Raw genomic sequence first — 57,671 nt, 5'->3', positions numbered from 1 at the left:
CCATAACTGGCCAGGTTACCAATGATGAATTACTAGGAAATATCTTTGCTAATTTCTGTATCGGAAAATAAATAACTTAAAGATATTATAGATTATAAATTACAGGTAAAAGACTTATTAACAAATCAACAATAAACGACATTCTCCTTTATTTTCTATTGGCGCCCTGTGAATACATGGCAAAACCTGCTGTTCAGGGTGATCTACTGCTAGACGCCAAAGATGTCCTAAACCTAAATTAGTAGGTTCGACATGAGGGTGAAGTTGGTAATGTAAATCGAAATAATTTTCTTTTAAAAAGTTTTCAAAATCATCAGCAGATTCATTATGCAGTTCTATGAGCTTTTTTCTAATTTCGGGAATCAAAATTTTTTGTTCCGCTTGTGCGTTAGATACTATATCACTCGCAGCACCGTAATAGGTACATAAAAAAGTATCCGTTGGAACAGGTGAACGATCCACATGAAACGAATACACATCAGTAGAGATGAAATCAAATTCATCATCTCGTTCATAACACTTCAGTAAATTAAGCGAGGGTGAAGCTCCAAAATCAGTTAGTAACTCAATATCATTTAAGATTATATCCCTTGCAATACTTCCCTTTTCAGATAGCTGCAGTGCTAACAGATCTTTAGGTAAGATTTCTGTAATATCTGCGTTTAGTTGAAGTTTAGCTACTATCTCATTAAAATCACCTTCTAAATTTCTAAACCAGCATAAAGCATTCATCTCTCCCTTAAAATCCGTATGTACAAGTTCAGAAAAAGTGGATACCATTCCTATTTGACTGTTATCAGAAAAAATATTGCTCATAGTATACTTAACAAGCTATTTAATTAATTTATTATAAAATTCTATTTCTTTGAAATTGATTCATAAAACTCCACTTCAACAATAGGTAATTGTGGTACTTTACTATTTCCCTTTTTCAATCCAGCTTGATCCACTTTTCCAGTAATTTCAACCAAATTGATTGCATCACTGTCATCTGTTTTTCCAACCAATTGGATTTGGACTTTTTTACCTTTTGTTGGTGCAAAATCAAGAGTAACATATCCTAAGCTTGTGGGCGTTGTTCCTTCAAAAACTTTCTTATTATCTACTAATATTCTAATTGGATATTTTTTACTTCTCCATCCAGCCAATTTTAATACCACTTGATTAATATTGGCTTCACGAGCTAATTCATATTCAATTTTGGCACTAGAAGGACCATTAGTCCATTCTGTTAATTCATTATCATCAAAACTTTTGCTGGCATCAGCTTGATTTGAATTAGTCCTAGCCGCTATAATAGCTACCGCATTCCTTGTTTTTTTGAATGAAGGCGTACTAGGTGTTGGTCCTTTTTCTGTATAAGATGGTAAATTTTCATTGGGCAAATCCGTTGATAATTTCCCTAAATCAGTTGTAATGGTTTTTACTGTAATTGCATCAGTTTTAAGTGATTTAGAAGTTGCTTTAATATTGATTTGTCCAGCCGTTTCAGTAGATCTCACCATAATTCTATTCACTCCACATTCTACTGGAAGCACATTAGAACCAATATAATTATCTGGTCCCTGAGCAATTCCACCTACAAAGGTTCCTTCTCCTTCTACTTCAAAATTAATCATATTCAATGCTGTTGGACAACGGTTGCCTTTGTCATCTACAACTTCTACTTGTACAATAGCTAAATCATTAGCGTTAGCCAAGGTTCCGCCTGGTCTTTCTATGGTACTTAATTTAAGTGCATACGGTTTACCAGTCGTTTTAATTACATCTTCACAAACTTGTTTTCCTGATTGATCATAACCCACGGCTTTGATTTCTCCTTCTTGAAAAGCAATATTTTTAAACGTATATAAAAATCTTTTGCTTTGCGCACCTTTTCCAAGACTCTTACCATTAACAAATAATTCTACTGCATCAGCTGTTGATACAACTGTAATATCTTTAATTACTCCTTTTTCGTAGTTCCAATGACCAATGATATGCGCTTTAACTGTTTCCGTATCTACCCAACCATCCCAGATTACTTGATGTGCATAAAAACCGTCTTTATGAATTCGCATAGGGTCTACTTCCCCACTTCTTCTATAATTCTCCTGTCCTCTATAATGGGTGTTAGAATCACTAAAAATAATGTTTACACCTCCTGAACTCACTCGCTCTCCTGTACCAGGACGCATTTCCCAGTAATCATACCAGCGCACCACATCTTCAATAGCATGAGCATCTTGATTGTGATTGTAAGCACTAGCATCGGTAACTTTAGTTCCGTTTACATTTTCATGTGTTGTTCCTCCAGTTCCTTCTTTGTGGTATGGTGGTGTAAATTCATCCCAATATTTACGCAAACCTTCGTCTCTACTATATTCAGTTGCCCAAAATGGAATATGAGCACTTTTATTGATATACAGCATTTCGCCTCCGTATTCAGCTACTTTACTATCAAGCATTTCTCTACTTCCTATGGCACGTCCTCCAAAAGGATCGTATTGATTTTTAATGGCTAACATTTCTGCCATATGCTCCTCAGAAATACTTTCATTACCCGATTCATAAAAAATAATACTTGGATTGTTACGGTTGTAAATGATAGCATCGCGCATTAACTCGGTACGTTGTTCCCATCTTCTTCCTGTAACATCTTTCTCAGCATCACCGGCAGGCATAGCTTGCATTAAGCCTACTCTATCACAAGATTCAATATCTTGTTTCCATGGTGTAACATGCATCCATCTTACTAAATTTCCGTTACTTTTTATCATCAAACTGTTGCTGTAATCACTCATCCAAGCTGGAACTGACATTCCTACTGAAGGCCATTCGTTACTTGTTCGCTGAGCATAACCGTGAACCATAATCACACGATCATTTAGATAAATCATTCCTTTTTCGAACTTAGTTTTACGGAACCCTGTAGTTACAAGTACTTTATCAACAGATTTATTATCCACTATCAATTCACTCGTTACTTTATACAAATAACCATAGCCCCAACTCCAAAAATTCAAATTATTTAATGCTTTAGCTGCTTTTAATTCCTTTTTTTCGTTAGGATTAACAGTAAAAGAATCGCCTAAAAAGCTAGCTACTTCTTTACCATCCATATCTACAACACTCACTTTTAATTGAGCAGTAATAGCAGTTGACTGTTCGTTTTTAACCTGTGAAATCACATTAACCACTGCTTTCTTTTCGGCAATATTAATAGCTGTTGCGTATACGTAAGTTCCTGTTGTTCCTAAGGTAGAAAACAAAGGAAGAGTTTGATACACCTTAGATTTTACATGCAAATACACATTTTTAGGCAATCCACCATAATTAGCGTTAAAATTGTTATTGTTCCACTGGAATTCTGAGTTGGATGCTTTCTCTTTGTATTTCCAATTGTTATCCGTTTTAATGGCAATTACATTTTCCTGAGGAAAAGGTTTAACGTATGGCGTTAAATCAAAACCAAAAGCCATTACTCCATTTTCATGTCTCCCAATAAAAATTCCATTCAAATAAACTTCACCCATTTGACGTACCCCTTCAAACTCAATAAAGACTTTTTTGTCCGAGGCATCTTTTGGTAATTGAAATGATTTACGATACCAAGCAATTCCAGTAGTTAAATGCGTAATATCATTCTTAAAAGCCTCGGCTTGGTTCCATGCAAAAGGGAGATTAACAGCCGTCCAATTTTGATCATCAAATGCAGCTTTATTTGCTTCTTGAGCATCGCCAACATTTAATTTCCAACCGTAATCAAAATTGTATTTACTACTTTTCAAGTTGTTTTCTTGAGCAAAACCTTTATTTGCTAAAAATGTAAGCAAACTAAATGCACATATTATCCCTTTCAAATTCATAATATAATTGGTGTTTTATTTCTTTAGACCTTGTACTATTTGAGTATGACGTATCAAATAGTATTTTTTTTCACAAATGTATATTTCTTCAGTAGAATTCTATTTATCAATAACTGCCATTAGTTGTCATATCTTGACATTTGGTTCTAATTGTCTGAATATGACACCAAATTGTCTTGTATTTTACTTTAAAAAAAGTGTTTATTTTTTCAAAAATTGAGATGGGCTGCAGCCAAAGTGTTTCGAGAACGTTCGCGAGAAATTAGAAGGTTCTGAAAACCCCAACTTATAAGCAATTTCAGAAATACTCAAATCCGAATTCTTAAGCATTACTTCAGCTTGATTCATTTTAATCTTAGTAATAAATTCATGAACGGTATTTCCGGTAATTCCTTTTAGTTTTCGATACAATTGACGCTGACTAATTCCAAGTTTCAATGCTAATTCTTCAGCGTTAAAATTACTGTCTTCTAAATGTAGCGTTATTTGATCAATTACTTTTTCAAGAAAATCATTATCTATAACAGGAATTTCCTCTTGCAACTGTTCAATTTTTTTAATTCCTGCTAATTTGTTTTGTAGAATACTTCTATTTTCTAAAACACTCTTTATTTGGGCATTTAGAATATCAACATTAAACGGTTTCATTACATAAGCTTCGGCACCTAAATTAAAGCCCTCAATTTGATTTTCATCCGATGCTTTGGCAGTTAAAAAAATCAATGGAATATGATTGGTATTTTCATTCTTTTTTAGTTGTTTACAAAACTCCGTTCCTTCCATTTCGGGCATCATAATGTCTGAAACAATAATATCTGGAACGTATTTTATAGCCGCTTCCAATCCTTTTTTTCCGTCGTATTCTTGCAATAAAACATAATCTTTGCTCAATTCCTTATTTAAATACGTTTGAACATCAGGATTGTCTTCTACCACCAGTAAAGTAGGTTTACTGCTTTCAACAGGAATGTTTTCTATTTCTTTTACTTTTTCTAAAACCGCTGTTTCCTCTCCTGTTTTTGGCGTACTCTCCTCTGGAACAACAGCCACATAAGGCAGATGGATTATGGCTTTCGTGCCTTGTTTAGGAACGCTTTCTAAATGAATACTACCTTGTAACAATTGGATTAAATTTCGAGTCAAAGACAATCCGATTCCTGAAGAATAACCATAATAAGGGGTAGGTCCAACATTATTAAATGGCTCAAATATCTTTTCTAATTCAGAAGCTTCAATACCAATTCCATTGTCTTCAATTGTAACTTCAATATTCGACTGCTCCTTGTTGAGCAATACACTAATGCTTACAGTACCTCCATCTGGTGTGTATTTAAAGGCATTTGACAATAAATTGGTAATAATTTGTTCCAATTTTTCAAAATCCAAATAACAATCTAAAATGGTTTCACTACTGTTTAATTGTAGTTTTATATTTCTTTTTTTAGCAATAAATTCAAATGTTTTATAGCATTTCTCCATAAAAGCATTAAAATCCTGAGCGCTTGGATGTAGTTTTAATTTTCCAATCTCCGATTTACGGAAATCTAAAATCTGATAAATCAATTTGGTTAAATAACTGATGTTTCTATTCACAATAGAAAAATAAACCGCTTTATCTTCTGGCGCTACTTTATCACCCTGTAGGCGTTTTAATGGATCAACTATTAAAGTTAAAGGTGTCTTTAAATCATGTGAAATATTGGTAAAAAACTCAATTTTTTCCTTATTTAGAGCTTGTTGTCTTTCGGTATTTAATCGCTCTAACTGAATTTCATTTTTAAGACGATCGCGTAATAAAATTGCTCTGAATACCCAATAAGCCAAACCTATTAAGATTAATGCAAATAATAATTTAGTGTACCAAGTAGCATACCAAGGCGCATCTATACCAATATTTAACTGCGTAATCGGAGATTTTGAACCATTAGGCGAAAGCAATCGCAACTTAAATACATAATCTCCAGGAGGAATTTTATTGAAGAAAGCTTTATTAGTTGTTGTTTTTGTCCAACTAGTATCATAGCCATCTAACATATATTCAAAAACCTCCTTGCGGTTGTCTAAATAATTGAATGAAGCAAAAGAAATCGTGAAGTTTCTGTTTTCATAATCCAATTTCAGAGTTTGGGTTTGCGAAAGCGTTTTGGTCAAAATAGGTTTTCCCCAAATGGTATCCATCGGAATAACTTCTTGATTGGATATATAGAGTGATTTTAAAATTAAATTATTATTGTTCGAATTGGATTTTATTTTGCTTGGATTAAATGACACATAACCGTTTTTAGCACCAAAATAGATTGTATTTCCAATAGTATCATTAAAAATTGCTCTTTCTAAAAATCGCCAAGAACTGTATTGATCCTTTTTTTGATAGTTAGAAATTTCTCCAGATATGGCATTTATTCTAGAAATACCTTCTTTGTGAGCCACCCAAATATTTCCATTTTTATCATCGGTAATGGATGATATATACGTATTAGGTAAATCCGATTGCAATTGAATTTTTTCTATTTGAACAGGATTAGAACTTAGTTTGCTTTTATACAAACCTTCACTTGTACCTATCCATACAGTTCCCCATTTGTCTTTTAGAAGCGCATAAATTATACTTCCTGATAATTTTTTCTTGATTGCCGAACCACTTCGAAATGTACTAAACGAATTATCATTTGTTACTTCCAGCTTGTTATTCATTTTTAATTGAATAATACCATTTCCTTCGGTTCCAAGCCAAAGTTTTTGTTTATCGATAGAAACAATATCCATAACACTATGTTGGTCCATTAGCTTAGCCAAATTAAAATAAGCTATAGAAAAATCAGATACATTTATCCTTGCAATACTATTGTACAATCCTACCCACAAAGTAGTCGCATCATAGGATTCTATGGCATAAACCGACCAAGTTTCCAGTTTAGGTGAAAGTGTCTTATTGATTATTGGTTTAAGTTGATTGTTTAGGGGATTATAATATTCTAAACCATTCACCCCTCCTATCCAAATTCCTCCTTTGCTATCTTTAAACAAGGTTCGCACTTGGTTAATTTTACTATTAGAACGATAAAAAGGATTATTTGTGTCTAATTGATTGTCCTTATAAATTAATATACCTTCATCTGTTCCTAGCCAAATTTTATTTTCAACTTTAAGAATTGCTCTTACTGTGGCTAATTTGGTATTTTGGTTTTTGGTTACATAACTATAATGCAATTCAAATGGATTCCGGTTTGGATTGGCTTTATAGATATCGCCTCCTCTGGTGCCTAACCAAATAATGTTTTCATCATCAATAAAAAAAGTAGTTATATAATCGTCTAACAAATTACCTGCTTGACTAATATTAGCCGAATACTTATACTCTTGTCTTGTAGTTAAATCCAGGGCAGTAAACTGATGTGATGACAAATAATAATGGACACCGTTAACTAGTTTATTTTTATTTAAAGTATTGCTATTACTGTTTAGTTGTTCTATTATAACTTCAGGCACAGCTTTCGCTTCAACTACTTTAAAATTATTCAATTGGTAATTGAACTTTGCATATTTTCTATCAAAAGTTAAAAACCAAAGACCTAGTTTTTTATCTGAAACAATATTACGTATTCTATTATTAGGCAATGAAAACGCATTATTAGGATTATGATAATAAAAATCAAAAGTTTTTCCATCATATCTATATACTCCGTTCCAACTACCAAACCATACATAACCTATAGAATCTTTAGCAATACCATGAATGGAAGTACTAGGATCGTTCTCTTGACCTGAAATTTTTTCAAAAAAAAGTCTTTGTCCAAAAGAGGAATGGGCAATTATTATAAAGAATAAAACAATTAATTTTCTTTTCATTTACACTATTTTGGGCAAGAAAAATCAGTTTACAAACTGAGTACAACTAACAAATATAGAACTATGTCTACAAGAAAATAAACAAAGGAGTTAAAATATCTAAAATAAATATTCTAACTCCTTTGTATACATAAAAATTTAAAATTGGTTATTTCTATAGATGCTATAGCTAACCATTCGTCTTCTAAATCGGTTTCATATTGTAAAACAACTCCCTCTTTCATGTAAAACAACTACTATAAAATTGGTTTAAAACAATAACTTTGTTGGTTTCTATTGCCTAAACTGTTTACAAATATCCTTTTCTTTATAGAGAAAACAAAAAGCAAAGTCTTTTTAAAAATTAACTTCTTACAGTTACTAATCAAAACTTAAAATTTAATTATCCTATTTTTGTTTAACCCTAAAAGGAAACATACAAAATGAAAATACCATTCAAGACCTATATTGTATTATTATTTCTAATTACAATAATGCCAACCTCCTACTCTCAGGAAAATTATTCCTTTGAAAATTATTTGGTTGAAGATGGGCTTCCTCACAATATCATTAATAGAATTCTACAAGACAAAAAAGGTTTTATATGGCTGGCTACCACAAATGGCTTGAGTAAATATAACGGATATACGTTTCAAAATTATATTACAACGGCTCGGGATAAAGTATTAATGAAAAACAATCGTATTAATTGGATTATTGAAGATTATTACGGGCGAATTTGGATGAAAGCTTTTGCTAATGATACAAAAGCCTATTGTTTTGATCCCAAAACCGAAACTTTCTGGGGTACTGAATTGATACCAAACATCCCTGATAAAAAATTTGAAGTTAACAAAATAAACACCAACAAATCTGGATTGGTCTGGTTAATTTCTAAAAACAATGGCTGTATCCTGATTTCGGACAAAAACTATAATAATCAAATTTATCATACCCAAACAAAGACTTTAAATACCAATACTGTAATTGATGTTTTTGAAGACAGTCAAAAAAATTCTTGGCTTCTAACTGACAAAGGGATTGCTGTTGTTAAATTCAATCAGATAAAAAGAAAACCTTTTTATCTGATTCCTCAAACCAATACTTCCAATGCCTTTCACTCAGCTCTAGAACTGGAAGATGAAATCTGGTTTGGAGGTACTAACGGAATTATCATTAAATACGATAAAGGAACTAAAAATTACCGTACTCAAAAACTGGAATTTAATGCTACAATCATCAGAATTGAAAAATTAGATAGCCAGCGAATAGTGGCTATTTCGAACCAAAAGGGTTTTTGTGTGATCAATATTTTTACCGGTCAGACTGAATATTTTAATGAAGACAATATTCCAAATTTAAACACTAAAAATCTCAATCCTATTAAACTGATAAAGGGCAACTTATTGTGGTTTGTAAACACGGACAGTCTGGGGATAAACCTTTTTAATTTTAAAACCAAAGAACTAACTTGTTTTTCGGCTAAAACAGATATATTTTCGGCTTCATTTGGCCCAACAACTCCTATGGTTTTAACAGATTCAAAAGACGAAATCTGGGTACAGCCACGCGGAGGAAAATTTTCTAAATACAATCCAATCAAAAATGAGTTAGTACCTTTTACAGCTTCTACTTCTTATTTTCCAAATAGCAATTTTAGCAATAATTTCCATACTGCTTATTTTGATAAACAAGGTAACCTTTGGTACAATACACAAACTACAGGCGTGGTTAAAGTGGTTTTTAGTCAAACTAATTTTAAATCCCTAGGCATCCATAATCCCGCAATTCCTACCATTCGAAATGATGTTAGATCCTTATTTCAGGATAGTAATAAAAATATTTGGGTGGCAACTAAACAAAACCAAATTGCCATCTACGACAAAAAATACAAACTTATTGGACATTTATCTCCTAAAGGAAATTTACAAAATAACGCCACCTGGAAAAAAGCAGTTTATAGTATTATGCAGGATTCTAAAGCCAATATTTGGATAGGAACCCGTGGAGACGGTATTTACAAGCTAACGCCTAAAGACTCAAATTATAATTTCTCAGTCAACCATTATGTACATGACAGTTCCAATCCTTACAGCCTAAATGATGATAACATCTACTCTATTTTTAGTGATCAATCCAATAATATTTGGGTTGGTACTTGGAATGGTCTAAACCTTATACAAACCACAAACCAATCCATTCGTTTTATCAATACTAATAATAAATGGCAAACAGATGTCTTAAAAAAACACATTAATATCAGATGTATCACTCAAGATAAAAAAGGTTTACTCTACATAGGGACAACCACAGGACTTTTAGTACTTAACCCCACTAAAGATATTAATACAGCTGGGAATATAAAGGTTTACGAAATCTCCAAGAATGATAAAAAATTTTTAAACAGTAATGATGTTATTGATTTCTGCATTTCGACAAATGGAAAAACTTTTATTGCAACCGCCGATGGAGGAATAAGCAGAGTTTTGACCAAAGATCAATTGGGTTATCCTCTTACTTTTAAAAACTACACCCTTAAAGATGGTCTTCCTTCTAATAATATTCTTTCGATGATTGAAGACGAAGATAAGAACTTATGGATTACCACCGATTATATCTTGATGCGTTTTAACCCCATTGATGAGCGTTTTGAGGTTTTTACAGACGTAAAACCTATCATGTCTTACAAAAACTTTACTGAGGCAACTCGTTTAAAATTAGACACGGGGGAATTATTATTTGGTTTTTCCGAAGGATTACTGCATTTTTTTCCAGACCAGATAAAACCTAATAATTACAAACCTTATCTAGCGTTAACGACCTTGCAGCTATTCAATCAACAAGTTGAAATCGATAAAACATCTCCTTTGCCTTTTACTTTAGATGATAATACAAAAATTACCCTGAAACACCACCAAAACTTTTTCAACATTCAATTTGCAGCACTGGATTATATTAATCCAAAAAATATAAAATATGCCTATAAATTGGAAGGTTTTGATGAAAACTGGAATTATGTACATAAACAACGAACTGCTTTTTACACTAATGTGCCAAAAGGTACTTATGTATTCAAAGTAAAATCAACTAATAGTCAGGGGTTTTGGGTCAACAATCAAAGAAAAATTACAATTGAAGTTAAACCAGCACTATGGAATACTACAGTGGCTTACATCATTTATATAATGTTGTTTTTTGGAGTTTTTTATCTCATCAATCGCACGGTACTCACCATTTATAGTTTAAAAACTGCCGCCAAAAATGAAAAAGAAATATTTGATTTAAAACAAAAATTCTTCATTGACATTTCCCATGAATTGCGTACTCCGCTAACCCTTATTTCTGGGCCAATTGAATATTTAATCAATGACCAACGCACACCTGAAATCATAAAAAAACAACTTTCTTTTGTGGCTCAAAGTACAAACAGACTACAAAGACTTGTGAATCAAATTTTGGATTTCAGAAAAATTCAATATCAAAAATTAAAAATTTCAGAAATCAACCTAACAGAGTTTGTGAGTGCTATTTTTAATAATTTTTTCGAAATTGCTCAGGAAAAAAACATCAATTATCAGTTAGAAATTGAAGGCGATGATATTAAATTATGGGCCGACACCAGCGCATTAGAAAAAATCATGATGAACCTTTTATCTAATGCTTTCAAGTACACGCCAGAATATCAATCCATCACGGTGAGTATTAAAAAAACAGCCAAAAAAATTACACTAACGGTAAAAGATCAAGGAATTGGAATATCCGAAGAACACCAGCAAAGTATTTTTAACCGTTTTGCCTCCTTCAATAAAAATGAAAATAATCCCAGTACGGGAATTGGATTGGCATTAGTTAAAGAATTAGTCGAAAAACTTCATGGTGAACTTTATTTTGAAAGCCATCCCAATCAGGGAAGTGTATTTTCTGTTGTTTTTAAAATAGGCAACAGCCATTTTACCGATGAAGTAGAATTGGTATCAAAGGAAGAAACAAATGAAGCAGAAGAACAAAATCTTATTAAAACTCAACCGATAAGTCTGTACAAAAACCAAAACAGCACCACGGAAAAAATTAAAGTTTTAATAGTTGAAGATGATGAAAAGCTACTAGCCTTTATCAAAAATGTATTAGAGGATGATTATACCATAATTGAAGCTGAAAACGGAGCAATTGGATATCAAAAAACGCTAGATGAATCACCAGATTTTATTATTAGTGATATTATGATGCCTATGCTAAACGGTATTGATTTATTAAAAAAAATCAGAACTAATATAGAAACCAGTCATATTCCTATTATTCTTTTGACAGCCAAAACGACTATTGAAAGCAAGTTAGAAGGTCTTTCCTATGGAGCCGATGATTATATTACCAAACCCTTTAGTGTAGCATATCTAAAAGCCCGAATTGTCAATTTGCTGGAACAGCGCAAAAGATTACAAAGTATTTTTGATGCCTATGACAGACCCCAAAATGAGACAAAAGAATACGACCCAAAGCCTTATTTAATAACCGATCAAGATGAGCAAATCATGCAAAAAGTTATGCAGGTTATTGAAGAAAACATTGATAATAATGGATTTTCTGTTGAAGATTTAGGAACTATAATTGGACTTAACCGAACTTCGTTCAACAACAAAATAAAAAGCCTTACAGGATTTACTCCTGTAGAATTCATTAGGGACATTCGTATTAAAAGAGCTGCACAATTATTAACTAACAGTCAATTGCTGATTAAAGAAATAGCTTATATGACTGGATTTTCAGATATTAAATATTTTACAAAATCCTTTAAAAATAAATATGGATCTACACCCAGCGAATACAGACAAAAAAACAAAGCTTAATTTTGCTGTTTTGTAAGCATAAAAAAAGAAGTCAAATGACTTCTTTTTTTATGCTATTTCTAAAATTTTAATTTTTAGTTATTCTAAACCAATCAATATTTGCATAACCGGCATTATTGATGATTCCTTCTCTTAGCGCTACAAAACCTACTTTTGCTCCTATCCATACTCCTTCAGTTGCTTTAAAAGCTGTACCAGCTTTTATGAATTTTTTGTTGTCATAGCTATAATAAAATTGGCACTGAGCATCTTTTTCAACTTTGACTCTAAAATAAAGGGAACTGCTATTCAAATCGGCAATTTCAGTAATTGTTTCCGCTTTTCCTTTATCCGCCTGATTAGCCATTGCCTGAATCAATTTTAATTTTCCATTAATTTGTTTAATTGACAATGAATTGTAACTTCTTCCCATAATGAGCAATCTAAATTCCTCATTATCAAAATTAGGTGTAAACTCAAATTTTGCAGTCGCAGTAAATTCGTCCGCTGGGAATTTTTGAGCAAAAATATTAGATACCTGCCATAAACTTATAAAGTCATTAGGCTTTGGGATACAATTCAATCTAAAATAGCCCATTCCCGCTGATGGATACCCCCAAACCAAATTTTTATTAGCATGCCATTGCCACTGCAATCCCTGATTAGGAGTATTAAATTCATCTGAATCTGGAGGTGTAGCTTTAGAATATACAGCCCCTACATTTGGTTTTTTAAATTCCGTAACTGGTTCGCCTATGCCATTATGGTCATTATCTGCCCCCATAACCGGCCAATTGTCTTTCCACGACATCGGATTCAAATGTACGACACGTCCGTAAGCCCCTTGATCCTGAAAGTGGATAAACCAATCCTCACCAGTAACTGTATCTACCCAAGCCCCCTGATGAGGCCCATTTATTTTAGTTTTCCCTTGTTCTAATACTATTTTCTCTTCATAAGGACCATAAATATTTTTAGAACGCAAAATCAATTCCCAGCCAGTAGCTACACCTCCAGCCGGTGCAAAAACATAATAATAACCATTTCTTTTATAGAATTTAGGCCCTTCAACTGTGGTATGATTGGCATGACCGTCAAATAATAACACATCATCTTCATTAGCCTGAGTAACCTCCGCATTCATCGAACACAGCATTAATACACTTTTAGTCCCGGCACGACTACCCGCAAATGCATATCCTAAATAGGCTTTTCCGTCCTCATCCCAAAAAGGAGCTGGATCAATAATTCCCCTACCTGGTTTAAGCAAAATTGGCTCACTCCATTCATCATAAGGGTTTTTGGTTTTGGTCATGTAAATTCCAAAATCAGGATCAGGATAAAAAATATAAAATTCCTCATTGTGAAAGCGAATGCAAGGTGCCCATACACCATTCCCATGTTGGATTTTGTCAAAAACTTCAAAAGGCTGTTGTTTGGGTAATGCATAATTAATCAATTCCCAATTCACTAAATCATTAGAATGTAAAATAGGTAAACCTGGAATACAATTGAAAGACGAAGCTGTCATATAGTAGTCCTTGCCTACTCTGCATACGTCCGGATCGGAATAATCGGCATAAATAACAGGGTTTTTATACTTTCCATTTCCTAAATCGGAAACCCAAACTTGCGAAACATTTTTTGGAATGCTTTGCGCAAAAACACTTCCTAAAACAGCAAGCATAAATACCGATGTAATTTTAAATTTTCTCATTTTATATTTATTTAATTCAAGATATAATCAACTTAATAACTACTTTAATAAAGACAGTAAAAAATTCTTAATTACAGTATTTTTACTACTTTTAAAAAGCAATTAAATAGCTCGTTTTGTTCTATCCTATTAACCTTAAAACTATGCTTAAGTGTATTTTTAAGACAAACGCATCCCTATTCGAAAAAATAATCCCGAATAGCTTTTATTTAATTTTACGAGTAACTAATTTTTAACAAATCTCCAAACCTGTCCTTTTGAAATTCCTCCTTTATTATCTTTTACATCAACACTCCAATAGAATGTTCCTGAAGAATTCAAAGTTTGCGTACAGGTTTTCAAACTTTGATTAGAAGAGACTTTTGCTGTGGGCGGATTTGTTGTTCCAAAATATACATCATAAGTAAGTACGTCATTTGCATCCACATCAGAGGCGTTCCATTCAAGTACAATTGAATTATCATTTACAACAGACGACAATTCAGGCTTTACAAGAGACGGAGCAAAAGGAAGATGATTAATTAGTCCGACGCCTTCGGTATAAAATTGAAATACTGACGAATAGTTTCCGGACAAATTTTTAGAATCTATTGCTTTTACTCTCCAAAAATAACGTACTCCTTTTTCTAATAAAATGCTTTTAGCAACTGTCATTACAGAATTTGTAAAATCAATTTCTTTGAACTGATTGTCTTTAGCAACTTCAATTTGATATCTCACAGCATCTGAATCTGGATCAGATGCAGCATTCCATTGAAAAGCAACTGTATTATCAATACACAATAAATTATTTTCCGGTGCAACTAAACTGGGACTTGAAGGTGCTTTATTTTCAGTAACAGCATCTGAAGTATCATCTCCTCCCCCACATGATATTAATAGTAAAGCACTACAAAAAACGAATAAGTATTTTCTCATTTTATTATTTTTTTATAATTCTCAATACTTCTGTTTCATCTGCTAAATAAACTTTTATAAAATAAATTCCAACAGCATTAGACTCAAGATTCATTTGTACTTTTCCATTGTTCACTTTGTAATTATCAGAAGAAATTAATTGAGATTTAGCATCTAGCAAATCTACTTTTACCTTATCCGAGCCAACAGGGATAACAATATCAAGAGCTGATGCAGTCGGATTTGGATAAGCCACAACAAAGGCATTATCAATTTTTGAATTAATAGTTCCTTCACAGGGAACCATAGTCTGAAGCTGAACTAAATCTCCTGGATTAACATCAATTGAAAAAGAAGCTGCATTCGTTTCCAATACATTTTTTCCATTTACTAAAACGGTATATGGCGCTGTACCTTGTTCTATATCTACAGATAATTTATTGGAAATCAAAGTAGTTTTGGCCGAAATATTAGTCCCACTTGCTACAGTAGCACTAAAGCATCGGCTATAAGAATCAGAAGCCAGCGTAATACAAAAATCATATACCCCCGAAGCCAAATTTTCAATTGTTTTAGTGGTATTAAAGCTGTAACTAACTCCATTGATTACCGTGGTATAATTCAATTCTTTGTTAGCGGTTATAATTATTTTACCGTTCTTTTTTTCTACACAGCTTTCGCCAATAGTCTCAATGCTAAAATTATTGGAAGGCAATGTAAAACAACCATTGACATCTACTGTGGCATTAGCAGATGTGTTGGGACACAAGTCTTTGCTATTAGGCACCCCATCATTATCATCATCTGAGTCCTGAGCTACAACAACAATCTCTTTTGTTACAGACTTATCACACAAGGAATATGTAATAGTTATTGTTCCTGCAGCAAGTCCACTCACTAGGCCATTAGCATCTACTGTAGCCTTAAGAGCATCGTTTGACATCCATGTTCCTCCGGTAATTTGGTGTGATAATTGAAGTGTACTACCCACCTTTACCTCGGTTGTGTTTGCTGTTGAAGTAATCGGATAAACTGATACATCCAGACAGCTAACATTAATTTCGATTTTTCCGTTTCCTGTAAAAAACTCAGGATTGGTAATTTTGTCGTAAGTGCCATTACTAAATGTTACTCCATTAATAGTCAGTTTTTGAACTTTTACAGTAGTATTTAAAACCGCTTTACCATTTCCTGCCAAATTTAATTTCAATTCTGATCCAGCGGCACGTTCATGGCTAAAAATAACAGAATTATTCTGATCGACATTAATAGTACCGGAACCAAAAGCATTTTCCACTATACCATCAATTGCCGATGAACCTCCTGCATTAGCTGCCGCAAGAGTTAAATCCCAGATTCCGGTAAAATTACTATTATCTCCTCCTAACTTTACAGTTGCTGTATTAGCAAAGTCTCTTATGTTGCGTACCGTTACTTTGTATTCACCGGTAAAAGTACCTGCCAAATCCATAACACTACCAGCAACATTATTACTGTTCAAATTAAGAGAAATATCTCCCTCTAAAACAATTGGTGCATTGAGATAAAAGCCTGTACCACTTGTAGCATAAGTAATATTGGTTCCCTGATACATTCTAACAGGTCCTAAACATTTTGAGTCTTTTGTTTGTCTTAAACGAATACTTCCACCACTTTTCACATACATATCGCCTTCAAATTGTGAAAGTGTGGATTCAATAGTTATGCCATTGTTAACATACACTTTTTCTCCAGCCTTTGGTAACAAGGCTGGAGAATATTTTGTTACATCATCCCAAAGTCCTCCCAAAAAAGTAAATTCACTTGGTCTTCCTATAATTATTTTACCTGTTCCACTAATAGTGGTTGCATTAGTAGTTACATCATATGTACCAACAGGCTGTAATTCACCATTTATATACCACTGATTAATTATAATATCTTTATTAAGAACAATCGATGCTGATCCTTCTGTATAAAGAATCGTTTTTGTTTGAATGGCATTACTAACATCTATAGTCAACTTCCCATTAGTTTTTACAGTTACTTTTGGTGAGTTTCCTAATGAATTTCCAACTTTGGCTTGTAAATCACCTGCTTCAATAATCAAATTACCAGTATAACCGGAATTATCACTGCTAAGCTGACATATACCGGTGCCAGTCTTAGTTATTTGGTGTACTCCACTTAGTGTTGCTTCAACATTCAAATTTCCGGAAATATCAATATTTACAATACCTTTAGTTTTTATATTTCCGGATAATGATACGTTAGCCGAAGAAGAAACTGTTGCCTGATTAAGAGTAAGCAATGTGGCTGAACTATTAACAGAAACATCAATAATTGCTCCGTTTGATAAATTTAAATCTGCTGCAAAATTCCCACCATTTGCATTTATTGTCAAACTGCCATTAACATTTGCTACTTCTGAAGCTGCTGGCATACCATCCGGATTCCAATTGTTTATTTCCATCCATCCATTTGTGACAGCACCTCCATCCCAGTTAAATACTCCTATTGTTGGCGCTATAGCTGTTGGGTTCCAGTTATCTGAACCTGCCAATACAATTTTTGGTTCGTATAAATTAGCTTCATTTTGATCTGTCATAGCTCTTATACCTACCCAATTTGCCCTTCCACTCATGTCTGCTCCAGCACCTGTGTTCATCCATTCGTATAAATGTAGTCTTGCATCGGTATCGGCATAGTCCATATTCCATTTATCCCCCCAACCTAAAGGATCAATTTCTGTAGGCATGGTACAATAAAGCCATGCTACCTTTGGATATTGATGCCAAGGACGACCAAATTTAATTTTTACTCCATCATCGCCATTTCTGGGACTATTTGGTTGATACGTTAAATTACACTTATAGAATACAAAACCATAGGTTTGTGTCTCTTCGGTTGAAGGTGCCGTAATCCATGCTCCTCCGAAACTTCTAATTTCACATTCATCAAACACACCTACTCCGCGACCATAGATATAATCGGTACGGCCTAAAATTGTACAAGATTTAAAATAGGCTCGTGAGGTTTCAGCCATCCAAAAATAAATGGTATCCTGATATCCAAGTATATTACAGTTGATAAATACATTTCGGTCTGCCTGAAGCGTAAGAGCCTGTGCCTGCCCCACTGGTCCAGCAGTATTCTGAATAGTTATATTTTCGGCTTTAAAATCATTTGCCATAATTGTAAGGGTTGCAGCAGTCCTTACTAAATCAGTATTACTAACCCAAAGTGACACCTTATTATCTGGACATAATCCATCACCTCCATCATTACAATTATAAATATCATAAGAAATAATAGTTTCTTCTCTACTCTCACCAATTAACGTAATATTGGTTTTGTTAGCAGGAATAATTAATTTTTCTTTGTCATATAAACCTCGTTTTACGTAAATAATAGTTGGCGTATTAGCAGGCGCTGCATCAAAGGCAGCCTGTATTGAGGTAAAATCTCCAGTTCCGTTAATATCCACTACAATGTCAGGATTAAATTGTTGAGCAAAAGATACGTTTGACAACAAAAGACCTATAAATAAATAGCCTGCTTTTTTCAGTAATTTCATAAATAACTTATTGAATTTAGTTAATAATGCGAATCAAGTGTGAAAAAATTAAGGTTATAAGTGCGGAAGTGTTTTTACCAAATAAATAAAATTAGTATACCTTTAGTTGAACTTACTTTGCTTGCTCCTATACCTGTAATCACCTCCTTTAATTGTTTTTTAGCTCATTAAATATTTAAAATCAACAAACTATATCAGATTACAATCCGTTTTTAGCTTTCCAATTAGGGTAATCGGTACTAATTAAATTTGCTGGCCAATTGCCATACCAAGAATAACCAACTCTCCTTTCATTTTCAATCTCCGCTAAAGTTGTTTTTGGAATTCCATCGCGACCGCAAAACATTGGTTTATTAGTTTCCAAATCATAAAAACGCGCCCAAATAATATTTCCAGGTGATGAAACCACTATAACATCCTGACCTGATGGCTGCGAAGAATCATTAATTTTTTGCGTTGCAATATCATATAATTTAGCCCCTTCAAACCAATCTATTGCATCTTTGATAGCTTGTTTAACAGCAGCTGATGGTTGTTCAACTAACATTAAAACTTTAACAACTCCCACTGATTCAGAACCACTAAAAGATGGTAATTCATAAGCTCTAGCTAATGCTGGCTGCAAAGTCACCTCATCATGTTGTGCACACCACACCGTTTTTTTCCCTTTATAAGTAATTTGCGTTTGCAATATGATATCAATTCCTTTATTAAAAGCAGTGATTGCTTTATCCGTATAACTTGGATTAACCACATTCATATTATTTTTTCCTTTACTTATATCCCACATCAGGTTCATCACATTGGCAATTGCATTATCATTGTAAGTAATTTGATGACGATAGAAACTTTTATCTGGATAGTATTGTGGCCATCCTCCATTATCATATTGAGCGGAAAATAAATAATCGATTGCTTTTTCGGCAGCTGCCAGATAATTTGGATTATTGGTAGTTTTATAATCGGCAATTAACCATCTTAATTCAGTTACTACGTGACCATTATCAATTGTGGTATCTGTATTGTTTTTTGTTGCCATTGCAGAAGCAATTTGATCAGGTGTTTGTACCACATTGTACTGATTTAAATCTGGTACGGCTTTACCCCACCCGCCATTACTTCTCTGCCATAGCAAGATACTTTCGCCTCTAACAGTAGTTGCATAAGTAATACCAGAAATAGTAATTTGTAATTGAGCACTTTTCTCACTTCCATCTTTTGTTAAAGCAGTAACTGTAACAGTTCCATTTTGTTTGGGAGTTAATAATCCTGTAGCACTTATAGTAGCAATAGTTTGATTTGAAACCGTCCATTCTATTGCTTTATTAGAAGCATTTGCTGGAGTAATTTGAGTGGTTAATTGCATTGCTTGCCCATTAGTAATATTATTTCCTATAATTGAAATGCTTTCTACCAACACAGTAGGTACAGAAAACCCAGACACAGTATACGTCTTATCCCCTTTCACTACGGAACCATCATTAGAGGTTGCAGTAACCTTGACTGTTCCATTTTTTATACCTGTCAAAAGTCCTGTTTCCGAAATGACAGCTATACTAGGATCAGAAACACTCCAACTAAGTTCTTTGTTGGTTGCATCAGTTGGAAGTATCGTTGCTGTCAATTGTTTTGGAGTAGTGGTCAATGTATTATCCCCATTAATTACTATGGTTTTTATCTTAACTTCCTTGCTAATATCATCTTTTGAACATGAAAACAATGCCGTTAGGAATAAACATACTATTATTAAACTATTTTTCATTTTTATTATTTTATTCGTTAATCATATTGACCTGCATTCACAGCAGCCACTATGCCATTGATATAGACTTCGATATTATCATAAGCGGTACTTAAATCTCTACCATTTGCGTTAGCAATTTTAGGATTGAGTTTCATCTTTACTTCCCATTCATCAGGCATCCCATCATTGTCTGTATCTAATAAAGGAGCGGTACTTTTTAATTCAGGCCAACCACCTACATCTACCTGAGAATCGATTGCTCCCTTAGTACCTCCATTTGAACCTTCAAATGAATAGGTTTTATTTTTAACATTATCAACAATACGAGAATCAACAGCGTCACGCACTAAATTAGCACCACCAAATTTTAGCACTCTATCATAAGCAACAACTGCCATATGTGTTGTCACATTATTTTTTATATCCAGTGGCTGGCTTAATTTCATGGCCGCTTTATCGGCATCTGAAACAACACCATAACCGGAATAAAATTGATTATAAACACCGTAATCCCAATTATTTTCTGTTGCAGCCGGGCTACCATCGACATAATTTCCATTGATATAAAATTTGCCCCAAATATCATAAACCTCCGTGCCTGCGATTTTGTTTTTATCAATCGATACAATACGGCTTGTTTTTGCAGTCATAGGTCCCGGTTTATAATAGCAATTCACAATATTTACGTTCATTGCCTCACCGCCGTAGCAACTATTTCCACCCCAATTGTAAATAACATTGTTGCGCAAATCAACTAAATCAGTCAGTGCAAATGCCTTTCCTGCTTCTTCTCCCAATCTTGGATTCCTGCTATCATGATGCGCCAGCAAATTGTGGTGAAATGAAGCATACTTTCCTCCCCAGATACCTCCATAACCATGAGAACCTTTTACATGAAATGAAGTTTTCAAACTTTCGGAAATGATACACCATTGAATACTTGTATTTTCATTAGCATAAAAAGACACACATTCGTCTGTGCACCAGCTCATCGAACAATGGTCTATGATTATGTTTTTATGAAATCTACCACCAATTGCATCACCTTCCTGCTGTGCTTCATCCCCCATCCTGAATCTCATATAACGGATGATTACGTTATCTGCATCCACAGAAACCGGATAATCTTTAATACAAATACCATCTCCTGGTGCCGATTGTCCGGCAATCGTGATATCGGAATTGGTAATTTTTAATGTTGATTTCAGTGTAATATTTCCTGAAACTTTAAAAAGTACTATTCGAGGTCCACTAGAAGTAACCGCAGCTCTTAAACTTCCTTCTCCAGAATCATTGAGATTTGTCACAAACATAATTTTTCCTCCCCGACCGCCAGTAGTTTTTTGACCAAATCCCTGCGCACCAGGAAAAGCGAAAGCATCCTCTGTAACTTTGATAGGAGCATCTACTGTTTTATCTGGAGGAGTTGTAATCGTTGGTTCTGAACCTGAACCAGAGTCCTTACTACAATTAGCAGTAAACAGTAATAAAAAAATAAGCTTTATTAATTTCATTTTTTTGTATTTAGATTATTTCAATTTGGGACATACATAAAGAGGCATGCATATTGAATAAGCATGCCTCAATAAAACAAAACTAAAAACTAACTATATAATTATAACCTCCATCTAGGATCTCCACAATCTCTTAAACCTCCAAAACCAGAGTCAATAAAAGTAAAATCTCCAATAGCATAGTCTTTCCATAAAGTCTCAGATGTACCAGTATATCTAAAATTAATTGGTGATGGAGGACCAACTGTATAAGCAGTATCAGAGGTGTCATAAGTATTAGTGAATACAAATGAAGTTTCAGTCATAGTATTTGATTTAACAAAGTTAAAAGCATAAACTTGAGTATTTGATAAATCCCATCCTCTTGAAATAATTGTATTGGTAAAAAATACACCATCAGTACTATTAGAAGCAAATTCAAATAAATTGGCACCAGCAGCAACTACTTCACTAAAAGTACAATCCTCAATTTTTATACTTGTCACCGGAGTTGTAGCTTTATTTACGAGGAATTTTTGACACTTATAAAGTGTTGAGTTTTTGAATAGAATATTCCCAAAATTAAATCCTGATGTTGACTCATTCATTAAAACAGAATAATCTCTTATATTGGTAACAATCGAATTATTAATTATAAAATTATTTAACAATCCTGTAGTTCCCGATCTACTTCTCATAAGACCTCTAAAATCATAAATTCTACAATTGTCAAATTTCAATTCGTTAATAGTATATGATTTATCAGGGCTAAATAAATACCCCGAAGGATTTGTTCCAGGAGACAATGGTTGATACAAAGAAACTCCATCAAAAACAACTGAAGTAATATTAGAATTTTCTATAAATTTAAATTGGCTAGTAACTGCAATTTTTGCACCTCCCGGCACAAAACTATACCCACTCTTAATAGTCACTGATTTGCTAAAACTAAATCCGGTGGCATTATAAGTAAAATTTCCATCTAAAATAATAGTACTAGCTTCAGGAGCGCTACTCAATGTACTCATTAACAAACTTGGATCATTAGTACCTCTTAAATCAATAACGTCCGATCCGGTAGGTAAAGGCTCTTTGGTGGTATATACTTCCCATCCTCTTACTGTTGAACCACTATAAATGGCAATTTGATATTTGGTTCCCGGTGTTAATCCATAAATGATTTTTTCTCCATTTAATTTTTCATCTGCTGTAGTAGCATAACTTGCTAAAGGTGTTTGCAATAACTCATCTTCAAAAGCAAAAACTTTAATATCTGTCACTTCTGCTCCAGAATCTACTGTAGCCCAATGTACTTTAGCTCCGGTATCAATTACATCTGATCTTACAGGTATTGCCATTATAGAAGGAAAACGTTGTGTTTTTATATCTCCTAATTCGGATATTTTACTATTATATTGTTCGTCAGAAGCGTAGGCAATTGCTCTTACCTGATATGAAGCATTCCAAACTAAATTGTCAAAGACAATCTTATTACTAGAACCTTCAACTGTTTTAACTATCGTTTTAAATGTATCTCTGCTGATTTCAACTTTATAAGCAATCGCTGATTTCATTTTGGCCATATTGACAATTATTGTATTATCAATTGAGCTCAAGGGTTCATTTAAAACGGGTCTAAAAAGTCTGGTTTGCTTAATCATATCTTCATTCTCACTACAAGAATAAAGGAATAATGCTCCAAAGAAGAAAAGCATTATTCTGTATATATTTTTGTTTAAATTTTTCATTTTTATAGAAAGCTTTAAATTATTTTAAAAATTAAATCCGTAACCGTCATTTTGCAATAATCCCTGACTATTTGTTACTGCTACACTTGGTATAGGCATAATGTACCTTACAGGAGCTGTTGTATAATTAGCCCAGTTGTTCGTTATCCATGGTTGATAAGGTGAAGGGTCTGTAGCATTTGGCGTTCTGTGCAAACTAATTAGCCAGTTAGCTCTTGTCCACGTATCATCAGGTGGTGCTACTACTTTTGTATCAGAATTTAGTATTACCAAATTACCACTAGAATCGTACTTCCAATAAATATAATCCGGTAAATTACCAAAACCAAGGTAAGCATCATCAGCTAATTTTTTCAATCCAGCTACCGTTTCATTGATTTTAATATCATATAAATTCCAACGGATTAATTCATATTTTCTAATCATCTCTCCTCCGAATTCCCAAGCTCTTTCGTTTACGATTGCATCAAAAAATGTTGCTTTCCCTGCAGAAACTGAAGCTATATATTGATCTACTTTTTCTGGCCAGTCAACTTCATTAAATGCTCTTTGCCTTACTCGGGCAAATGCTGCTCTTGCTGTAGGTGTAGGACCATTCAATTCATTCTCAGCCTCAGCATACATCAATAAAACATCGGCATAACGTAACATTGGCCAGTTAATTCCTGTTCCCTTATTGGTTGAAGGGCCTGGAGGTGGATCTAAATATTCTCTACTCCATTTTCCTTGTGAAATGGATCCCACAGCAACTACTTGTTGTTTAAAATCTTTATCTCTATAGTACAATCCGCAGGTAACGTCTCTTCGGATATCTTTTTTATCAAATGAATAATAATAAGTAGGAGGAACATTCATATAATTACTTCCAGAACCATATTGATGTGTTCCTGCATCGACACGGATACCTATATTCCAGGCCACATCACCTTCACCTATTGCAAACGGAACTTCAAAAAGAACATCGCTATCATCTTTTGGAATTACAAATCTTGTTTCATTCATAAATACTTGTCTAAAATCTTTTGGTAACTCTCTATCTTTTAGAGTTATTAATTTTTTAGTATAATCACGCGCAATAGCATAATAATCTAAATAATCTGCCATTCTGTCCATAGTCATATCCGGTTTCAAAAAGTAACCTCCTCTTTGCAAAGCCAATCTGGCAATCATTCCTAAAGTATATTCTCTATTTACCTGTTCTATCTTAAAAGGAAGCTCATCTGCCCATTTCATGTCTGCTTCAATATTAATTAAATCCTGTATTAAGGAACTAAGAATAACATTTCTATCTTCCTTAGGTAAATTGAAATCTAGTCCAGCCTTAGGAGCCTGATTTGAAAAAGGCACATCACCAAAATGATAAATTAACATACTATACCAATAAGCTCTTAAAGTATATGCTTCTCCTAAAAAATGTTTCATGTCTTTTTGGATAGCAATATCTGTTGAATTCAAAGCGGCACTTTTTGTAATTCCGTCAATAACGATATTGGCATCTCTTATGGCTTTATAAGCAACTTCCCAAACCACTTTTAAATCTCCGTTGTTAGGTTGTGCTTCCAAACGCCAAATTTCATAACGAGCTGTGCTTCCGGTTCCGGAATTTTGTTCTATATCAGTGTTTCCTGTCATATTATTAGACAATCTGGATCTAAATGCGTCTTCACTAAAGTGCTGATAAATTGCATTAGTTGCTTTCCTGGCGTCATCAACATTTGAAAAAACATATTGCGTATCAAATGTAGATAGCGATTCTGGGTCTAAAAAATCAGAGCAGCTATTCATAAAGAAAGCCAAGGTTATTATAGATATGTATTTTATGATCTTCATAATACTATTTTTTTAAATTATTTCTATCAAAGAACTTTTTAAATTAAAAAGTCATATTCATACCGAAAGTAAAAGTTCTACTCTTAGGATAAGAAGAATAGTCTAATCCCGGAGTTAATGCCGCGTAACCATCACTTCTAGTTGAATTCACATCTGGATCAAATCCAGAATATTTGGTCCATAAAGCTAAATTGGTTCCTGTTATATAAAACCTTAAACTGGAAATAAGAAATTTTTTCATAGTTTCCATTGGTACTGTATAACCAATTGTCACGTTGTTTAATCTTAAATAGGAGCCGTCTTCAATTGCCCAGTCACTAACAACAGGTGTAGAACCACCAAAAGAATTATTACCACTCCAGATTGTCTTCCCTTGGTTCATTTCAGCCAATTGTGCTAAATCTGTAACTACACTTCCTGCTGTTCCTGTATAAGAACCATCCATGTCTATATAAGTAAATCGTTTTGAAGAGTTCATAGAATTTAACATATTCCCGTTAGAAGTTCTATACAGTTGATTGTAATCAATTTTACCCGTATTATACACATCATTCCCTACTGACCAGTTAAAGAAAGCCGAAATATCAAAACCTTTTACATTACTTGTAAATCCAAATCCTCCTTGTGCTTTTGGCAAGGCATTACCAATCACTTTTCTGTCTTTGGTATTTATAATACCATCAGGAACATACTGCTTTTTACCATTGGCATCTAAAATTGGATTACCTTGATCATCAACAACTAATTCTGTAGGTAAATCTTTCAATTTCATATATCCCGGTTTTACACTCCCAACTCCAAGAATCCCTTTATTATCTGGAACACCTTCTTTTAAAACATAACTTTTAGAATTTTCATTATAGCTATCGAAATCATCTACCGTGTACATTCCGTCATTAACATAACCATAGATTAAACCAACCGACTTACCTACTCTTAAATAATAATCATCTCTGTCTTTCAAATCAGTACTACCCCAGTTAGATTGGAAAAAACGCTCTGTTGTACCATCTAAAGCTACAATTTTTGCTTTATTGGTTCCTATATTAAAATTAAAATTTAGGGAAAAATCTTTTTTATTAATCAAACTCGTATTTACAGCTAATTCAACCCCTTCATTAGAGGTACTACCAATATTTGCCCATTGTGAACTAAACCCAGATGTTTGAGAAACAGCAGATTGTAATAATAAATCTTTAGTCGTATTTTTGTAAACATCTAAACTACCATTGATTGCCGCATTAAATAATACAAAATCCAATCCTGCATTTCTGTTGATAGTTGTCTCCCAAATCAAATCCGGATTAAATAATACATTCCCATTTATTCCATAATATACATTGTAATTATTGGTTCCAAAACCAGGCCCATTATTAGTATCCGATTTAAATAAGAATTTTGTTGAATTGGCTGGAATTCTGTCGTTACCAGTTTCTCCATAAGTTACTCTTAATTTCAATTCATTGACAATCTTTGAATTCATCAAAAATGGCTCATTTGAAATTTTCCAGCCTGCAGCAATAGCAGGGAATACTCCTACATTATTATCTTTACTAAATTTACTTGAAGCATCTCTACGTACAGTTGCAGTCAACAAATATTTATCTTTATAAGAATAATTGGCTCTTCCAAAAAACGAATACAAATTCTCATCTGTATTTTCATAAGTACTGTATTCAATTAAAGTACCTAAATTCATAGAGGCAAACATTTCTTTTGGAGTAATAGACTCTCTAAAATTCTCCACTCTGGCATGTTGCGATTTTCCTCCACTGGAACGTACTTCATGGCCAAGAAGAATTCCTAATTGATGGTCACCTATATTTTTAAAATCATAATTCAACGTATTGGTTACTCTATATGAAAAATTTTCAGAATTATCTTTAGTTCCTAATGGCAAACTATTTCCTTCCTGTTGTGCTACCCCGGTCAACGGTCCGTAAAAACGTAAGTTTTCAGCATAAGATCTACTTGTAGTAACCGTAGATTGAGCTTTTAAATTATCTAAAATATCCCATGATAATCCAGCATTAAATACATAACTTCTGGTTGTTCTCTTTCTCCAGTCCTGTTTCGCTAATTCTACCGGATTTATTAAATTTAAAATAAAGGATTGGTAATCATCTTCATTATCCACATTAGCAATATCAAATTCTAGTTCGTCAGCAATACCATTCGTTGGTCTTGAAGTAACCAAATTTTTAATTCTAATTTGTGAACTTCCTGAAGTTCCAGCACCATTAACTTCCAAATTTGTGACTCTGGAAGACAAATCCAATTTTAATTTTTTGGAAATTTCATGATTTAATTTAAAATTAAGTACATCACGATTCAACCCAGATCCAATCATTAATCCCTGATCTCTGTTAGAAGTATAACTCAAAGACATTTTTGTTTTTTCAGTTCCTCCAGAAATACTAAGATTATTATATCTCGAAATGGTTGAATTTCCTAATACTTCGTCCTGCCAATCATTAGCCTTTTTGTACTTATATAATTCTAAATCATCAAATTTTCCAAAATATTTTTCAAAATTTCGAACGTCAGCATCAGATTTCATTCTTGCCGTTTCATATTGCATTTGAACAAATTCATAAGGTGACAATACGTCCAATTTTCTGTCTTTTGGCAATTTTAATAACTGCATGTATGAATTATAAGTTATGGTGGTTTTTCCGGCTTTTGGCTTTTTAGTAGTAATAACCACAACTCCATTTGCACCCTGAGCACCATAGATAGCTGTAGTAGCCGCATCTTTTAAAATATCTATACTTTGAATATCACTTGGTGGAATATCATTAATATTACTTACTATGAAACCATCCACAACATAAAGCGGCGAATTATCCTGAGTGATAGAGCCACCCCCTCTTACTCGAATAACAATATCAGCACCAGGAGCACCATCAACAGATTGAACACTTACACCTGCTAATCTACCTGCCATTGCTTCGGCTACATTAGTCACAGGAATTTTAGATAATTCTTTTGCTCCTATAGAAGCAACAGAACCTAACAAGTTTTCCTTCTTAATTGTTCCATATCCAAAAGAAACCACCTTAACCTCATCAAGATCTGTAGCAGAATCTTTTAATGTTACTGAAAGATTTGTTTTTCCAGCTATAGCCACTTCACGGCTTTCCATTCCTATGAATGAAAAAACCAATTGACCATTAGACGGAACTTTAGTAATAGTAAATTTCCCGTCTATATCAGTCACGACACTCTTTGATGTCCCTTTTAAAAGAACTGTAACACCTGGAATTCCCATCCCACTCCCATCAACAACTTTACCGCTAACGGTAATTTCATTCTGAATAGCTACTGATAATGTAGAGGCTTTGGTCTGCTTATCCTCTAAATGATTTACGGTTTTGGTTTTAACATTGGCATTGACTGTAAATTCAATTAAAAATAGAGTAATTGAAAACAATAAGGTTTTTTTCTTCAAAAATTGAAACAAGTCAAAGTTGACCTTCGACAAATAATTTTTCATAATTTTTTGGTTTAGTTAGTTAATAATTGGTTTGCATTCTGGAGAATTGAATTTTTCTAATGGTTAATTTTATTCAACAATAAGTCTCCAAAAAAAGAGGAAAGATGGTTTTACATAATAAAGAATTAAAAAGGTTTTACAATAAAAATTACACAATCACTATTTTTTAAATAATTTAAATATGATTGTAAAAATTATTATCATATTTAAATACAGATTATTTATTCCAAAAGTAAACCTTAGTGCAGTAGTTAATGGGGATAAAATACAAATTGAAGGGGGGCATATTACAAATTCCACTTAATTCAAGAGGATTAATGTATAATAATGAAATAATTAAACCTTGAGAGTAATCTTTTGGCTTCTATCAAAAAAAAGCCTCTTTTACAATTGTAAAAGAGGCTTTTTTTCTAAATCTTATGCCTTTAATTGAAATCAATAAAGACTAATTTAACACAAAGGATTAAACTTTTTATTCAATTTATACTTTATTATTTGGAAGAAGAAGAATCCGTAATGTATTATTTTTTCAACACGCCTATTTCTTTCATCCAAGTTTCACATAAGCGAGTCCAAAGCTCCGTTGAACCAGGATTGTTTCTCAAAGCAATGGAATGACCTCCCTGTGGAAAAACATGCAACGCAGATGGTATCTTATATTTTAAAAGAGCTTCATAATAATGTACACTGTTTAAAGGATTAATTACTGGATCATTAGCTGCACAAACTATAAATGCTGGAGCAGTTGTTGTATCTACATTTAATTCCCCCGAAAAAAGGGATTCTAATTCAGAAGATGCTTTTTTCCCTAACAAAGTATCGTGACTTCCTTGATGAGCATTTTGTTTCATACTAATGGCTCCTGAAACAATAATTTGAAAATTAGAACTCACTGCTACGCTATCCAACGAATCTTTAATACTAGCATAATCGGTTTTTATTGTTGCTAAATTTACCGCCAAACCTCCTCCAGCAGAGCAGCCCATCACTCCTATTTTATCTTTATCAATTCCCCATTTATCAGCATTAGCTCGTACTATTTTTATAGCCCGTTGCCCGTCCATCAAAGGTCCAAATTCTGGATTTACTAAATCAGGGGATGTAGGAAGTCTGTACATAACAACAAAAGCATTCACCCCAAATGTATTAAACCATTTTGCCAATTGTATTCCGGCAACATTATAGGTTAGTTTTTGATATCCGCCAGGAGGAAAAATTAAAACTGCAGCCCCAGTATTTTCTTCTTTTGAAGTAAAAAACGCATACATTTCAGGAGTATTAACCTGAGTTACTCTTTCACGTTCCTCCAACCACTCTAACTTCATACCTTTGGAATTAGGCATTTTAGCCTTTGGCCAAAGTTGAATTCTATTTTGACAAAAAACTAATGACACAGTAAAAAGGAATACAATATTTAATACCATTTTTCTTTTCATAAAAACATCTCTAACTATTAAAAACTACAGACTAAATTCTTTTATTTTTTTAAATTCCAATAACTTTCCTTGCGAAAAATATTTTTAAAGTTATATTTTTTGGCCTGACGCTTTGTTAACTGATGAGACCAATTTGTTCTTTTTAAAAATGAGGCACCTTCGCCAAAATTATTATACTCGGAAAAAAAAGCAGTCTTTTCTTTTTCCTCATTTCCCCAATTATGCCAACCTTCGGGTAAAATATGTTTTCCTAAATAGCAATCTATAAAAACAACTCTGGCATAATCTCTCCAAGGTCTTCCCAGATAAACCTTATCTATTCCCTCATTAGCAGTTAATTTACATTTAAAAAAAACAAAACCAAATGCATTCTCCTGAGGTGTATTTGCTGCTGTTATAAAGGAATTTGCTGTACTGTGAATTTCACAATTTTCAAAAATTGCTGTAGCTGCACCAAATATAAAATCTGTGGTACCAGAAATATAGCAGTCATAAAAATACTGCCTACTATTTTTACCAGCAGCATATAAGGTATCCTGATTGCCTAAAATATCACATTTAGATGCTACAAAATAATCTCCTTCTACATGCAATGCTACCGCTTGACCTAAGCTTCCAGCTGAATTTTCAACAGTAAGGTTTTCTAACTTAATATTATCTCCTAAAATCTTCAAAGTATAACTCGTAAAAGTACCTATTCCTTCCTGTCCGTTATAATCATTATTATCTATGATGGTTTCTTTTACACTCTCTCCTACTAAAGTAATATTACTATGAAAAGTATCTATTAGTATTTTCTCTTTATAATGTCCCTTTTTTATAAAAATAATTTTTTCTTCCATAGAAAAAGCGCCACAGGCTGTAACCGCTTCTTGAATTGATGTATAATCAGCTGAACCATCTAGAGCAACTGTACAGGTATTTTTAATATTTGTGGCAAACAGACTGTTTATTGAAAATAGCAATAAACCCATCAAACTGAAATAATAATATCTTTTCATTCTTTTAAAAATAAAAAGAAAGAATAACAACTAATTATTCTTTCCTTAACTAACTAATCTCTACAACTTAATAAAATTATTTACGCCTAATTTTAAAAAAAACATGTCGTAACCAGCAACAAACTTATCTTTATTTGATTAAAATAAGTAGGTTATTTTACAATTTACATGGGGTAATATTACAACAATGCATTTTATCCCAAACAATTATAACTTTATAAATCATTGCACTAAAAAGCAAAGGAGCTAAAAATATATTTTTAGCTCCTTTGCTTTTTAGTGCAACCCCTTAATTTACTTTATTCTGATTGGAATTGGGTTTCAACTCATCTGGACTGTCTTTAGTATAGGTGTCAAAAATTTCTTTTGACTGACTTACAAATACATCCTGAATAAGCTCTAAACTCAAGCTATTTTTAGGTTTAAAATCTTTAGAATTCATGTATTGCATCAATGAATAATACAATTGTTTAGAAGAAGGTTTCCCTTCAACTTCTGGTCCTAAATTAGCACTACTTACTATAATTTTTCCTTTACCAACTTGTGCTTCAAAAACCAAAGCCAGTCTACGATTCATAAACCAAGTATCTATTGGTTGGATTAAAGGTCTAAAATCAACTGGAAAATCTTCTAAATTCATTACTTGAGAACGGTTTTGAATATCCCACCATTGTAAATCACTGTAATTGTTAGTTGGAAAATAATTAAAAGCCGCACTTTTATCCTGAATTAACATTCCCGTTACATGCGGAGGACGCATTTTGAACCAAGAAGTATTCCAGAAAACAGGTAGAAAGTGCATGGCTACTTCTTTTCCTTTGACCACTTTTCCAGCAGCATTCAAGAACACCATTCCTCCTTTATTCAATACATCTTTGGCTTTATCATCTAAAACTGTTGTATAATACACTTTAGAATTGATTTCAGGATTCTTACTTGGATAAACCCAAAAATCCCAATCATTAACAAAATCGGTATCATTCACTTTTACTTCTAGGTTTAATTTAGAAGCTTTGTCAATTTCACTCAATGGAAAAGCAAGGTTACCTACAAAGATTCCATTTGCGTTTTTATAGGTTTTTGGTTCAAAATTACCCGAAGAAAGTACTGTTCCTTTTTCATCTTTAATAGTCCAACTCAATACTGCATTTTTCAACGCTGCTTTACCGGAATGAAAAAGAGCAATTTCAGCCTTAAAGGTTTCTGAATTGTTATACACAAACTTTTCAACCTTAGCTAAAGGCACTGTCGAATTACAGAATCTTGTAAATTCTTTAGCCGTAACATATCCTTTTTCTTGAAAAAAAGCATCTAACATTCCTACTAAAGCTGTGCCTTGACCAGGGAAATCCTGCAACCCTAGCATTTGAAATCCACTATAATTAGGTGTTCGCAACATTTTTTCAATTTCGTTTTTGTAACACAAAACTTGCAATTTTCCTGAAGCGTACAAAAAATCTTTGGCTTGATCTCCCATATGATGGTCATTCAATACTTCGCGAAACATTTCGAAATTCTTAGCACGATAGACTCCTGTATATTTTTTAATTTCTTCAAAATTTGGAAAAACACAATATTGACCAATTTCATGCGCTACAAAAGGCACTTTGAAGGATTTAATTCCAGAGCTAAAGTCTGATTCCGTTTCAGGCATTTTTTCCCATTTTAAACCTCTTACACCGCCACGAACCTGATATTCAGCATTAGGAACTACTGGCCAACTTCCGCCAACTGACATTCCGGTGTAAACACGTCTATTGTCTTTTACTTTCCAAAAGTTCACAAACTCATTCAAATATTTCACTTGATTTCCTGCTGGTTCATTACCCGCAGATAACATGGTAAAAGAAGCATAATTTCCATATTGCTTAGCCATTCTTGTAGTTTCATCGTATAAAAACTGATCTATTGGTTGGCCTAAACCAATTTTAGGTCCATGATTAGGCCAACTTGGTCCTTCGGGTTGCAAATAAAGGCCTACTTTGTCAGCAGCAATAAAGGCTGCTTCTGGAGGGCACCATGAATGAAAACGCACATGATTTAATCCAAACGCTTTTATTTTTCTCAAAACAACTTCCCAAGCTTCAACCGTTGTTGCAGGATAACCCGTAAGTGGAAATTCACAATTATGAACAGTTCCTCTTAAAAAAACTGGAACATCATTAATTAAAAATTGAGTTCCATTAATTTTAAATTCGCGCATTCCAAACTGAATCTTCTTCTCTTCTTGAACACCTTTAGCATTCAATTTTACTTGCAAATGATACAAGGCAGGATCAAATTCATCCCAAGTAAGCATTCCTTTTCCAAAAGGTAATTCGAGTTCAATAGTTGTATTTCCAACTTTAGATACCGAAATTTTACTTACTACCTCTGCCGTTACATCTGAAGAAGCTGAATTAAAACTCTTAGCCGAAATGGTTATTTTTCCGTTGAATTGTTTTTGGGTGTTGTTGTTAACAGTGATTTTTACGCGAGCCAAATGCTTTTTTACATCAGGATACACCTGAATATCATCAAAATATACAGGAGAGCTACTCTCTAATGCTATTTTTCCAATAATACCATTCCAGTTTCCTTGGGTATGATCAGTAACACTATGAGAATCTGGACCTACATTAATTTTCTTGATACTATTATCTATTCTGATACTTATGCGTTGTATTCCTGTTCCCAGATAAGCCGTTAAATCATAATCGTGTGGCGCTACTAATGAATTTTGCAAACCTACTTCTTTGTCATTAACCCATACTCTCGTCTCAATATGAGCTCTTTCTAAATGAAGAACAATACGTTTTCCTTTCCAGTTTTCAGGAATAGTCACTTCTTTTTGATACCAAGCTGCACCTACATAATGTCTGGCTGGAGTTAACCAAAAAGGAATATGAATATTTCCTGGTTCACGATATTTTTTTAAACTAGGTCTAAAATAAAAGGAACTATCATAAATAGACCCTGTCCATTTTGTTTTTAAAGTAATTTCATCTCCTTTTAAAAACTCAGCCATAGAACCTGGCAAATGAATTTTATCCGAAAGATTCTTGTTGAACCATTTTTGCTTAATTCCTTCGTCATTACGGTCAATTTGAAATTGCCATTCTCCTTCTAAGTTAATTTGCTTTTCTTGGGCAAAAGTGCTTAGAGAAAACAACACTAAAAAGAGCATACAATAAAAATATCTTTTGATCATCTTGGTTTATTTAAAGTTGCTTTAATACTATTTTTAATTCTACATTATTTCAGTTCAATACTAGCTTTGTATTCTACCGAAAATTGTGGTGTTTTAATTTCCAGAAAACTCTTTTTATCCCCAAAATCAGGAATTACTTCCTTATCCAGATAACTTAAATAAGGAGCGTCTTTTTGCATTGGGATAAAATAAAAATACATATCCTTGGTTTTCAAATCTTCCTGATACTTTTTCAATCCTATAGTCCAGGTTTTACTGGTGTAAAGATTATCTGTTTGCAATTCGCCATTCATCATACAAATACCACGGTCGCCACGATAATCAAACGTTATAAACAAATCATTTACCTTCGATAAATCCAAACTGCCAGCTTTCAAAACAAAATGACTATTATCTGTTTGAACCAATTGGACAGATGGATTAATTTTTGGCAAACTCAAACGCCAATTGTTCATTTTTTTAGTCATTCCCTTGGTTTTATCTAATTTTCCAGCAGTTGAAATTATCTTTGTTGGAATAGGAAAAACAGTAAAATCGATTTGTTCTCTAGTGCTTATAAACGAAATGTTGTTGCTATCAGGATTGCTATGAATATTATCTAAAACAACCGCTTCACTGATAATCAATTTTTGACTTCCTGATTCCCCAATCAAATAAGCTTTTTGAGCTTCTTTTTCAGGTAGTACCAAAAAGGAAATCCCATTCACCTCAAATTCATTTATTTGTAGAGAATTGCATTTTACAACGGTATTACCATATCTAGTTTCTGTTTGGATTCCAACAACTTTTTGTTTTCCATTAAAAACAATTTCAGGAGTAATTCCGTTAACAGTAAAGAAAACATTATATTTTTTAGTTTGATTTTCAAATCGGCAAAAGGGTTGTATGGTTGCCATTTTGATTGCAACTCCATCATAATTCACATTAAAAGGAAAAATGGCTGAACTTCCGGCTTTCAATGTAAAAGTTCCCGACTCCGGAAATTTTACCGCTCCAGTTTTGGTCTGAAGAGTCACGCTCAAATGTTCCAAATCATCCATTTTCAAATGATCCTGAAAATTATGCATAAATAAATAGCCTTTTGTGCCGTCTCCTCTTACTGCATAACGCAAAGTTTGAGTATTATCAGCTTTAATCGCAGCATTGGTTTCTGGCAAAACAGGATACAAAGGAGCCAAATCATCTCCGAAGGTTTTTAAAAAATAATTAATCAGTTTTAAAGAATAATAACCGGAAGTTAAATTCCCAAATTCACCAATTGGTGATTGATAATCATAGGATTTATTATTCAATCCCGATCCTTCGGACATGAAATAATTTCCATAAGAAGGGGTTGTTCCTCCATGGTACATATAAAAACCTAATCCGTTCGTTCCACTTCCTACTGTTCTGACCATCATTGGCAGAAAACTTTCTCCAGGAACTCTTGGACGTCTGGCATAGGTAACCGCCATTCCGGTGCCTAATTCGGCCGCCATCGAGGGATATAAATTCACATCATAACTCACTGGTGCGTAATCCGGTTGCTGATGAATATTTTTAAATAAATAAAAAGGCGACGGACTGTTTCCCGCAGTCCAAAAAGGATAAGCGTATCCTGCCATTACCGGAATAGAACCTTTTTCGATAATAGTGGCATAACCCCATCCGGTTGCTGTATAAATTGGCGTAATTAAGCCTGCCTTGATAGCCAATTCTTTTAGAGTTTTCATATGATCTTTGCCTACATTGGCAAATTCGTTCCCTTTTTCATTAACTCCCACACCATCCTGAACAATCTTTTTATCTCTTCCTGCAGCCGTTCTTTCTTTGGGAGCATCAATATAAGTAAAACTCCAGGGAGCAGAAGAATGTTGGTATTCGTTTTCTATTTGAACTCCTATAATCGGCCCTCCGTCTTTGAATAGCAAGCCATTTAATTGCTTTCCTATTTCCTGATAAAATCGATTGGCATAATACAAATACATAGGATCATTACTTCTTACATCAATTGGACGTCCATATAACCAATCCGGAAGTCCACCATTTCTCATTTCGCCATGAGCAAATGGACCTATCCGCATTAAGACCTGCAAACCATTTTTGGCGCATAATTCGGTAAATTTACGCACATCCAAATCAGCTTTCCAATCAAAAACACCTTCTTTAAACTCGTGTAAATTCCAAAACACATAAGTAGCTACAACCGTAATTCCGCCAGCTTTCATCTTCTTTAATTCTTCATCCCAATATTGATTAGGGAAACGACTAAAATGAAATTCGCCAATAACCGGAATAAAAGGAACCTTATTGTGTTCTAAATAAAAACTGTTCACCGAAATGGTATCACCTTTATTATTGCTTCCACCCAAATCCAAATGGCCACGTAGCACATCCGTTTTAACTTTTGTAATATCAATTGTATACGGACTTTGTGCTGTTATCTCGAAAGAAAACAAAAACAGAAAAAACAATATACTATTATATTTCAACATATTACATGTTTTTATTAAACTAACACTTTAATTTATTTACTAAACTCTTGCAGCATCGCTAAATGCACTTGAACTCCTTGGTGATTGAGATCCATTTTGGCAGCTTCTTTCAAATGGAAATCTGCTCTATCCTTTTCAGCCATCCCCAAATAACCTAATCCCAACATATAGTGGCAATGGATTTTATTTCTAAAGGTTAAATCATCTTCCCAGATTAACAAATCAGGTAAGGATACCGCAAAATAATCCAATTTTATAACCTCATTCAAATTTTTGTTTCCAAATGCAATCAAAGCATCAAAACGCTTTTGAGCTTGATCATTTCTGCCAAGTTTCAACAAAGCCAATCCCTGATAGAATATTTTATCCGGTTTTTGGTCATTATAAAAAATTGAAGCAGCTGGTTCGCTACTACCATCTTTGGCTAATTCCCAATATTTTTGAGCTTCGTCCATTTGACCTAAACCTTCATGGGCACAACCCAACCAATAATGAAAATCATTTTCCTGAGCACCATCCAACTTACCTTCTCCTAAATTATGAGGGTATTCTAAACAGGCTTTCAGTAAGGCAATTGCTTTTTCAAATTCTTTTTTGGTAAGGTATTGTTTGGCCAATTCTACTCTGGCAATTTGAAATTGATTAGGAACCTTCCCTTCTCCACCTTCCCAAGGATGAAAAATTCTATTATCAATTAAATCAATCGCTTGACTATAATCATTTAACTGACTACATAAGGTACTGTATTCCAAATAAACATCATCACGTTGTAATACCAAATTGAAATGCTTCTTTAAAAAATCCAAACGCTCCTGATGCGGTTTACAAATACGTTTATACAATTGGTCCAATTCCATCAGGATTCTGGCATCTGAAGTATCTAAAGCAAATGCTTTTTCTAAAGAAGTAAGCGCTTTTTCTTCCTGCTGCAATTTATTAAAATAGGCTAAAGCCAAATTTCGATGAACTGTTGGAAAAGTAGCATCTATAGAAACCGATTTTTCCCAGGCAGCAATCGCATCAGCATATTGTCGCTTATCATACCAAAGATTCCCTAAATAATAATGTGCTTTAGCATCATTTGGATTGATTTTCTGAGCTGTTTCCAAAGCCAAAATAGCTTCTAATCGGTTTGGAAAACAATATTCAGGAGCATGCGCTGCCGCTTTTTCAAAAACAGACAAGCTTTCTTTGTTAGCCAATTGTAAAGCCCATCCCATATAATAATAAGTCATTGGTGTACTAGGACAAACTTTGATTCCTTCCTCCAAAAACTGTACTGCCTCATCATACATCCCTGCCATGATGTAATCCAGCGCTACCACTTCATAGTTATGGATTTCCCCTCTCATGAGAGTATGCATTTGCTCTAAAACACTTGCATTATTTGTTATCAAATAATCCTCAAATCGAGAACCAAAATTAAACAAATCAATTCTTAGAGTATCTTTTATCAATGCCAAGGCATCTGTTTCATTTCCAAGTTTTCGTAAAATGGCTGTTTTTAATGTTCGTGCTTTTTGATTATGCCAATTGCGAACTAAAGATTTGTCAATTTCATGCAGTGCCTCTTTAAAATTAGTGCCTACACAGGAAATTTGGGCACATCCAAAGTAGCCGGCATCCTGCATGGCAGCATTCCAACAGGATTTATAAAAAGCATCATAAGCCTCTTTCAATTTATTTTGAAATTGTAATGCCAAACCTAAATTATAATGTGGCTCACCGTCATAAGGATTTGGATTACGCTGCAATTGTGTTTTGATAGCTACTTTAAAATACTTTTCTGCTTCCGAAAATTTTCCTTTTCTAAACAACCAAAGTCCCATAGCATTGTTGTTGTGCACATCCGAAGGATCTCTTCTCAAAGCTTCCAGATAATAATCGGTAGCATTATATGTGGCATGACGGTATTGTTCCAAATGTAGCCCCGTCAAATACAATTGTTCACAGCTAGGAGTATCTTCCGGTGAAAGAGCTGCTTTGGCTGCTTCAGGGGTTTCTTTTGCTTCTTGTTCTTCAGTTTTTATACTTAGTAGTTCTCTTCCATTTTCAGAATAAACAAATAGTTTTAAATCAGAAAATGAAGCTGTTCCAACAGTCACTTCACGTTCATAAACCGCTTCAGGACTTAAATCTGTTATTTCTTCGAAGAAACCTTCCAAGACAATCTTGGCATTTTTTTGCAAAGAAGTAGCAAAAATTTTGATTACTGCTTTATCTTCCTTTTTATCAATATTCATCAAAATATCCTGAGAAGCATTTTTAACTACACCTAACTCTCGATACGGTAAAAAATATTGGGTAAAAGTCTTTTCTTCATAAGGTTGCATCCAACTGAAATCAGGCTGATTATCGGTAAAAACTCCAGCCATCAATTCGATATAAGGTCCATCTTCATCGGTTAGATTTTTGTCCCAAGCTTTTCCAAAATCACCATTTCCCCATGTCCATTGCTTTTTCCCTGGTGAAATATGATGATTTGCCACGTGCAATACTCCCGCTTGAGTGTCATTTTCATAACCACCCACAAAATTAAAATTGGAGTTAATAGCCATATAAGAAGTGGGCACTGGAATATTTTTATAATTCGAAATATCAACACCTGCCGAATAATCTACTTTGTAATAGGTTCCGGTGGCAATAGGAAAAGTAGATACATCTCTTTTTCCATGATCAAAAACGGCATGAACATCTGGTGGAAAAACGGATTGATAATGTTCATTTACCGCTACGGCCGGATTAGCCCACCACAAAAATGTTTGTGGAATGGGAGTTGGATTGTATAACTTTCCTTTTATTTCTAAATAGGCTTTTCCGGGATGAAGGGTAAAACCTGCCATTCCTTTCTGGTGAAACATTTTTTCGTTTTCACTTACCCAAACCGTAATACTTCCATCAGCATTATTCTCTATGGTATGATCCACCGGTAAAAAAGTACTCGGACGATGGTGTTGTGGCCAGTTAAATTCAATTCCTCCGGAAATCCAAGGTCCAGTTAATCCCACCAAAGCAGGCTTAATTACCTGATTGTAATAAATAAAATGGCGTTGTTTGATTTTGTCGTAAGCCATTTGTACTCTTCCGCCTAATTCAGGCAAAATCATCACCTTAATATATTCATTTTCTATATAAACTGCATTATAAACTTTGTCTTGTTTCTCATCTTCAATTTTCTCCACTACAGGATAAGGATAAACCACACCGCTGCTTCCTTGATATACTCGTTTTTCAAGAAATATTGGATTTTTTTCGGCTTTCCCAATTTCGTATGAAGGAATGATAACCTCTTCTTTCCAAGCTTTTACACTCATTTTTTTATTTTTATTAATAATTTTTAATGCTAACTTTTTAATTATTCTACCAATTCACCTTCAATTTCCTCCAAACTTTTGCCTTTGGTTTCTGGTAATTTCTTTAGAACAAAAAAGAAGCCTAAAACACATATTAGTGCATACAACCAGAAAGTACCTGCCGCTCCAAATTCTTTATTTAAAAGAGGAAAAGTATAAGTCAGAATAAAGCAGGCAATCCATAAGGTGAAAGTGGCTAATGCCATTGCTGCCCCACGGATTCGATTGGGAAATATTTCAGATAATATTACCCAAGTTATAGGTGCAAGAGACATAGCATACACTCCAATCCCCAATACAACCATCATTAAAACTGCTATTCCTTTTATTTGAAAATAAAAAGCACTTCCTAAAAGGATATAAGTAATGGCAAGACCTAAAGCACCAAAAAGCATTAGTTTTTTTCGCCCCCATTTATCTACTGTAAATATGGCAACCAACGTAAATACAAGATTCACACTTCCGGTAATGACAATATTAAAAAGGGTATCACTAACACCATATCCGGCAGCAGTAAAAATTTCATCGGCATAATTAAAAACAATATTAATACCACACCATTGCTGAAAAACAGCTAATACGATACCAATGGTAAGAACTGCTCTGTATTTGGGTTGAAATAAAGCTTTGAAATCAACTTTTTCTGCAACATCATTCAAAGTTGCTTGAATATTTCTCATTTCATCTTTGGCATAAACTTCTCCTCCAATTTTCTTCAGAGTAGGAAATGCATGGTCATTTTTACCAACTTTTATTAACCAACGTGGACTTTCTGGAACAAAAAAAGTAAAAACCAAAAAAGCTACAGCCGGAACAACTTCTGCCCAAAACATCCAACGCCAACCTATCATTCCATTCCATGATTGTTGGATGAAATAATCTGTTGCTCCAACAGGAACATCTTCGGCAATTAGAATATTGATGATTTGCGCTGCTAAAATCCCAATAACAATGGTCATCTGATTTAAAGAAACTAAACGACCTCTGAATTTTGACGGAGCAATTTCTGCAATATACATGGGTGAAAGCGCTGATGCTAATCCAATTCCTAATCCACCAATTATTCTGTAAATGATAAACGCATTATAGCTATCTGCAATTCCTGTACCTACAGCCGAAATAGTGAACAATAAAGCCGATAACAAAAGAGGACGTTTTCTTCCAAACCTATCACTAATTACACCTGAAATTACTGCTCCTAAAATACAGCCTATCAAAGCGGAACTCATAGCCCATGCTTGCAAATTAGCAGAAGAGCTTATTTCAAAAAAGCGTTCATAAAAAGGTTTTGCACCACCTATGACTACCCAGTCATAACCAAAAAGCAATCCTCCCATTGCGGAAACCATGGAAATTGCAAACAAATAAGATTTATTGAATTGATTATTTATGCTTGTCATAAAAATAATATTGTGGTTAAATTAATAGTTAAACAAAAATACGTTTACGAATCGATTTATAAATGGATTATAATTTGAAATAAATGGATTATCTTACGACCATAAATAAATTTACAATAAAATAGTACTCTTATAATGAACAATCTAACGAAAATCAAAATAAAAGAAGGTTTCATTGGTCAAACTATGGTTGTTTTAGCTGAAGAGCAAAAAATAAAAATGGCTCATCATCCATTTTTAGCTAATCTTTTTACAGATGCAATTGGTTATTTTCCAAATGCAAAACACCACAACAGATCGCGGAAAAACGGTATTGAAGAATATATTTTATTGTATTGTTTAAAAGGGGAAGGTTGGATAAAAATACATGGAAAAACAATAAAACTGACGCCAAATACGGGTTACATTATTCCTAAAAACACTCCTCATAAATACGGTAGTTCACACAATGATGCTTGGAGTATTTACTGGGTTCACTTTTCGGGTACCTATGCAGCTACCTTTTATGAGCGATTTTGTTTTGCTAAAGAATCAGCAGTTAATATAGTTTATGATGAAAACCGGCTGGAAGTATTAAAAGAAATTATAAGTCTTTTAGAAGACACCCTTTCTGATGAACGTGTTGAACTGGTACACTTTAAACTAATGACCTTTTTGAGTTCATTATGTTATGTTGCGACTTTAGAAAATAACATAAAAGATAAAATCAGTCTTTCTATAAGCTTTATGAAAAGTAATTTAGAAGAAGCATTAACTATTGAAACATTGGCCAAACAAGCCTGTTTTTCGGTATCTCGGTATTCGGAACTATTTAAACAAAAAACAGGCTACTCTCCCATTCAATACTTTATCAGATTAAAAATCCAAAAAGCATGCGAGTACCTTTATTTCACCAATATGAATATTAAAGAAATATGCAAAAAAGTAGGTTTTGAAGACCCCTATTATTTTTCCAGAATGTTTAAAAAACAAATTGGTTTATCTCCAATGCAGTATAAAAAAGCACATTGTTAATTTGGAAAATAAATATATTAAAAGACTTAATTGAAAACTAAGTTAAAAAAACTAATCCTGATTGATAAAATACAACGACTGCGGATAATTTGCTATTGCAATTAAAGCATTATAAATATACTGAGACACCAAAGCTCCTCCTTTAAAATTGATTAAATCAATATCATCCTCGGGTGTATGATATTGTGGATGTCCACCAGTATGAAATCCTACAGCCGAAATATTCGCTTTGTAGAAAGAAACATGATCAGATCCGCCAACATCTCCCGCATGAATTACTGGATTTAGGCCACTATTTTTGCCTAATTTTTTCATCAAATCAACACCTTCAGGAAAGGTTCCAGCTCCTCCCATATAGATTTGTTTTTCGGCATTTAATCTACCAACCATATCCATATTGAGCATTACTTTTACAGCATTTTTATCAATTGGTAAATGATTGATAAAATATTTTGAACCTAACAAACCTTCTTCTTCTCCGCTAAAAGAAACAAAAATGATACTTCTTTTAGGTTGTACTTTAGACTTAGAAACTTTCTCTAAAATACACAATAAAGCAGCAACACCAGAAGCATTATCATCTGCTCCATTATGAATAGCTACAGTATCCTTTTTTTTACTATGCGAACCTATTCCTCCCCATCCCCAATGATCATAATGGGCTCCAATTACTATGTATTCGTTTTTAAGTTGGTTATCAGAACCCTCTATGAATCCAACAACATTTTGCGTTTGCACACTATCCGAAGGCATTTTATTAATTCCTTCTTTGACAAATAATTGAAACGACTGGAAATAGCTATCTGATTGTAATGGTCTTAAACCATATTTCTGAAAATATTTCTTGACATATCTTGCTGCGTCATTGTTACCTTTTGTTCCTGGGAATCTACCTTGCAATTTGTCTGAGGAGAGGTATTTATCGTGTTTGTAAAATTGCTTTTCCAAAGATCTATCTTGTGCATTAATTGTGTTATAAGAGAAGATGGCAATAAATAATAAAAAATTCCAATCTTTTCTTTTCCTTTTAAAATTGTCATACATATTTTTCTTAAAATTATAATTTATTATATAAAAAAACAGCTTGTTTTAATTCAAAAAATTTATTCGCCAATTTTCATTTTCTCTATTTACTGTATTGGCTACTAATTTATAGTCTTCAATCAATTCCCGTTCTTCATTTAAATCTAAAAACAGGCAATATTTTTGCATATTATTTCTCCGATTCTTTATATAAAGTTTTTTACTTCGTTAATTTAAAACTCACATATTTAATATACTTTCGATTATGAGTATAGACAACATGCACTTTTTTATCTTTGGTTTGAATGATAGCAGGATAACTAAATTCCCCTTCTTTTTGATTTTCTAAATCGAATAATTTCTCCCATTTTAAACCATCAGCTGAATATTCGACATCCAGAATATTTCGGCCGTAATACCAATCTTTTCCTTGAGGTAAAGGATTATTAACTAACAAAAAAGATTTTGGGGATAAACCCAAAGCATCAATTCCGGAATTAGAATTAACCACATCAATCAGTTCAGCATTTGTCCAAGTGGTTCCATTGTCATAAGACCAACTTGTTACTAGCTTATTATGTTTACTTCTCAAAAGTAGTTGTAATTTATTTCTAGAGTGCCTTAAAATAGTAGGTTGGATAATATCATACCCATTATCATTAGGTATTGCTATTTTAGACCAGGAATCTGTATTTTCATTATAGATTTCTATATGAGCTCTCCATTGATTGTTATTGACACTTTCTGTACTGCTTCCACATAAAATAATTCCGGGATTGATTTCGATAGCTTTATTTCTAATGGGTCCTAAGAAACCTTCCGGAAGATATTTTGGCATACTCCAGGAACTTCCATTATCTACTGAACTAATCATGGCTCCAAACCATTCTCGTGGATTTTTGCCTACTTTGTAAAATAAATATAACTTTTTAGTTTTTTCACTTTTAAACAAAACAGGATTCCAACATGGAAGCGTGTCTCCTTTAATGATTGCAGGTTTTACAACTAATTGAGGCGAAGTCCAAATACCTTCTTTTAATTTGGATGCATAAATACCAACATCCTTTGCCCCTTCATAACTTCCACCAAACCATGCAGCCATAATTTCATTTGGCAAATATTCAAGTAATGTAGCAGCATGACTATTAGTAGTTTTTGGCGGATTAGCAATATAACTAGTTTTTATAGACTTAACCTCTGGTTTTCTCATTACTGTTTTACAAGAAAAAAAGAAAAAAACAATCGCAAATCCTACACAATATTTTAGAAAAAAAATCTTCATTATTTCTTCAATTAATCTGTGACATTTTTGATTTATTTTTTACCAAGTCCCAACTTATGCCCTGCCACTGCATAATATAAAATAACCAAATAACAAGGTAATAAAATCCAATACCCTTTAGTGGAAGCCGCAGCTGTTGCCATAGCATCGTTCATTCCCTGAGCCATAAAATGAACTTTATTTGCATCAACCAATTTTCCATATAAAGGCGGAATTATTGCTCCTCCAGAAATTGCCATAATCAATAAAGCGGAAGCCGTTTTAGTAAATTTACCCAAACCTTTTAAAGTTAAAGGCCAAACTGCAGGCCAAACTAAAGCATTAGCAACTCCTAAAGCTGCTACAAATAATACCGAGGTAAATCCTGTTGTAAACACAATACAAAATGATAAAATGATACCTAAAGTTGCACTTAATTTTAATGCCAAAGTTTGCGAAATGTATTTTGGAATTAAAATAGCTCCCATCGCATAAGTTGCAACCATTGCCATTAATGTGAACGTTGTAAAAAACTTAGCGTCGGCAACAGGAATCCCTAAAGAAATTCCGTACGCAATAATAGTATCTCCGGCAATGACCTCAACACCCACATACATAAAAAGTGTGAGTACACCCAACCATAAATGTGGAAATTGAAAAATACTCGTTTTAGATGTACTTCCATCTTTTGATTCTTCAATTGGTTCTGCTTCCACATCAGGAAGAGGAGCTTTTCTAATTAAAACAGCTAAAATAAACAAAACAGAAGCCATCACAACATAAGGCATCACCACGCTATCAGCCATAGTATTTAATAATTCTGCTTTTTCGGCAGCGCTAACCACATTCAATTTTTCTTTAATTTCGTCGATTCCTGATAATAATAAAGCACCAAAAATAAGCGAACCTAAAGCTCCTGCAACTTTATTAGCAATTCCCATAATGGAAATGCGTTTTGCAGCACTTTCAATTGGCCCTAAAATAGTAATATAAGGATTGGACGCCGTTTGTAATAAAGTCATTCCTGCTCCTTGGATAAAAATTCCGGTTAAAAACATCCAATAGGTTCTTGCTTCAGCAGCCGGAATAAAAACCAAAGCTCCTATTCCCATAATAAACAATCCTAAAGACATTCCTTTTTTATATCCAATTTTTGATAAAATATACGAAGCAGGCAAAGCCATTACCACAAACGATATATAAGAAGCCGAAGCCACTAAAAGAGACTGAGCCGATGTCAATTCATTTATCGTTTTCATAAATGGAATCAAAGCGCCATTTATCCATGTTACAAAACCAAAAATAAAAAAGAGACCCGCTATAATTAAAATTGGTATTAATGTACTATTCTTAGTTTGCGGAATGGATATACTATTACTATTCATGATTATTATTTTACTATTTATTATTACACATTTATTCTATTTCATTACATTATTCTTCAATACAAATTGCCACTATATCTTTAATTTTCTGATAATCAGAACTAACAATAATACTTTCATTAAAAAAAACACTGGAGTTCATTGGGATTGTTCCAATTCCTTTTATGTGTTCAATTTTAGAAGCAGAACAATGGATTTCTTTAAAGCCTGCTTCTTTAAATTGTAGTGCATTTTCAGAATTGATTCCGCTTCCAGGAAGGATTAATAATTGATTTTGGGCTTGTATCTCTAATTCTTTAAGAAGTTGTATTCCTTCTTGTGCGGTACTCATTTTTCCTGAAGTCAAAATACGATTGACACCAATAGTTTTTAATACTTCAAGTGCTTCAAAAGAATTTTCCACCCAATCAAAAGCTCTGTGAAAAGTAAAAGACAATGGTTTTGCTAAAGCAATTAATTCTTGTGTTTTAATAACGTCAATGGTATTATCCGATTTTAAAACGCCTGAAACAATTCCCTGACACCCCATTTCTTTACATAGTTCAATATCGGCTTTCATTATGGCAAACTCTTCTTCTGAATAAGTAAAATTTCCACTTCGTGGACGAATCAAAACATGAACAGGAATTGATACATTCTCCATCACTTTTTGTATCAAACCATAAGAAGGAGTTATGCCTCCTAAGGCTAATTCAGAACATAACTCAATACGATGAGCGCCTGCATTTTGGGCATTCATAGCCGATTGATAAGATGAAGCACAGATTTCAAGTAGCATAATTTATTATTTACATTCTAATTTATCAACTTACCCACTAAAACCCCTGAAACATTCCAGTGATTGGTACTTTGTCCTTCATTAGGACCTTGATCAATAACAACTTCGATGGTATGATTTCCTTTTTTCAAATTAGATAAAGGAATACTATAAGGAGGTGTTAAGGTTCCGGGACACCAATTGGAACGACTCAAATCACTTGAGGATAAACCATCTGCAAAATTACCTGATGCCGGATTTGACAATCTATAAGTACCACAATCGGTGCGCCAAGGTACTATTTTAAAAACTTCCTGGCCATCGACAAAAACCTTATTCATTCTTGGAACAAATTCATCTCCATTGCCCCATCCTCCGTGTCCGGTTGTGGTATATAAAAGTTCTAAATTTTGCACCTCTTCATTAATTTCAAAATTTACTTTTAAGGTATCATTTGCAAAAAGACCTCCATAATTTTGCCCGGACATTTCCATTGTATTAACAGTTGAAAACAATGGTTCTATATATTTTTTAAACTTTTTTTCTTTTTTTTCAAATGAAGGGTATACATCCAACTCCAAACTTACTTCATGTCCTCCTTTGTCATAATTTCCAATAAAAACTCCAATCCAAATTTCCTCTTCATCAGTAGGAATAAGTGAAGTTACTTCTTGTTTATAAACTACTTCTTTTGCCCAATTGTAATTATTTATTTTTCGTTTATTATTAAAATAATCTACCCCAAATGGAGTAAAAAAACTTAGTATTTCTATTGCAGGTGCATAGTCATTCTCTTTAACAAGGCCTTGGTATTTGTTGGATTTATTATCCGTATAAATAGGTAATTTATCCAAGCCGTATAAATAAGCATCGAGTATGGTAGTCTTGATACCATTCTTTTTTGCTGGGATAATAAATACAGAACCCGTTCTGTCATAAGCATCTCCGTTAGATTTTGATGTTAGTTTTGCAAAAATGGCATGACTATTTTTTAATGCTGGAGTCATTTTAATTTTTTTCAGGACAACGCTCCCTTTGGTAAAATGATATACTTTATCAGAGACAAGTTCATTTTCTTGTGGAATGGTCCGATTAGGATCAAAGTTGATGTTTTCATTTTCAAATATTTTAATTCTGCTATATCTGGAATTAATGATAATTTCTTCAAACTCCGACTGATTAACTACAATTGCATCATGGTTATAATTAATAAATGGTACGTAGCTTTTAACTTTAGTGATCGCACTAGCAACTAATGTTTGGTTTCCGTTAAATACCATTTTTAAAACAAGTGCATTTTTATTCGGTAGATAATTACTATTAGGAGTTCCTTTTGCAAGGGCTTTTTCAGTATACCAAACGTCAATTCTATTTGAAAAATAAGAAAAAGAAACATGTTCACAATTGTATCCAAGAATCAAACTAGTATCAGCTTCCTTTTTAGCAATTGGCAAGCTATCAAATGGCATTACTTTTTTAAAAACTTTATCTTCAAATGCAATCGTACTTATATTTAAAGCATTTTTTAAATCAATGTATTGTTGAATTTTATCTGATTTATTCGTTAAAAACGCCAGCTGATTTTGAAAAAACAGTTCTGTATTTCTATCTGTTTTTTTTCCATTTATAAATTGCTCATAATTCACTTTGTATGCATCATGATTCTTTTGAGCAAATAAAACAAATGGAAATAAGACTACTATTAATTTATAAAATCGAATCATTTACACTTTATTGATCTTATTTTTTTAAAGAGAAACAGTTATTAAAAAAATAGAGGTAAGCATTATGTCTTACCCCTATTTAAAATCAAGCATTAATTTTAATTAACGTCCCACCAAAGTTTAGTACCTCCAGTATCTGGACCTCCTAATTTCACAATTCCATCTAAAAGTGCTGGTCTGTTTGAAGAATATTCATTTGTAGTATAAATTACTCTTTTCATTAAGCTTTTACCTACTCCTGTATCAACATTGTCTGTGTTCAATAATGGATACACTACATTAACATCAGTTCTTCTTAAATCTGCCCAAGATTCCCATGATTCTGGAAATAGAGCTAAATATTTCTGAACAGTAATTTGTTTACGTTGATCGGCTTCAGTCCCAGCCCAAGCAACAGCAACAGTAACTGGTGGTGTATATAAATCTAAACTAGGATATAGAGTAGTTATAGCAGGTACTACAGGAGTTGATGTACCTGAAACATAAGTATTAATTGCATTAACATCAGAAATACCCCATTGATTCATAGATAATGAAATACCAGTTTCATACAAATCTTTTGCTGTACCATCCATATTCCATCCGTTCAAAGCTCCTTCTGCACGATTCAAATAACTCTCAGAAGCCATCATGATTTCAATCGCTTTAGTATTTTGAAAATCACCTGCTAAAGCATCACTAAATGGAGAAAACTTTGTAGTTCCAAATTGACTTTGTAATCCTCCTGCAGGTTTTCCTAAATAAATTCCATCTGCATTTGGTGCAAACCATTTTGACATCCTTGGATCATTATAACCTTTAAGAATACTTTCCATAGAAGCTGTCATGTAATATCCCCAACTATTTACAATCATATTCAAGTTGTTTGGTGTAATATCACTAGCTTTAAAGGTAGCACTTTGTGTATTTGACTCCATCACTCCATTAGCCACAGCAAGTTCAGCTTGTGTTTTAGCTTTATCTGGTTGAACATCTGATATACGTAAAGCTAAACGTAATCTAAGACTGTTTCCAAATATTTTCCAACTAGCTACGCTTCCGTTAAAAATTCTATCAGAAGTTGCATATAATCCTACTGTAGAAGTATTGGTTGCAGATAAAGTTGTATTAGCTTCATCTAATAATTTAAAGAAATCTTCATAAATCGATTCCTGAGAATCATAAGCTACATTTGCTTTTCCATTACCTGCTTCAGTATAAGGAATAGGTCCATAATGATCCGTCATTTGATTGAACATAAATACTTTCCAAATCTTTAAAATTGCAAGTGCGTCTGCATCGTCTTTTGCTGCTATAAAAGCATTATTTAGTGCAGGCACAGCTACCGTATAAAAACGTAACCAACCTCTTTCACCAAAAGATCCAAAAGCATTTCTATCAGTGCTGTATCCTGTATTCATGTATTGAACAAAAGTAGAAGATATAATACCTGTTGCAATCCCCCAAGTTCCCTGATCATCAACACCCGGTGAAGAATAAGAACCATTATGTATACCTGCATACTGAGCTGATAAAAAAGCAGGTCCAGCTAATGAAGCATCTAATTGATCAGTTGTTAAGGTATTTTTATTGGTATTTAGTTCATCAAAATCTTTGGTACAACTTGTAAAAACGCTAACAGTTAATATTGCTGCTAATGTTTTAATTTTATAACTATTTTTCATACTTTATTTTTTTTAATTAAAATCCAAATTTCACATTCACTCCGTAATCTCTAGTAGAAGGAATATTGAAAGACTCTATACCTTGCAAGTTTCCAGTACCAGCTCCCTGCTCAGGATCAAAATATTTAGCTTTATTTACGATAAAGAATAAATTTCTGGCAACAAGAGAAACGTTAAAACTACTGAAAACTGAATTTTTCAATAAGCTTTTAGGCATTGTATATCCAAATACTAATTCTCTTAATCGAATATTTGTAGCATCATAAATGAATGGTTCTGCAATAGGAGTTCTTTGTCCTACTGAAGTCCAGTAATCTTCTGCCGAAACTGTTACTGTATTAGGAGTGTATCCTCCATTTCCATCGGAAACTACACCATCAACAATAAAACCATTTTCACGCCCCGCTAACGTCATTGTATTTACTCCTAAACCTGCCTGTCTGGCTTGTGTGTAAGAAATAACTTCTCCTCCAATTCTCATATCGATAAGAAAACTTAAATTGAAGTCTTTATATCTAAAATTGTTTTTAAAACCTGCTGTCCAATCCGGATTGAAATTACCGGCTAATACATCAAAACTATTAGTTGCAATAGGTAAACCTGCTGAATTCACAATAATTTTTCCATCATCTGTTCTTTGAAAACCTTTAATGTATAAATCTCCATACTCGCCACCTTTGATAATTTTACTTCTCACTAAACGTCCTTCTCCAAGAACTAACTCATCTCTATCTTCAAAAATGGATTTTACTTTTGATTTGTAAGAAGAAAAGTTTGTTGTGATATCCCATGAAAAATTGTCAGTTTCAACAGGAGTTGCTGTAAGCATAATCTCTACCCCTTTATTTTGGATAGTTCCTCCATTAACAACTGCTCTTGAATATCCAGAAGCTTCTGGCGTGTTGATGTAAAAAATTTGATTTTTTGTATTTGTATTAAAATATGTTACATCTAAACCTAAACGATTATTTAAGAATTTCAATTCTGTACCAAATTCCGTAGAACTTGAAATTTCAGGTTTAAGGTTCGGATTAACAGCAGTAGTTTGCGAATAAACCATACCTCCATTTCCTCCAATATAAGATAATTGAGGACTTAATTGATAAGGATTTGTATCGTTCCCCACTTGAGCATAAGAAGCTCTTACTTTAGCATAACTAATGACTTCAGGTAATTCAACCATATCTGAAATTACACCAGATAAACCTACAGAAGGATAAAAGAAAGAACGATTTTTTGCAGGTAAAGTAGAAGACCAATCATTTCTGGCTGTTAAATCTAAAAACAAATAATTTTTATAGCCTAATTGAGTAGAACCATAAAGAGAGTTTATTTGTTTTTCTGAAAGTGATGAAATTGATTGCACTGTTTCAATATTTGATAAAGCAAAGAAATTCCTTCTACTTAATCTACCTCCTGAAGACAATGAAGATGTTGTCTGTTTTAACATATTCGCTCCTGCATTTGCTGTCAAAGAAAATTCACCAAATTTAGTATTGTAACTTAATAACACATCTGAATTTAGTTCTCTTACAGTTTCATACATTTCTGAATAATTTCCCAAATCATTGTTAAATCTATCAGTAGCATATCTGTCACTAAAATTTTTATTAGTCATTTGATCTAAACCAGTTCTTACCTGTAAATTCAATTCATTAGTGAATTTGTATTTTAAAGCTGCAAAACCAATAAATCTATTTCTTTGATCAGTACGTGAATTATCTCTAAGAGCTGACCAATAAGGATTTCCACCTGCTTGTCCAACTTCATCTGTAAAGTAATTTTGTTGTAATTGTCCTGAAGCATCTCTATATTCGAAATTTTTATAATCACTATGAGCAATACTTCTTGGTAATAAATAAAGTGAAGTACCTATAGACTCCTCACCAGTACGAATCATATTATCAATATCCTGAACAATATAATTTGTTTTTACATCTAAAGATAGTTTATCCGTAAGGTCGCTAGTTAATCTCAAATTAGCATTATGTCTTCCTAATTTATTTCCTCCCACAATACCTTCAGCAACCGTATTTGTATAAGAGAAATATGCTTGAGTCTTTTCTGAACCTGTAGAGATAGACAAAGTATTAGCTAGATTATAACCTGTTTTAAAAAAATCTTTAACATTATTAGGTTGAGCTATATAACTTGAAGTTGCAGCACCTGAATAATCTGGATTGCGCACTAACTGCCAAGCAGAAACCTGACTACCATCTAACTTACCACCCCAACTTGATTCAGCAGTAGCGTTATAAACTCCACTTTCTCCCTGACCGTACTGATTTTGCAAATCCAATAAATTATAAGCTGAAGAAGCCATAAAATTAGAAGATATGTTAATTTGCATACCTTTGTTTTTCGATCCTGACTTAGTTGTAATAACAATAACACCATTACTTGCTCTACTTCCGTATAAAGCTGCCGCTGATGGTCCTTTCAAAACTGTCATAGAAGCAATATCATCTGGATTAAGATTTGAAATACCATCAGGTTGTGTAGTCCCTCCTGTATCAATATCAGGATTTCCATCTGTTGAGCCATTACTCAACGGCACACCATCAACAACATACAAAGGCTGATTGTTACCATTAAGAGATCTATTACCTCTTAATGTAATTCTGGAAGAACTTCCTACACCATTAGAAGTAGTTGAGAAATTTAAACCTGCCACTTTTCCTGAAAGTGAATTGGCAACGTTTAATGACCTTGCCTGAGAAATCTCATCAACATTTACATTTTGTGCAGAATATGTAATTGCTTTTTTCTCTCTTTTAATCCCTAAAGCTGTAACTACTACTTCTCCTAATTGCTCAGCATTTTCAACTAAGGATACATTAATAGTTGTCGAGGTTCCTACCACAACTTCTTTTGATACCGAACCGATGAAGGAAAACACTAATACTGAGGATTTATCTGGAACATTAATAATATATTTTCCGTCAAAATCCGTAGAGACACCATTTGTAGTCCCTTTCACAAGGATATTTGCCCCCGGCAACGATAATCCACTTTTACTGTCAGTAACAGTTCCTGTCACTTTAATTTGTGCTTTAGAATATTGAAAACTAAATAAGCAAAACACAAACAGTAGTTTTAATACATTTTGATTCATAATTTGGTTTTTGAGTTATTAATTTGTTTTATAGACAATCAGCCTGAGGTTAATTGTTTGTTAAATTTATTATTATAAAACGTTATAAAAATATAATTTCGACCAATGACATATTTGAAAAGGTGTTTGTCATTTTTTTTGTTTTTTCAACCCAAAAAGTCATTTCAATAAACAATTAACAACTAATAACTATTATACATGATTATTCTATAACAAAACTAAAGTTATTATAAATAAAAAACATTAACCTTTCAGAAAGATTAATGTTTTTTATAATTTCTATAGTAATTAAGGATAATTACTATATTATGTTCAAATTAATTTACTCTATTACAGTAAACTTTCCAGTTAATAAATTTACGGAATTTCCTCCCACCATTACTTCAAAATCACCTGGTTCGACTACTTTTTTCATCTCACGATTCCAAATAGATAATTCGTCAGCTGTCAATGTAAACTCTACATGTTGTGTTTCTCCTTTTTTAATGGATATTCTTTTAAAACCTTTTAATGTTTTTTCTGGTGTTGTAGTACTGCTATAAACATCATTAATATAAAGTTGTACTACTTCTTCTCCATCTCTGTCACCAGTATTTTTTACATCTACTGCTACTTTAATTTCACCATCTGTTTTAATTTCTTTGGCGTTTAAAGATAAATTAGAATATTCAAAAGTAGTGTAGCTTAATCCGTAACCAAATGTAAATAATGGATTTTCGCTTTCGCTAACATATCTGTGAATAGCAGATGGTTTTTGATTGTAATAAATTGGCAATTGTCCAACCGATTTAGGAACTGTAATAGGCAACCTTCCCGCTGGATTGTAATCACCAAATAATACATCCGCTACTGCTCTACCACCCTTCTCTCCAGGAAACCAACCTTCTACAATAGCCGGAATATTTTCGGCAATCCAGTTAGTGGATAATGGACGACCGTTCAATAAGACACAAACTACAGGAGTTCCGGTTTTTTGAATGGCTTCAATTAATTCCTGTTGCATTCCGTGTAAATTCAAATCGGCAACATCACGGTTTTCTTCCACTAATTCGTTTGATTCTCCTAAAACAACTACGGCAACATCCGCTTTTTTGGCAGCGTCAATAGCTGGTTGTAAATTTACTTTTTCCAGATTCCAACGCAAATGTGCTCTGGCTCCCCAGCCCCCTTCCCACATTTCGATACGAACTTTGTATTTTTTCCCTGCTTCGATATTTTTTGGAGTCGTAACAATACTTGTCGCTCCTTTTGTCCAGTTGTCAATAACCAATTGATCGTCCACCCACATTCTGATTCCGTCATCTGAACTTAAGCCTAACCATCCGTCAAATGATTTATCTGATTGAATATAACCTGTCCAACGAATAGAAAAATCATCCACATTTACACCATCACCAGGTGCCCAAGGCCAGTCGAACTCTAATTGGCTATCGATTCGAGTCAATGCCGGAGTCCCTTCTAAATTTCTATTATTAAAATATTCACCTTTTAATCCATTTTGAGATCCGTCTGAAGTAAATAAATATTTAGAAGGAATTGCCTGTCCTTTTATAATCAAGGGTACACCTTCTTCATAAACCACATTAGCCGTTTTTCCAACTAATTGCTGAATTCCTTCAAAAACAGTTACTCCTACACTATTCTTAGGCGCATATCCCCCCATTCTTGAAGCATTGGCATTTGGTCCAATAACTGCAATATTTTTTAGGTCTTTTTTTAATGGAAGTAGATTGTTTTCATTTTTCAATAAAACCATCGATTTTTGAGCTGCTTCTAAAGCAACTGACTGATTTTCTTGTGTATGAAAACGCAATTTAATCAAGTTTTTATCAGTATAAGGATTTTCAAATAATCCCAATAAGAATTTCAAACGTAAAACATCACCCGCTGCACGGTCTATGTTTTCCATTGTTAATTTCTTTTCGTTTACTAATTCAACAATTGTGTTTTGCCAAAATTCATTTGAAAAATCATAAAACTGCATATCCACTCCTGCTGAAACCGCTTCTCTGATACTTTCTTTTGGAGAGTCAGATACTTTATGAGTTGTTTGAATGTATTTAATGGCTCCTAAATCGGATACAACAAGTCCTTTGAAACCCCATTCGTTTCTCAAAACATCTGTCAATAACCAATGATTAGCAGCACAAGGAATTCCGTCTAATTCAGAATAAGCACACATTGTTCCTAAAGCACCACCTTTTCTGAAGGCTTTTTCAAAAGAAGGTAAATGATCTTCACGTGCCGAACGCTCCCCAACCAAAATTGGCGACGAATTTCCTCCCGCCTGTGGAATACCGTGAACGGCAAAGTGCTTTGGTTCAGCAATAATAGAACGATCTGATTTTAAATCATCTCCTTGTAATCCTTGGATAAATCCTAAACCAATTTCACTATTCAGGTAAGCATCTTCACCAAAAGTTTCAGCAACTCTTCCCCATCTTGGTTCACGTCCTAAATCTAGATTAGGTCCAAAACCAAAATGAACTCCGTGAGCACGGGCTTCCATTCCGATAACGCCTCCTACTTTTTTCATCAATGCTGTATCCCAAGTTGCACCAAGTCCGATGTTCATTGGGAATGCTGTACTTCCTTCATCTAAATAGCCATGAAGCATTTCACACATAATTAAAGCCGGAATTCCCCAACGATTCCCTTTGATGACATTAGTCTGTAAGTCATTAATCATTTTTGCCGAACGCGGATAAAGGTCATGAATCGCTCCAATTCCTAATTTGCCAATTTTTTCAGCCGATTTAGACTTAGCGAAATCTTCTTTTTCTTTAAAAAAATCACCTCTGTACATGTCCATCTGACGTACTTTTTCTTCAAGAGACATGCGGCTTAAAAGGTCTTTTACTCTTTCCTCAACAGGCAATTTGGAATCCTGATAAGGATACTTCTTTTGAGCAAAGCCAGCTTGACTAAAACCTATAGCCATCACAAAAAGAATAGCTGTTTTTTTAATTTTTAATTCTAACATATTTTAGGCGTATTTTTTAATTCTGAATCACTTTTAAAGTTTTACCATTTACCAAATTGTCATGGGAAATAAAATAACTGTTTAGTGATTTTCCGTTCAATAGTATTGCTTTGATTTTTCCATCGGTATTGACTTCTTTTTCGATTACAATACTGTTATTTTTATAATATTTAGGATCAAGTTTGATCGTTATTTTATCAAACATTGGCGTTGTAATCGTATAAACTGGTTCTCCCGGAACAATGGGATAAATTCCCATCATCGAATACACCAACCAGGCCGACATCGTTCCGGTATCATCATTTCCAGGCAATCCTTTTGGTTTGTTTTGGAAATATTCGCGTACCAGTCTTTTTACATTTTCCTGAGCTTTGAACTCTTCTTCTTTTACATAATTAAACAAATAAGGATTGGCGATATCCGGTTCATTCGCCATATCAAATTGTTTGGTATCAAATATTTTCTGCAATTGTGCAGAAAAAGCTTTATCTCCACCCATTAATTTTTTTAATCCATTGATATCGTGCGGAATCATAAAATTGTACTGCCAGGCATTTCCTTCGATAAAACCAACATTTTCTTCAAAATTAGCTCCCGAATTTGGATCAAATGGTTCATACCAACTGCCATTTGCTATTCTTGGTCGAAATAATTTTAAATTTTTATCGAATAATTTTCGATACGATAAGGAACGTGTTTTAAATCGTTTCGCATCGGCTTTTTTCCCTAAAGCATCCGCCAAAAGAGAGATGGCATAATCAGAAATATTGTATTCCTGCGTGGTCGAAACCGGACCTTTATTGTCAGTAGTTAAAAACCCTTTTTCAATATAATCTTTCAAACCATTTCGCAACGGATTATTTTCTAATTGATCAGCACTTTTAAGCATTGCTTTATAGGCTTTTTGGATA

29 protein-coding genes (2 of these 29 only partly in view) are annotated in these 57,671 nt (G+C 33.4%); 3 read left to right on the top strand and 26 right to left on the bottom strand.

The window, feature by feature from the left end; all coding sequences use genetic code 11:
* A protein-coding gene (mnmE, locus tag AC4FRF_RS10065; protein WP_491159373.1) for a tRNA uridine-5-carboxymethylaminomethyl(34) synthesis GTPase MnmE crosses the window boundary here: on the top strand, window positions 1-71 show its 3' end. It extends 1,333 nt beyond the left edge of the window; the window shows 71 of its 1,404 coding nt (coding positions 1,334-1,404); the start codon falls outside the window, past its left edge; its stop codon occupies window positions 69-71.
* Window positions 72-117: 46 nt separating this feature from the next.
* On the opposite strand, the gene AC4FRF_RS10060 is transcribed toward mnmE, so the two are convergent.
* From AC4FRF_RS10060 to AC4FRF_RS10050, 3 genes are all read right to left on the bottom strand, one after another.
* Window positions 118-816, bottom strand: coding sequence for a DUF1826 domain-containing protein (locus AC4FRF_RS10060; RefSeq protein WP_491159372.1), 699 nt, complete (start codon window positions 814-816; stop codon window positions 118-120).
* A 41-nt stretch (window positions 817-857) separates the two neighbouring features.
* The gene (locus AC4FRF_RS10055) at window positions 858-3,848 is read right to left on the bottom strand and encodes a glycoside hydrolase family 2 protein (protein WP_491159371.1); all 2,991 of its coding nucleotides are present in this window, start codon (window positions 3,846-3,848) and stop codon (window positions 858-860) included.
* A gap of 201 nt (window positions 3,849-4,049) precedes the next feature.
* The gene (locus AC4FRF_RS10050; protein ID WP_491159370.1) at window positions 4,050-7,697 is read right to left on the bottom strand and encodes a hybrid sensor histidine kinase/response regulator transcription factor; all 3,648 of its coding nucleotides are present in this window, start codon (window positions 7,695-7,697) and stop codon (window positions 4,050-4,052) included.
* A gap of 422 nt (window positions 7,698-8,119) precedes the next feature.
* On the opposite strand from AC4FRF_RS10050, the gene AC4FRF_RS10045 reads away from it, so the two are divergent.
* Window positions 8,120-12,520, top strand: a complete 4,401-nt coding sequence (locus AC4FRF_RS10045) for a hybrid sensor histidine kinase/response regulator transcription factor (protein WP_491159369.1) — start codon at window positions 8,120-8,122, stop codon at window positions 12,518-12,520.
* Window positions 12,521-12,587: 67 nt separating this feature from the next.
* Here the strand turns inward: AC4FRF_RS10045 and AC4FRF_RS10040 are convergent, their stop codons facing one another.
* From AC4FRF_RS10040 to AC4FRF_RS09975, 14 genes are all read right to left on the bottom strand, one after another.
* On the bottom strand, window positions 12,588-14,216 hold the full coding sequence (locus AC4FRF_RS10040; RefSeq protein WP_491159368.1) for a glycoside hydrolase family 43 protein: 1,629 nt from the start codon (window positions 14,214-14,216) through the stop codon (window positions 12,588-12,590).
* Between the two features lie 225 nt (window positions 14,217-14,441).
* On the bottom strand, window positions 14,442-15,134 hold the full coding sequence (locus AC4FRF_RS10035) for a glycoside hydrolase family 78 protein (protein ID WP_491159367.1): 693 nt from the start codon (window positions 15,132-15,134) through the stop codon (window positions 14,442-14,444).
* Between the two features lie 4 nt (window positions 15,135-15,138).
* Complete coding sequence (locus AC4FRF_RS10030; protein ID WP_491159366.1) at window positions 15,139-18,669, bottom strand: pectinesterase family protein; 3,531 nt, start codon at window positions 18,667-18,669, stop codon at window positions 15,139-15,141.
* 199 nt (window positions 18,670-18,868) lie between these two features.
* A complete protein-coding gene (gene pelA / locus AC4FRF_RS10025) occupies window positions 18,869-20,431 on the bottom strand; it encodes a pectate lyase (RefSeq protein ID WP_491159365.1) in 1,563 nt (520 codons plus the stop codon).
* A 17-nt stretch (window positions 20,432-20,448) separates the two neighbouring features.
* Entirely contained in the window at window positions 20,449-21,927 is a 1,479-nt protein-coding gene (locus tag AC4FRF_RS10020; protein ID WP_491159364.1) for a pectate lyase family protein, read from the bottom strand.
* A 101-nt stretch (window positions 21,928-22,028) separates the two neighbouring features.
* Window positions 22,029-23,654 carry a DUF4957 domain-containing protein gene (locus AC4FRF_RS10015; RefSeq protein WP_491159363.1) on the bottom strand — a complete coding sequence of 542 codons (1,626 nt, stop codon included), beginning with the start codon at window positions 23,652-23,654 and terminating at the stop codon, window positions 22,029-22,031.
* 24 nt (window positions 23,655-23,678) lie between these two features.
* Window positions 23,679-25,484 (bottom strand): RagB/SusD family nutrient uptake outer membrane protein, encoded by a 1,806-nt coding sequence (locus AC4FRF_RS10010; RefSeq protein WP_491159362.1) that lies wholly within the window; start codon window positions 25,482-25,484, stop codon window positions 23,679-23,681.
* Window positions 25,485-25,527: 43 nt separating this feature from the next.
* On the bottom strand, window positions 25,528-28,980 hold the full coding sequence (locus tag AC4FRF_RS10005; protein WP_491159360.1) for a SusC/RagA family TonB-linked outer membrane protein: 3,453 nt from the start codon (window positions 28,978-28,980) through the stop codon (window positions 25,528-25,530).
* A 521-nt stretch (window positions 28,981-29,501) separates the two neighbouring features.
* Window positions 29,502-30,416 carry an alpha/beta hydrolase gene (locus AC4FRF_RS10000; protein ID WP_491159359.1) on the bottom strand — a complete coding sequence of 305 codons (915 nt, stop codon included), beginning with the start codon at window positions 30,414-30,416 and terminating at the stop codon, window positions 29,502-29,504.
* A 41-nt stretch (window positions 30,417-30,457) separates the two neighbouring features.
* The gene (locus AC4FRF_RS09995; RefSeq protein WP_491159358.1) at window positions 30,458-31,417 is read right to left on the bottom strand and encodes a pectinesterase family protein; all 960 of its coding nucleotides are present in this window, start codon (window positions 31,415-31,417) and stop codon (window positions 30,458-30,460) included.
* 289 nt (window positions 31,418-31,706) lie between these two features.
* Complete coding sequence (locus AC4FRF_RS09990; protein ID WP_491159357.1) at window positions 31,707-34,607, bottom strand: exo-beta-1,4-galactosidase; 2,901 nt, start codon at window positions 34,605-34,607, stop codon at window positions 31,707-31,709.
* Between the two features lie 44 nt (window positions 34,608-34,651).
* Window positions 34,652-37,081 (bottom strand): beta-galactosidase, encoded by a 2,430-nt coding sequence (locus tag AC4FRF_RS09985; RefSeq protein ID WP_491159356.1) that lies wholly within the window; start codon window positions 37,079-37,081, stop codon window positions 34,652-34,654.
* A gap of 32 nt (window positions 37,082-37,113) precedes the next feature.
* Entirely contained in the window at window positions 37,114-40,395 is a 3,282-nt protein-coding gene (locus AC4FRF_RS09980) for a DUF5107 domain-containing protein (protein ID WP_491159355.1), read from the bottom strand.
* 41 nt (window positions 40,396-40,436) lie between these two features.
* Entirely contained in the window at window positions 40,437-41,834 is a 1,398-nt protein-coding gene (locus AC4FRF_RS09975) for a sugar porter family MFS transporter (RefSeq protein ID WP_491159354.1), read from the bottom strand.
* Between the two features lie 135 nt (window positions 41,835-41,969).
* Between AC4FRF_RS09975 and AC4FRF_RS09970 the strand changes: the two genes are divergently transcribed.
* Window positions 41,970-42,848, top strand: coding sequence for an AraC family transcriptional regulator (locus AC4FRF_RS09970; protein WP_491159353.1), 879 nt, complete (start codon window positions 41,970-41,972; stop codon window positions 42,846-42,848).
* A 51-nt stretch (window positions 42,849-42,899) separates the two neighbouring features.
* Here the strand turns inward: AC4FRF_RS09970 and AC4FRF_RS09965 are convergent, their stop codons facing one another.
* The 9 genes from AC4FRF_RS09965 to AC4FRF_RS09925 all read right to left on the bottom strand — a co-directional run.
* Window positions 42,900-43,892, bottom strand: a complete 993-nt coding sequence (locus AC4FRF_RS09965; protein ID WP_491159352.1) for a M20/M25/M40 family metallo-hydrolase — start codon at window positions 43,890-43,892, stop codon at window positions 42,900-42,902.
* A gap of 199 nt (window positions 43,893-44,091) precedes the next feature.
* Window positions 44,092-45,081, bottom strand: a complete 990-nt coding sequence (locus tag AC4FRF_RS09960) for a sialidase family protein (protein WP_491159351.1) — start codon at window positions 45,079-45,081, stop codon at window positions 44,092-44,094.
* Between the two features lie 104 nt (window positions 45,082-45,185).
* On the bottom strand, window positions 45,186-46,517 hold the full coding sequence (locus AC4FRF_RS09955) for a sugar MFS transporter (protein WP_491159350.1): 1,332 nt from the start codon (window positions 46,515-46,517) through the stop codon (window positions 45,186-45,188).
* 49 nt (window positions 46,518-46,566) lie between these two features.
* On the bottom strand, window positions 46,567-47,295 hold the full coding sequence (locus tag AC4FRF_RS09950; protein ID WP_491159349.1) for a copper homeostasis protein CutC: 729 nt from the start codon (window positions 47,293-47,295) through the stop codon (window positions 46,567-46,569).
* A gap of 17 nt (window positions 47,296-47,312) precedes the next feature.
* Window positions 47,313-48,998, bottom strand: coding sequence for a peptide-N-glycosidase F-related protein (locus AC4FRF_RS09945; protein ID WP_491159347.1), 1,686 nt, complete (start codon window positions 48,996-48,998; stop codon window positions 47,313-47,315).
* Between the two features lie 98 nt (window positions 48,999-49,096).
* Window positions 49,097-50,662 (bottom strand): SusD/RagB family nutrient-binding outer membrane lipoprotein, encoded by a 1,566-nt coding sequence (locus AC4FRF_RS09940; protein WP_491159346.1) that lies wholly within the window; start codon window positions 50,660-50,662, stop codon window positions 49,097-49,099.
* A 16-nt stretch (window positions 50,663-50,678) separates the two neighbouring features.
* The gene (locus tag AC4FRF_RS09935) at window positions 50,679-53,777 is read right to left on the bottom strand and encodes a SusC/RagA family TonB-linked outer membrane protein (RefSeq protein ID WP_491159345.1); all 3,099 of its coding nucleotides are present in this window, start codon (window positions 53,775-53,777) and stop codon (window positions 50,679-50,681) included.
* Between the two features lie 322 nt (window positions 53,778-54,099).
* Window positions 54,100-56,760, bottom strand: a complete 2,661-nt coding sequence (locus AC4FRF_RS09930) for a glycoside hydrolase family 3 N-terminal domain-containing protein (RefSeq protein ID WP_491159344.1) — start codon at window positions 56,758-56,760, stop codon at window positions 54,100-54,102.
* Between the two features lie 16 nt (window positions 56,761-56,776).
* On the bottom strand, window positions 56,777-57,671 hold the final stretch of the coding sequence (locus AC4FRF_RS09925) for a GH92 family glycosyl hydrolase (protein ID WP_491159343.1). 1,346 nt of this gene lie beyond the right edge of the window; the window shows 895 of its 2,241 coding nt (coding positions 1,347-2,241); the start codon falls outside the window, past its right edge — the gene reads right to left on this strand; it ends in the stop codon at window positions 56,777-56,779.

This window comes from Flavobacterium sp. ST-158 (assembly GCF_058309975.1).
The sequence above is the reverse complement of the archived record's forward strand: the minus strand, read 5'-3'. Positions and strand labels throughout refer to the sequence as shown.

Coding starts and splice junctions, on each gene's coding strand:
- AC4FRF_RS10060 (WP_491159372.1), bottom strand. CDS start 816: ATGAGCAATATTTTTTCTGATAACAGTCAAATAGGAATGGTATCCACT.
- AC4FRF_RS10055 (WP_491159371.1), bottom strand. CDS start 3,848: ATGAATTTGAAAGGGATAATATGTGCATTTAGTTTGCTTACATTTTTA.
- AC4FRF_RS10050 (WP_491159370.1), bottom strand. CDS start 7,697: ATGAAAAGAAAATTAATTGTTTTATTCTTTATAATAATTGCCCATTCC.
- AC4FRF_RS10045 (WP_491159369.1), top strand. CDS start 8,120: ATGAAAATACCATTCAAGACCTATATTGTATTATTATTTCTAATTACA.
- AC4FRF_RS10040 (WP_491159368.1), bottom strand. CDS start 14,216: ATGAGAAAATTTAAAATTACATCGGTATTTATGCTTGCTGTTTTAGGA.
- AC4FRF_RS10035 (WP_491159367.1), bottom strand. CDS start 15,134: ATGAGAAAATACTTATTCGTTTTTTGTAGTGCTTTACTATTAATATCA.
- AC4FRF_RS10030 (WP_491159366.1), bottom strand. CDS start 18,669: ATGAAATTACTGAAAAAAGCAGGCTATTTATTTATAGGTCTTTTGTTG.
- pelA (WP_491159365.1), bottom strand. CDS start 20,431: ATGAAAAATAGTTTAATAATAGTATGTTTATTCCTAACGGCATTGTTT.
- AC4FRF_RS10020 (WP_491159364.1), bottom strand. CDS start 21,927: ATGAAATTAATAAAGCTTATTTTTTTATTACTGTTTACTGCTAATTGT.
- AC4FRF_RS10015 (WP_491159363.1), bottom strand. CDS start 23,654: ATGAAAAATTTAAACAAAAATATATACAGAATAATGCTTTTCTTCTTT.
- AC4FRF_RS10010 (WP_491159362.1), bottom strand. CDS start 25,484: ATGAAGATCATAAAATACATATCTATAATAACCTTGGCTTTCTTTATG.
- AC4FRF_RS10005 (WP_491159360.1), bottom strand. CDS start 28,980: ATGAAAAATTATTTGTCGAAGGTCAACTTTGACTTGTTTCAATTTTTG.
- AC4FRF_RS10000 (WP_491159359.1), bottom strand. CDS start 30,416: ATGAAAAGAAAAATGGTATTAAATATTGTATTCCTTTTTACTGTGTCA.
- AC4FRF_RS09995 (WP_491159358.1), bottom strand. CDS start 31,417: ATGAAAAGATATTATTATTTCAGTTTGATGGGTTTATTGCTATTTTCA.
- AC4FRF_RS09990 (WP_491159357.1), bottom strand. CDS start 34,607: ATGATCAAAAGATATTTTTATTGTATGCTCTTTTTAGTGTTGTTTTCT.
- AC4FRF_RS09985 (WP_491159356.1), bottom strand. CDS start 37,081: ATGTTGAAATATAATAGTATATTGTTTTTTCTGTTTTTGTTTTCTTTC.
- AC4FRF_RS09980 (WP_491159355.1), bottom strand. CDS start 40,395: ATGAGTGTAAAAGCTTGGAAAGAAGAGGTTATCATTCCTTCATACGAA.
- AC4FRF_RS09975 (WP_491159354.1), bottom strand. CDS start 41,834: ATGACAAGCATAAATAATCAATTCAATAAATCTTATTTGTTTGCAATT.
- AC4FRF_RS09970 (WP_491159353.1), top strand. CDS start 41,970: ATGAACAATCTAACGAAAATCAAAATAAAAGAAGGTTTCATTGGTCAA.
- AC4FRF_RS09965 (WP_491159352.1), bottom strand. CDS start 43,892: ATGTATGACAATTTTAAAAGGAAAAGAAAAGATTGGAATTTTTTATTA.
- AC4FRF_RS09960 (WP_491159351.1), bottom strand. CDS start 45,081: ATGAGAAAACCAGAGGTTAAGTCTATAAAAACTAGTTATATTGCTAAT.
- AC4FRF_RS09955 (WP_491159350.1), bottom strand. CDS start 46,517: ATGAATAGTAATAGTATATCCATTCCGCAAACTAAGAATAGTACATTA.
- AC4FRF_RS09950 (WP_491159349.1), bottom strand. CDS start 47,295: ATGCTACTTGAAATCTGTGCTTCATCTTATCAATCGGCTATGAATGCC.
- AC4FRF_RS09945 (WP_491159347.1), bottom strand. CDS start 48,998: ATGATTCGATTTTATAAATTAATAGTAGTCTTATTTCCATTTGTTTTA.
- AC4FRF_RS09940 (WP_491159346.1), bottom strand. CDS start 50,662: ATGAAAAATAGTTATAAAATTAAAACATTAGCAGCAATATTAACTGTT.
- AC4FRF_RS09935 (WP_491159345.1), bottom strand. CDS start 53,777: ATGAATCAAAATGTATTAAAACTACTGTTTGTGTTTTGCTTATTTAGT.
- AC4FRF_RS09930 (WP_491159344.1), bottom strand. CDS start 56,760: ATGTTAGAATTAAAAATTAAAAAAACAGCTATTCTTTTTGTGATGGCT.